This window comes from Deinococcus radiotolerans (genome assembly GCF_014647435.1).
GTDB classification, from domain to species: domain Bacteria; phylum Deinococcota; class Deinococci; order Deinococcales; family Deinococcaceae; genus Deinococcus; species Deinococcus radiotolerans.
Genome location: NZ_BMPE01000018.1, coordinates 1 through 54,569, shown reverse-complemented (window position 1 = coordinate 54,569; position 54,569 = coordinate 1). Strand labels below are relative to the sequence as shown.

Here is a 54,569-nt window from a genome sequence, read left to right as displayed (position 1 = left end):
TCGCCGGGGTGCTCGCCGACCGCGTCAACCGCCGCACCGTCCTGGCCACCTGCGACTTCGGCCGCATGCTGATCCTGGGCGCCATGTTCTTCGTCACCGAGATCTGGCAGATCTACGTGCTGATGTTCCTCCTCAATGCGCTGACCGCGTTCTTCACCCCCACCAACCAGGCCACCATTCCCCTGGTGGTCGGCCGGGAGGACGCCCGGCCGGCCTTCGCGCTGTCGAGCGCCACGACCGAACTGCTCGGCATTCTCGGCCCGGGCCTCGCGGGTCTGCTGGCCGCCGCGCTCGGCACCCGCACCCTGTTCATGGTCGACGCGGCCAGCTTCCTGCTGTCCGGCCTGCTGATCCTGAGTCTGCCCGCGCTGCGCGCCAGTGAGACCCCCGTCGAGCGCAGCACCTTCCAGGACGTCCGGGACGGCACGGCCCGCCTGTGGCGCGACGCGCCCATCCGTTTCGCCCTGCTGATGGAACTCGTCGCGGCCGTGGCCGGCGCGCTGATCCTGACCGTGACCGTCTCGCGCGTGGAAGGCGGCCTGAACCTCGGGGGGGCGCAGTACGGCTGGGTGATGGCCGCCTACGGCCTCGGCGCGGCCCTGGCGTCCCTCGCGGTCGGCAGCGCCGGGAAGCGCATCCCCCTGACGCGCTTCATCGCGCTGGGCGCACTGGTCACCAGTGTCGCCATTCTGCCCGGCGATGTCCTGCCGCTGGGCGGCCTGATGGTCTTCTGGCTGCTCGCCGGTGTGGGGCAGAACTGGGTGAACCTGCCCACCGAGACGCTGCTGGCCGAACGGACCGAGGATGCCGCGCAGGGCCGCGTGTACGGCGCGCACTTCGCGTGGAGTCACCTGTGGTGGGCGTTCGCCTACCCGGTTGCCGGATTGCTCGGCACGCAGCTCCCGACCCACGCCTTCCTAGTGGGCGGCGGCCTGGCGACCGCGCTGCTGCTGGGCATCTGGTGGACGCACCGCGCCCGCCTGGAGGGCACCGCAGCGGCCACGTGAGACATGCACGGCGAGTCGCGACTCCCGGCCAGCACCCGAAGAGGGCACGGCGGGGGCCACCCTGCAGACCCTCATGGCGACCGAGTCCCGCGCGCCTGTGACCCCCGAGGAGACCGCCACCTGGCCCGCCGGAACGGCCCTCGCCCGGCGGCCCGTCTGAAGGGGGTCGCCCTGGAGTGGCAACAGAATGGACCGCTCAGGGACCAGAGCGAGGAAGGCGTCAGACCTGTTCCTGGGGGCCCAGGGTCCGCAGGAAGGTCACGACATTGCCCAGGCAGCACCTTCCCTGCCGGTTGTTCACCTCACAGCCGCAGCGCCCGGCCCGGATCTGCTCGCGAATGGACGCTTCCAGGGCCGGCCCCCAGGGATGGATCAGGGCCCACTGATCGTAATCAGGGTGTTCGGGCCGTCCGGCACCGCCGTGTAATACACCTCGGCGGGCGTCACGCGGCCCATGAAGACCGAGTAGTGCCGCGGCCCACGAAGTTCGTCTTCCAGCAGCACGTACCCGGCGCGTTTGAGTGGTGCCATCAGCACCTGCGGCTGCCAGCCCGGAGCCACGTACTGCTCCACGCGGGAGAGCCCGTCCTTGATTTCCTGCCGGTACGTCGCGGACGTGGGGCAGCGTGGCTCCAGACCGTCCGGCAGGGGCGTGAGGCCATTCCAGAGGGTGCCGGGCCGTCCGATGCAGTACAGGGCGTCGGGTGCGGGCCGGACGGTCAGCGCGGCCAACCCCAGCGCCGTCACCAGGGCGGCCGCGCCCCACCGCAGGCCGTTACTCACGGGCATGATCGAGGGCGTTGGCGATCAGGGTCGTGACGTGATGATCCAGGAGGCGGTAGTACACCACGCGGCCCTCCTTCCGGGACGTCACGACCCGGCCCGTGCGCAGCAGCCGCAACTGGTGACTGGTGGCACTTTCACTCAGTCCGATCACGGCGGCCAGGTCACACACGCACAGTTCACTGCTGCTCAGGGCGCTCAGGATCTTCAGCCGGGTGGGATCCCCCACCAGTTTCAGGAAGGTCGTGGCGCGCTCAACGCAGGGCTCGTCGGGCAGGGCAGCCCGGGCCGTGGCGACCGCGTCCGGATGCACGCAACTCGTTTCACAGGTGTCTTCAGCGGGATGCACGGCGGCCATCCCTGAAGTGTACCGGGCCGCCCCTGCGGTCAGTCCATGACCGCCTGCACGTCCTGCGCCACCCGCTGCGGGTTGGTGGTCAACTGGTAGTAATCCCACACCACGCGGCGGCGGCCTTCCCGGTCCACCAGGTACGTTCCCGTCGTGTGATTCACCTGATACGCCCCACCCGGCGTGTCCACGTACTGGTAGCCCACGCCCCAGCCTGCGGCGGCTCCCCTCAGGCGCTCTTCCGGGATGATCAGCCCCCGGGCACGGGCACTGAAGTACGTTACGTACTCATTCATGAGCGCCGGCGTGTCCCGCTTCGGATCGACGGACACCAGCAGCGTCACGAACTGCGCCCGGTCGCGTTCCGGCAGCGCCTGGCGCACGCGTTCCAGCGCCGCCAGTGTCGTCGGGCAGTAATTCGGGCAGTGCAGGAACCCGAAGAACACCGCGACCGTCTTGCCTTTCAGGTCCGTCAACGCCAGCGGTTGTCCGTTCTCCCCGGTGCCGCACAGGTCAGGTGTGGGCGTGCCCGCCGGGTACACACTGCCAAACAGGGACAGCGGATTGGTGAACTGGTCATACAGTAGGAGCCCTGCCAGGCCGGCACTGACCACCGTGGCCGCCCACGCCACGGAGTGCGTCCAGGGTCGGCGTGGTGGGCCGTGCTCCGCTGGGGGTCCCGCGTCCGCCTCGGTGGGAACGCGCGCCGCGTCAGCCATGATCCATGTCCTCCATGTCGGTTGGAACGGGGGTCGGGGGCGGGGTGATCTTCCGGGCAGTCAGCAGCGCGTCGATGGCGCGCACTTCGGCTGCCTGTGAGGTGACGACGGTGCGGGCGAACGTCACGACCAGCGGGTGGCGGGCTTCCTTGAGGGCCGCGCGTGCCATGGCCACGCCGCCCAGATGGTGCGCGCGCATCAGCAGCAGGTATTGGCGCGTCGCCACCGTGATCGGCCGGTTCTCGAGGGCGCGGACGTCACGGGCGCTGGCCAGACCCATCGCGGCGCGGTTCATGCCCTGCATGGGCGGCTGCGCGCCGGCGACCGGATGGCCCCAGGCGGTCAACCAGCCGCTCATCTGCCCAATCTGCGCCTGCTGGGTGAGGGTGATGTCCTGCGCGAGCAGTCGGACATCCGCGTCCTCGGCGCGTTTGAGGAGGGTGACGCTCATCTCCACCGCCTGCGCGTGATGGGCGCGCATGTCCCGCAGGAACCGGACGTCGGCGCTGCCCTGCGTGGGGGGCCGGGGGGTGCTGAGCAGGAACGTGGCGGCGGTGGCAGCGCCGCCCAGCGCCGCCACGCCCAGCACCCTCACGGCCCTCACTGCGTCTCGCGGTACGCGCCGCTGCAGGACGCGCCCGCTTCGGGGGCCGTGCTGGCCTGCTCGTACTTCTGAATGAACGCCGTCACCCGGGCGTCATTGGCGCGCTCCAGTTCCAGCTGGGCGTTCCAGGCGGTCATGACGATGGGGGCCGCCTGACCACGGCGTGGGGAGAGCAGGGTATGCGTCCGCCCATCCAGGGCTGTTTTGAGCGCCAGCACGTCGGACGCGGGGAGGTCCGGGCGGTACGTCACCCACACGGCACCGTGCTCCAGGCTGTGCACGGCGTACTCAGGGTAGAGGTCCTGTGTGTACACGCCGCAGTTCTGCCACTGGGCGTTGTGGGGACCGCCGACCGGGTGAGCTTCTGCGTAGGTGATGCGGCCCTCCTGGTGGTCGCCCCCCTCGTAGGCGTAGGTTTTGACGCCGTCGATGGAACTGGTGGTGCCGCAGGCAGTGAGGACCAGGGGGATAAGCAGCAGTCGTTTCATGGGGTCCCCTGAGTGGAGGGCGCCAGCGGGGCCCAGTGAGCCGTGCGGTGACGCCGGGCCGCACCGTTGGTGGTGGGGCAGGTCTGGCTGCGTCCGGGCTCAAGCAGGGACGCCGTGAGATCCGCGGTCCCGGTGCGCACGGCACTCAAGTTGAGGGCAGGCGCACGTTCAGCGGCGTGAGCGGACGTCATGGGGCGGGATGGACCGGCCCAACCGGAGGCGGAAGGGGGGCCGGGGCCACGCGAGGTGATCGGGGCGTCGCCAGGACCTGCCCTGAGGGAGGGTGGTCCGGCCCGGGCGGCTGGGACCGCTGGCCGCGAGGCGTGGCCGGGCGGCTTCCATGGTGGTCCGCGATCAGCGGCGGGCCGCTCTGGGTTGGCCAGCGTGTTGAACGTGCAGCCCGCAGCATGTGACGACTATAGTTGAGCAGTTAAGCAGACGTTCAGGGCGTTTGCCCTCTTCGCGTGTGTTCCCGCTCCGCACGTATCCTAACGGCATGGCGCGGTCCATCCTGCTCTTCATCCTGGCTGGTCTCGCCGAAATCGGCGGCGGATATTTGATGTGGCTCTGGCTCCGTGAGGGCCGACCCTGGTGGCTGGGCCTGCTGGGCGGTGCCATCCTGGTGCTGTACGGCGTGCTGCCCACCCTGCAGCCGCAGTCGTTCGATTTCGCGCGCACGTACGCCGCCTACGGCGGGCTCTTCATCGTGTGCTCGCTGCTCTGGGGGCAGCTGGTCGAGGGCAAGACGCCAGACCCACCCAGCCTGTGGGGTGCGGGCGTCGCGCTCACTGGAGCGCTGATCATCGCGTATTGGCCCCGGGCGGGCAGCTGACCGGCCCCTACAGGCTGGCGCGACCCGCTCCACATACGGCCTTTACCGTCCGGTACGCATGAGGCTCCCGCCGGGACGTGGGGTTCGCGAATCACCCCGTGAGCACGCGCGGTGGCGCGCTGCAGCGTTGGTCATGCGCGTCTTGGCCGGGTCAGGGAAGTGCTGGCACGGTTGACGCTCGGCACGTGTTCGGGGTGCTGAAAAGTTCAGGTGCGGTGGTGTGCGTGTGCCGGGACAGCTGAGTCCCGAGGCGCTGGGTTCGCGCCGCACCGTGAGGCGACGCCCCGTCGTGATGAACGGGTTCAACTTGGGCGTGGTCTGGTGGGCGTGCCTTGACATCTATTCAAGTAATCTATTGAATACAGGAGCAGGGGTGACCCTGGAAGGAGCCCGCATGTTCCACCGCACCTACCTCCACCACGACCCCATCGCCATCTCCTACCTCTTCGGCTGCGCCGGACAGGGCCAGGCCGCCGTCATTGACCCCGTCCTGCCCCCCCAGCACTACCTCGACGAAGCCGCCGCCCTCGGCGTCACCATCACGTACGTCATCGACACCCACCTTCACGCGGACCACCTCTCCACCGCCCGCGACCTCGCCCACCGCAGCGGCGCCGCCTACGTCCTGCACCGCAGCGCCCAGACCGCGTTCCCCTTCCATCCCGTGGACGACGGTGAGGTCCTCACCCTCGGCAACGTCACCGTCCAGGCCTTGCACACCCCCGGCCACACCCCGGAACACCTCACCCTGCTCGTCACCGACCACCGGCGCGCCGAAGAACCCTGGCTGGCCTTCACCGGCCACACCCTGATGGTCGGCGACCTGGGCCGCACGGAACTCGCCAGCGACCCGGAAGAAGGCGCCCGGGCCCTCTACCGCACCGCCAAACGGCTCAAAGGCCTCCCGGATCACCTCCAGATCTACCCAGGGGCGTTCAGTGGCAGCGTCTGTGGCCGCACCCTCAGTGGCAACCCCAGCAGCACCATCGGTTTCGAGCGCCGCTACAACACTGCGCTGGCCATCACCGACGAAGAAGCGTTCGTCGCCATGATGCTGCAGGACATCCCCCCGCGCCCCGTCGACTTTGAAGTCACCCGCGCCCTGAACAGCGGCTACGCCACCGTCAGCGCATCATGAGCGCTGCGGCCCGCCCGCCGGAACTGGGCCTGCGCGCCAACGCCCGCCAGTTCTGGCTGCTCGTCCTGGTCAACGCGTTTGTCGGGGCCATGATCGGCCTGGAACGCACAGTCCCCCCTCTGATTGCCGAGCGGGAATTCCTGCTCACCTCCAGCAGCCTGATTCTGTCGTTCGTGGGGGCGTTTGGCCTGGTGAAAGCCATCACCAACCTGTTCGCGGGCCGCCTGGGGGACCGGTACGGCCGGCGGCCGATCCTGCTCGCGGGCTGGGTGCTGGCCCTGCCGGTCCCGCTGATCATCATGCTGGCCCCCTCCTGGGGTTGGATCATTGCCGCCAACCTCCTGCTGGGCGCGAGTCAGGGGCTGACCTGGAGCACCACGGTCATCATGAAAATCGATCTGGTGGGCCCGCACAAACGCGGCCTGGCCATGGGCCTGAACGAAGCAGCCGGGTACCTCGCGGTGGCCGCGTCGGCTTACACGACCGGCTGGCTGGCCACGCGGTACGGGCTGCGTCCTGAGCCCTTCTACCTGGGCGTGGCGTTCGCCGTGACGGGGTTGATCCTGTCCGCCGCCTTCGTCCGGGAAACGCTGCCTTTCGCGCAACTCGAAGCGCAGCGGCACCCGAAGGCGGGGGGTGAGCCTGCCCCCACGCTGGGCCACATCCTCAAAGAGGGCGTCTGGCGGAATAAGGCGCTGGCCAGTGTCAATCAGGCGGGCCTCGTGAACAACCTCAATGACGGCGTGGCCTGGGGCCTGCTGCCCCTCTTCTTCGCGGCGAGCGGCCTGAGCGTCACGCAGATCGCGCTCGTCGCCGCCACGTACCCGGCGGTCTGGGGCTTGGCCCAACTCGTGACCGGGGCCCTGAGTGACCGACTGGGGCGCAAAGGCCTCATCGTGGGCGGCATGCTGCTTCAGGGCGTGAGTCTGCTGGGCATGGCCCTCTGGACGGGATTCCTGCCCTGGCTGTTCGCTTCCGTCCTGCTGGGCCTGGGGACGGCGATGGTGTACCCCACCCTCCTCGCCGCCATTGGGGACGCCGCCCAGCCGTCCTGGCGCGGCACCGCGGTCGGGGCATACCGGCTCTGGCGGGACGGGGGCCTCGCGGTCGGGGCGATCATCGGTGGCGTTGCCGCTGACACCTTGGGTGTTCCGGCGGCCCTGATCATCGTGGCCGTGCTCACCGCCGCCTCAGGGCTGCTGGTGGCGTGGCGCATGCCGGAAACCCATCCCGTAGCATCGGTGGCAGCATGAGTGACCACCGCCCCTTCAAGCGGGACCTGTACGAGCAGTTTGCCCGGGTGGGCAAAGCACTCGCGAGTCCCGCCCGGCTTGAACTGCTGGACCTGCTCGCACAGGCAGAAAGGCCTGTGGAGGACCTGGCGCGCGCGGCCGACCTGACGGTGGCCAACGCCAGTCAGCACCTCCAGGTGCTGCGGCAGGCCCGGCTGGTGGACGTGCGCCGTGACGGGAACCTGCGGCACTACCGGCTGGCCGGACCCGAGGCGTTCCGCGTCTGGCAGTCCCTGCGGGACTTTGGGGAATCGTGCGTGGCGGAGGTCGGGCAGCTCGTCCGGACGTACCTGCAGGAACGGGAGAATCTGGAAGCCATCACGCTCGAGGAACTGCAGGCCCGCCTGGGGGACGTCCTGATCCTGGACGTGCGGCCTGAGATCGAATATGAGGCGGGGCATATCCCGGGGGCGAGATCCGTACCCGTCGAGCAGTTGGAGACCCTGCTGCCGGACCTGCCACAGGACACGACCATCGTGGCGTACTGCCGGGGCCCGTACTGTGTGTACTCAGATGAGGCCGTGTCGCTGCTGCGGGAAAAGGGCTACGACGCGCGCCGCCTGGTCGCAGGTTTACCGGACTGGAAGGCCGCTGGTCTGCCCGTGGACGGCGGCGCAGCGCATCGACTGGAGCGCGCCTAACCCCTCCGGCTCCTGGGGGCACTCATGGGCTGCGCAGACGGCCCCGTTATGACAACGGGGGTGTAGCTGCGGACCGCACGGGGGTCTGGAACGCGAGGAGCGGCGGGCGCGCCAGGGTGCGCCTGCGTTCCCCTGGCGCACCCGCCCACCGGCGGTGTGCCGTTCCGACCACGTCTTTACCTCATCTTTACATTCGGTGCATACCGTACCGGCAATGCGCTTCCTCCTACCGCTCCTCCTGGCCGCCACCCTCAGCAGCGCCGGCGCCGCCACCATCACCGTCAAACCCGGCGACACCCTCTACGGCCTCGCCCGTCAACACCGGACCACCATCGAGCGCCTCGTGAACCTCAACGGCACCCTCAACCCCCAGCGGGCCCTGCAGGTCGGCCAGCGCCTCAAGGTCCCGGACCCCGTGCCCGCCGCCGCGCCCCGCCCGGGTGCGGCCGGCGCCCGCGTCCAGGCCACCGGGATTCGCGTCACGGCGGTCCTGCCCGTCCAGGGGCGCTTGACCAGCGTCTACAGCGCCGCGCACCCCGGGCTCGACCTGGCCGCCCCCACCGGCACGCCCGTGCGCGCCGCCCGGGCCGGTACGGTCACCGAGTCCCGCTTTGACGGGCGCACCGGGTGGGGCTGGACGCTCGTGCTCGACCATGGGGACGGCATGACCACCCGCTACAGCCACAACAGCGCCAACCTCGCCCAGGTGGGCCAGACCGTGGCGACCGGTCAGGTGATCGCCCGGGTCGGCAGCACCGGCAACAGCACCGGCCCGCACCTGGACTACCGCGTGATGATCGGCGGCCAGACCATCAACCCCATGCGCCTGTACTGACCCCTCACCCCGGCGCCAGCGGCACCGTCCACGTGAACACGCTCCCCTCACCCGGCACGGACGAGGCGGTCACGTCCCCCCGCATGGCGCGCGCCAGGCCCCGCGCGATCGTCAGGCCCACCCCGCTGCCCTCCCCGCGCGTCCGGGCCTCATCCACCCGAAAGAACCGCTCAAAGACGCGCTCCAGGTGCTCCGCCTTCACGCCGCTCCCCGTGTCCGCCACCGTGACCACGGCCATCCCCCCCCGCCGCTCGGCCCCCAGACGCACCGTCCCGCCCGGTGGGGTGTGCCGCAGCGCGTTCCCCAGCAGGTTCGCCAGGATCTGCTGCGCGCGCGCCGCGTCCGCCTGAATGCTGAGCCCCGCCGCCGGGCCCGTGACCGTGAACGTCACCCCGCGGTCCTCGAACGCCAGCGCGAACCGCTCCCGCGCCTGCAGCAGCGCGCCTTCCAGCGCCAGCGCGACCACGTGCAGGTCCACCCGCCCGCCTTCCACCCGGCTGACCAGACTCAGGTCCCGCGCCAGGCGCTCCAGGCTCGCCATCTCCCGCGCGTTGGCCCCCAGCGCCTCCTGCGGCGGCAGAATCCCGTCCTGCCCCGCTTCCGCGTACCCGCGCACCGCGGCCATCGGCGTGCGCAACTCATGCGCCACATTCCCGATCAGTTCCACCCGGCTCTGCTCCACCCGCTCCAGCGCGCCCGCCATCGTGTTGAAACTCCCCGCCAGCTCCGCCAGTTCATCCTCACCCGCCACGGCCAGTCGGCGGTGGTACTCCCCGCTGGCCAGCGCGCGGCTCCCATCCTGTAGCGTCCGCACGGACGCCGTCACGCGCCGCGCGGACAGCCACGCGAACAGCGTCGCCACCACGAGCGCCACCGGCAGCGCCGTCAGGAGGGCGCGCGTCAGGGTGTCCCGCATGCCCTGCGTCAGATCCACGCGCATGTGGCCCCCCTGCGCGCCCATCTGCACGATCATCGAATCCACGTGATGCTGAATAAAGGGATGCGCGGACACCTCCGCCGCGCCGACCAGCACGGCGGCCGTCACGGCCACGCCCGTGAGGTGCTGCAGCAGCAGTCTGGGAAACAGCCGCATTCAGGACTCCTTGAAGCGGTACCCGGCGCCGCGCACCGTTTCAATGAACCGCGGGCTGTCCGGCTCATCCCCCAGTTTGCGGCGCACGGCCGTGACGTGCACGTCCACCACGCGGGTCACCCCCGGAAACTCCGGCCCCCAGACCCGCTCGAGCAGCCGCTCGCGCGTCCACAGGAGCCCCGGGTGCTGCGCGAGCGTCGCCAGCAGATCGAACTCCGTCCGGGAGAACGCCAGCGGCTGCCCGTCCAGCGTGGCCGTGCGGCCCTGCACGTCCAACGTGAGCCCCCCGATCTCGATCTCGTCCCGCACGGCCACGCGCCGCAGCAGCGCCCGCACGCGCGCGACCACCTCCCGCGGACTGAACGGCTTGACCACGTAATCGTCCGCCCCGGCGTCCAGGCCCGCCAGCCGGTCATCCACTTCCCCCCGCGCGGTCAGCAGCAGCACCGGCAGCTGCGGCTGAGTCTGCCGGGCATGCGCCGTCACCTCCAGGCCCGACAGGCCCGGCAGCATCCAGTCGATGATGGCCACGTGCGCCCGGACCAGCAGAGGCAGCGCCTGCACGCCGTCCCCCGCCGTCAGCACCGCGTGCCCTTCCGCGCGCAGGTACGCCGCCAGGACCTCCACGATGGCCGGATCATCATCCACGATCAACACGGTCGCCACGCCCACCTCCTCAGTGACGCCGGGTCGTGCGTCCTCCACTGCCATGACCTCACGGGTCCTCCCTCACAGGGCGCGGTGACGCGCCCTGGTAACCCACACGCTACGGCCCCCGTGTAAAGCTCCTGTAAACCTGCCAGGAGAGCTTTACAGGATTTTTACAGGGCAGGCCTACCCTGACGGCATGACACGCATCCTGATGATGGCAGCGGCCCTGAGCCTCAGTGGCCTGAGCGGCGCGCAGAGCATGGCCGGCATGAACCACGGCCCCGATCACAATATGTCCTCCATGGGCGGCATGAGCATGAAAATGGACCTCAGCGGCCTGCAGAAACTGTCCGGCAAGGCGTTCGACCGGGCCTTCCTCAGCATGATGATCCCCCACCACCAGGCAGCCGTGGAAATGGCCCGCGCCGTGCAGCCCCTCAGCAAAGACGCCACCGTCAAACGCTGGGCCGCGGCGATCATCACCGCGCAGCAGGGCGAAATCAACCAGATGAACGCCTGGCTTGGGGGCCTCGGCGGCACGGACGCCGCCATGGCCAACATGATGAAAAGCAGCATGAGCGGCATGGGCGACGCCGTGAAGAAAGCCAAGAACCCGGACGTGGCGTTCGTGCAGGGCATGGTGCCGCACCACGTGTCCGCAATCGACATGGCCACCCTCGCCCTGCAGAAGACGAGTGACGCCCGCGTCCTCAAGCTCGCGCGGGACATCGTCCGCGACCAGGCCACCGAAGTGCACGACTTCCGCGCGTGGCTGATGAAAAAAGGCCTGTAAGGACCGTAGCCGCGACGGCCGCCCCCGGGACGTTCCGGGGCGGCCGTTGGCATTCAAGTGGGAAGGCCTCCAGCATCTGTCCACCAAGGCCGGCCCGCGTCACCGAAGCGCTGCACCTGGCCGGGTGCCCAGCGCAGCCCCACAGGTCTGGAAGACCCGGGCCATGACGAGCCTCACCCTATATGGGGCGCGCGTGACGATCTGCCCAACCCGCTTCTCAGGAAAGGTTTACACGGCGCTGCGAACGTAACGGCGCAGGGACCTACCGTTCTTCACCCCCCGTGGGCCCGGACCGGCACCAGCCCACGGCCCCCTCACGCCGACAGGAGGCGCGCCATGCACACGCAGATCTCGAAGATGTTGCAGACCCATCCCCAGCCCCAGACCACCTTCGACCCCGCGGCCCTGGCCGAATGCCTGGAGGCCTGCCTCGAATGCAGCGCCGTGTGCACCGCCTGCGCGGACGCCTGCCTGGGCGAACAGGAGCACCTCGCGCACCTCGTGCGCTGCATCCGGCTCAACCTGGACTGCGCGGACATCTGCGCCGCCACCGGCCGGGTCCTGGGCCGCCTGACCGACGCGGACCAGGCGGTCCTGCGCGCCCAGCTGCAGGCCTGCGTGGCCGCGTGTACAGCCTGCGGTGACGAGTGCGCGAACCACGCGCAGCACATGAACATGGCGCACTGCGCCGTGTGTGCCGACAGCTGCCGCCGCTGCGCAGTGGCCTGCACGCGCCTGCTGGGGAGCGTGAGCGCGTGAGGCGGGCGCTGCTGACCCTGAGCCTGCTGACGGTCCTGCCGGGCGGCGCGCTGGCGGGCGGCATGGACGGCATGGACGGCATGGCGATGCCCGGCATGCCCATGACCCACATGAGCATGCCCATGACGCCCTCGGCGACCGTGCCCGGCCTGTCCCAGATGGGCCTGCAGATGCAACTGGACATGCGCGCCATGATGATGCCCATGATGAACGACCTCGCGCGCCTGAGCGGGCGGTCGTTCGAGCGGGCGTTCATGTCCATGATGATCCCCCACCACCAGGGGGCCATCGACAGCAGCCGGGCGGTGCTGGAACGCGCCAAGGACGCGCAGGTGCGCGCCTGGGCCACCCAGATCATCGCGGACCAGACGCGGGAGATCGAGCAGATGCAGGCCCAGCTGCGCGCGTACGGTGGGCCGAACCAGGCGATGATGGCCCGCATGGTCCAGATGAACCGGATGATGGACATGCCTGCGATGATCCGCGCGTCGAGCATGCCGGAACGGACCTTCCTCGAAGGCATGATCCCGCACCACGCCGCCGCGAACGACAAATCGACCCTGGCGCTGCAGCGCACTCAGGACCCGTTCGTGCTGGACCTCGCGGCGCGCATCATCACGGCGCAGGCCGGGGAAATGCACGACTTCCAAGAGTGGCTGCGCGCCCACCCCTGACCGGCGAACCACGGCACGCGCCCGACCCGTGGATGGGGCACGGGCGGCGCCCCGCCCCGTTTTGCTGGCCGTTCCAACGGAACACCGTCCGGCCCAGCTCAGCTGGGCCGGACGGTCTGAACCTTCTGGGCTCAGGGGGTGCCCGCGGCCTGCAGGTCTCGCAGCGCGGTCTGCGCGCGCGTCACCTGCGCCTGCACCACGTCCGCGCCGCGGCCAGCGTCCACGGCGCTGCGCAGGGCCGCCAGGGCCGCCTGCGCTTCCCGCATCCCGCCCGGATTGAGTTGGCGCAGCAGGGCCGCCGCGTCCAGTTCCGACTGCGCCTGCCGGGCCGCAGTGCGGGCCGCGTCGAGGCTGCCCGCGTTGCCCTGCTGCGCGCGGGCGTACTCCAGGGGCACGATCTCCAGCGCGCCGGCCGCCTGCCGGGCGTGGAGGGCGCTGGGCGCGATCAGGCTGGCGAGGGTCGGGCGGGGCGCGGTGACCCGGCCAGCCAGGAAGCCCAGGGCGAGGCTGAGCAGGGCGGCGGCGGTCACGATCAGGGGGGACAGGTTGCGTTGACGGCGGTACAGCATGGCTCTCCTTGTGGGGTCACTGCTCGATGATGAGCGCGACCTGGCCTTCCAGGCGCAGGTTCTCGCTCAGTTGCCGCAGCAGCAGCGCCGGGTCGTGCAGGTGCGCGTAGTCCCTCAGCCGGGAGGTAGTCAGGGCCGCGACGCGCGGCGCCACCGCCCGCCCCTGCAGCAGAGTGCGCAGCTCCTCCAGCGCCTCATGCGCGTGCCCGGTCAGCACCTGCGCGTTCTCGAAGCGCAGCAGCCGCACGCCCCGCCCGTCAAGGACAAGGGCCGCGTGCGTCTCGGTGCGGCGCAGCAGGCTCCGCCGGACGCGCGTGGCGACGAACAGGGTGTGGTGCGCGCCGCCGAACACGAGCTGCGCCTGGTCGCCCAGCACCTGCCGGGCCTGCTGCTGCACCTCGTCGGCATCGAGGGGTCGAGTGCGGGCGCTCAGGGGGTGCGCGCCGGTTGCCACGGCCCGCAGGCGGCCCTCGCGGGCGCTGAATTCCGTCTCGACGCGCAGCGTGGCCGGATCTGCCCCGAGCCGCACGGCCTCGTCGCCCACCTCGCGCTCCAGGAGGTCCGCCACCGTGGGGTCCTGCCGGGTGACGCTGCGCTCACGTTCCACCCGGATTACGGCGAGGGCCGCGCCGATCGAGGAGATCACGTCACTGTGCGGGATGGGCACGAATGGCGCGTTCAGGCGCCGGGCCACCACCGGGCCCAGCACGCTGGCCGCGCCGCCCCCGCCGTACAGCGGCGCGCCGCGCAGGCCGTACTCGCGCACCAGGCCCTGCACGGTCCGGGTGAGCTTCTCCGCGCTGGCCTCCAGCACCGCGTGCGCCGCGGCCTCCATCCCGGCGCCCAGCGCCTGCCCCAGCAGGCTCAGGGCCAGCCGGGCGCTCTCCGGGACGGCGTGCGCGTACCCGCCCGCCGGAATGGCCCCCAGGGCATTGGCCGCGCAGGTGGGCGTGATCGCGAAGCGCGCGCCGCTGGGGACCCGCAGCACCGCGTAGTCCGCCGGGTCGCCTGAGCTGGGGGCGATCAGTTCAATCTGCGCGCCGGCCAGCTGGTCGGCAGGCGTGAAGCTGGCGTACGCGAGGCCCGCGATGTGCGCGCTGCGCGGCCCGACGTCCTCGATGCGCCGCCCGCGCAGCCGCACCAGGCTGCCGCCCGCCACGCCCGCAATGCGGATGTCCGCCGCGCGCAGGCCGGTGGGGACGTCCATCACGGTCATGTACTTCAGGGCGGGCTGCCCGTCCTTGATCACGCCGATGTTCGTGCTCGTGCCGCCCACCTCGAAGAACACGCCGTCCATCACGCCGTGCGCCAGGATCGCCCCGCCGAGACTCGCGGCGGGCCCGCTGACGACCGTGTGCAGGGGCTTCTCCTCGAACGCGCGCAGGTCGGCCGCGCCGCCGTCCCCGCGGACGATCAGCAGCGGCACGCCCGGCAGCAGCTGACCGACGGCGTCGCGGACGTGACCGGCAGTGCGGACCATGGTGGGCAGAATGCTGGCGTTCACCGCGGCAGACAGGGTCCGCATCTCCAGGCCGTACGCACCGGAGAGGTCACTGCCCAGACTCACCGGGAAGCCCACGCGGCGCGCGAGGTCACCGGCCCGATGCTCAAAGTGCGCGTCATCTACGCCGAAGGCCTGCGACACGGCGACCGCGCCCACGCCCTGTGCGTGCCAGCGGTCCAGCACAGCCTGCACGCGCGCGTCGAAGTCCGGGGTACCCGTGGCCACAAAGGCGTGCTGCGCGCGCAGGCCCGCCGGTGGCCGGGTCACGGCCTTCACCCGCCGCTCGTCGCGGGCCTCCCCCAGGGCGAGGATGCCCAGGGGCGCCGTGTCGCCTTCGAGCAGGGCGTTCGTGGCCTGGGTGGTGGAGTGCGCGACCAGGGCCGGGACCGAGCCCGGCGGGAGGTCACGCAGCAGCGCACGCAGGGCGTCCAGCACGCCCGCAGCCACGCCGTGGGCGTGCTGGTGCGTGGTAGGCACGTGCGACACGGCCAGGACCTGGCCGTCACGGCCGAGGGCGACACCCTTGGTGAAGGTGCCTCCCACGTCAATGCCGATCCGGACCGGCAGGGGGCCACCTGTCACACGGGCGCCCCAGTCCGGGAGGAGCGCCCGTCGCGCGCGCGCAGCAGCACGAAGCCGATGACGTACACCAGGACCATCAGCCCCTGCGCCGCGAGCGTTTCCACGGTAGGGTGCAGGCCGGTGAGGGCCGCGACGTTGGGGTCCAGTGTCGGCACCCGCCCGTACAGGTTGGTGACCGGCAGCCACCCGGCCTCCTGGAAGGCGCGCACGCCGTTGCCGACAAACGCGACTGCGAACAGCGCCGTGACCGTGACGAGCGCTGGGAACAGCCGCTGCGTGGGCAGGCGGCGCCCCAGGCGGAACAGCACGGCGAACACCGCCACGAGCGCGAGCGCGGCCAGAGCCACGCCGAGGTACATATACCCCAGGACCGGGCCGCTGGCCACCGCGAGCGCCTGGTAGAACAGCACCGTCTCGAAGCCCTCGCGGTAGATGGTGGTGAACGTGACCAGCGCCACGGCGCCCAGGCTGCCGCTCTGCACGGCCTGCGACACGCGCGCGCGCATGAATTCCGCGCTGCGCTTGCGGTCCCCCTGCTGCAGCATCCAGAACGACAGGTAGAAGAGAATCACGACTGCGATGACGCTGGTGACCGCGCTGATCAGTTCCCGTGAGATGGGCGCGATGGACAGCAGGTACGTGGCGACCGCCCAGGTGAGGGCGGTGGCGGCCAGGGCCGCGCCGGCGCCCCACCACACGCCGCGCCGCAGGCGGTCGTTGCGGGTACTCGCGAGGTAGGCCAGGATGGCCGCCATCAGCAGCGCCGCTTCCAGACCCTCGCGGAACAGGATGGTGAAGCCGCCCGTGGCCGCCAGCGTGGGCGCGAGCACCCCGGTGCCGTTCACGATGCTCTCGGCCTTGCGCAGGCTGCCGTCGATGTCCCCGGCCACGGCGCGCAACTCACTGATGCTCGCGCCGCTCTTCATGCCGTTGCGCAGGTCCGCGAAGCGGTACTCCATCTCCAGGATCAGGTCGGGGTTCAACACGCGCAGGGGCGGCTCGGCGTACTCGAAGTGATCGAGGTACGCCGAGCGGGCTGTCTTGAAGGCGGCGTCGCGCTGCCCGCCCGCATACTCACGCAGGCTCTGGGCCACGAGGTCGTGCGCGGTGCGGAGTTCGGCCGCCACATCCACCTGGCCCGGCACGGCGGACGCCACGCCCAGCAGGGCCAGCAGCAGCATCAGGAGGCGCTTCACGACTTACTCCCCGAGCAGGGCGCGGGCCTTGTTCAGGTCGGCCAGGGCGGCGTCCACGGCGGCGCTGAACTTCTGCGCGCTGGGCTTGGTCTTGAGCAGGGCGCGCAGGTCCTCACGCAGGGTCTTTTCCAGTTTCGTCTCCAGCGCCTTGTCCTTCTTGGCCAGTGGGCTTTCCAGGTACTCGAAGTTCTCCAGGTACGCCTCGATCAGCGCTTCCTCGGCGTCACTCGCCATGCCGCCCGCATAGTGGCCCTTGGCGGCCGCCAGGAGCCGGTCGATGTTCGCGAAGTACGTGCCGGCGCTGCTCTTGGGGGCCTGCCGCACCCCGCTGATCTCCGAGAGTTCCTCTTTCGCCTGATCCACGGCTTTCTCCAGGGCCGTCACGTCGCCCTTGCGGGTCACGACAGCCGCGGCGGCCTTGAGTGCCTGGCTGGTCTCCTCGCGCTGGTGCTGGGGGAAGGTCTTCGCGTTCTTGTCGAACCACAGCTGCGCGCGCGCGATGTAGTAGATGGCGTCCTGGTACTCGGCGAGGTTCGTGACTTTGCCGCCCTGCACGCCCTCTTCGTACTCGTGCTCGGCGTTCTCCAGAATCTGGGCGATGACCTGCGCCGCGAACTTGGGATCGCTGCGCGTGGCGCCCAGCGTGGCGAGCGCCGCGTCCACGTCGGCGTAAAAGGTGTTCATGACCTTCAGGTACTCCGCGTAGGGTTTCTTGGCGGCCAGGGTGGCATTGATGCGGGCGTAGTCGGCCACGAACTTCTGCTGGAGGGCGGGCGTTAGGTCACTGCGCACCGCCGCGTACAGCTCGTTGGCGGGGTGCTTGGCGTGCTTGGCGGCCATGGCCAGGTCGCCCCCGCGGTAGTTCAGGAGGCTGGCGTCGTAGTGGCCGCGCATCTGTTCCAGGGTCACGGCGAACTTGACGGGGTCTTTGGGGGCGGCCAGGGCGGTGCTGGAGAGGGACAGGCCAAGCAGGAGGAGGGAAGCGCGTGACATCACCTCCGAACTGTATGCAACCCGCTTCAACCAAGTCAACCAATCCAGTCGGATTTCTAGGAATAGGGCGGCGGGTGGGGACTTGCCGTGGGCAAAGGGTGGGCCACAGCCGCAGCCTGGATGACGGTCACCCGCGCGCCGCTGTGCGTGCACCGCCCCGGTCTCCTCGGTGCAGGTCCGTCCCAGCTCGTCAGGCAGATGGGAGGACTGGACCCGGCGCGCATCTGGTGCCCCGGTGGCCTCAGGCGCGTGTTACACTCCGCGCCACCACATGCACACGCTTGACACGCTGATCCGTCACTGGCGGGACGATCCCGGCGGCACGTACCGAACCTGGTTCCTCTGGGACGAGCGCCTGAAGAACTTCCGGTCCATCCGCCGGGGCATTCAGGTGGTCGTCCGTGAAATCCGCGAGGACCGCTTCGGCACCCAGTACCGGGGGTCGTCCCTGGAGACGGTCGTGCATTCCATCGCGGAGCAGCGGCAGATGTTCCGCGGCGCGGACCACGCGTTCCTGTGGAAACCCAAGCTGCGCATCCCCGACATCTACGAGCACCCGGAGCACCAGCGGGCGTTCGGGCACTTCCTGGACACCTGCGCATGCTGCACCACCGAGCAGGAACTCCTGCAGGCCATTCGCACGCTGGACGCGCGCGGCATCAAGGGCCTCGGGCCCGCCGCGGCGAACCTGATGTACTTCCTGCACCCGACCCTGATGCCGCCCTTCAACACCGCCATCGTGAACGGGTACAACGCCGTGACCGGCGCGAAAGTCAAGCTGGGCAAGTGGGAGGAGTACCTGGCGTTGCGGGCGGGCCTGCTGCGACTGACGCACGCGCACCGCAGCCTGCTGTCCAATGACCTGGGCGCCGTGGCGGGCTTGATGTTCGACGTGGGCAGCGGCCGGTACGCCGCGCCCCCGCGCGCGGACGACGGCCCGGACGTGGAGGCGTGGCGCGCGGACCTGGCGCAGGTGCGCGAGGAGAGCAAAGCGGCCCGCAAGGCGCAGGAGGCCGCGCTGGCGCAGGATCACACGCACACGCAGGTGCAGGGCTGGCTGCGGGACCTGGGCCTGGCCCTGGGCTTCGAAGTGTGGATCGCCGCGAATGACCGCTCCCGCGCGTGCGCGGGTGGCCGCCTGGGGGACGGGTGTCTGGACACCCTGCCAGCGGGCATTGCGGGCACGCCCGGCGCGGATGCCGTGCGCCTGATTGACGTGGTGTGGTTCGAGCGGGGCACGCTGGCGCCCGCCGCGGCGTTCGAGGTGGAGCACACCACGTCCATTTACTCCGGCATTGTCCGGCTGCTGGACCTGGCGCTGGGCGCGCCGGAACGGGCCGTGCAGGGCCTGTACCTGGTGGCGCCCGACAGCCGCGAGGCGGACGTGCGCGACCAGTTGCGCCGGCCCGCATTTCAGGCGGTGGGGCACCTGCACATGCGGTACCTGCCGTACAGCGAACTGGAGCGGCACCGGGAGGCCATGGCGCGCTTCGGGCAGGGCCTGCGCGCCGTGGAGGCCATCGCGCGCGCCCTGTAATTCAGGGCCGGGCGGGCCCCGGGAAGACGCTCAGTTCGCCGTCCGGATCATGTACAGCCCGGTCCTGCGGGGCGACGCGGTCCGGGAACACGGCGTAGTTCCGCCCGCCCGGGTACCGGGCGCTCGGGTAGCGGATGGCGTCGAACCGGGCGCTGTCCAGCGCGGCGCGGGCCAGCACCTGCGTGAGGGCCAGCTGGCCCTCCACGTTCAAGGGGAGCCACGCCTGCAGCAGGTCTGATGGGTGCAGGCTCAGGACGGTCAGGACCGCCGGGTCGGTCAGGTCCAGGACGCTGCCGAGGCGCAGTTTGACGGTGATGTCCAGCCGGGGCCGCTGGTCGGGTCCGGGCTGGATCTGCAGGCCAGTCGCGCCTGTGACGACCGTAATGGCGCCCGCTTCCGCGTGCGCGACGCTGAGGTGCTCCGCGACGTACAGCATGGCGTGCGCGCCCGGCAGGTCCTCCGGCGCGTTGTACCGCCCGCCGGTGACCAGGGACCCGTCCGTATTCAGCGGGTCGGGGTTGTACTTGCGCAGCGCCAGCAGCGGCACCGTGCGGTACGTGTCGAGGACGCCAGGGGGCGTCCAGACGGGCGCGCCCAGCAGGGCGCGCTTCAGGGCCTTGAAGTCGGTCAAGTCGGGGTGCCTGTCTCGGCCAGGGTCAGCAGGCGCCGGACGGCCACCGGGCGGCGGTCGAGGAGGTAACTGATCGGCGTCCGGCCCCCGAGGACCGGGTTGGGGGCCCGCAGCCACATGCGCCCCACGCTGAGGTCGCCGAACACGTCCCTGAGTTGCAGGCCCACGGTTTCCAGGTCGTGCAGGGGGACCTGCAGGGTGTCGCTGGTGGGGTGCTTGCTCAGGCCGCTGGGGTCGCGGCCGGTGGCCTGCGCGAGTTCGCGCAGGGTCATGCCGAATGCCTGAGCCAGGCGGCGGGCGTCAAGTTTGCCGTTCACGGGGCTGCGGGCGTCGATCAGCAGGTGGTCACTCAGGGCGGTCATGGGGGGCTCCTTGGACCCAGAGTGTACCACAATGGCACACTTTCACGTCCGTTTTTCCTCCACACAGGCAGCCGGCGTGAACGCCTCAAGGGGCGGCCACGCCGATAGGTGCTCTCAACAGGGGAGGTGTCTTACCCCCCGGACGGGGCGAGCGCGTCCCGCAGACGAACGAGGAGTTCCTCCCCGCGCTCGTACCCGGGCCGGATGAACACCATGCCTATGTTGCTCCAGTCCTGCACGGCCGCGACCTCCTGACCCCCGTCCTGGAGTTTCAGGTGGGGGTACGCGCCGTACTCCACGAAGCAGCCGAATTCGGCGCCCACGTCCTCCAGGGCCTGGGTGTTCACGTCGTCCCAGCGGATCAGGTACGGCAGGAGGAAGGCGGGTTTGCCGCAGGAGCCGCCCAGGCCAACCAGGGGCAGGCCCGCAACGGTCGGCACGTCATCCCGGAGGCGGGCGCGGGTCAGGAAGGCCTCACGGTCCCGGACCTGGGCGGGGCTGGTTTTCATGGACGCGACGTACGGGCCGACAGTGAGTTTCGTCATGGCAGGACTCCTGGGAGAGAAGAGATCAGGCGAGGGCGGGACTGGGGGCTGCGGGGACCGCCGCGCCCGCGCGGACGGGCGGGCGGAAGCCGCGCAGGCGCAGGGCGTTGCTGAGCACGAAGACGCTCGAAAAGCCCATGGCGGCCGCGGCCAGCACCGGGCTGAGCAGCGTGCCGAAGGCATGGTACAGGGCGCCGGCCGCGACGGGGATCAGGATGATGTTGTACGCGAACGCCCAGAACAGGTTCAGGCGGATGTTGCGCAGCGTGGCGCGACTGAGCGCGAACGCGTTCGGAACGCCGCGCAGGTCGCCGCTCATGAGGATCACGTCGGCCGTTTCGACGGCGACGTCCGTGCCGGTACCGATCGCGAGGCCCACATCCGCCTGCGCCAGCGCCGGCGCGTCGTTGATGCCGTCCCCAACGAACGCGACCTTCTGCCCGGTGGCCTGGAGGTCCTTGACCGCGTCACTCTTGCCGCTGGGGAGCACCTCGGCCAGGACCGTGTCGATCCCCAGCTGCCGGGCGATGGCGTGGGCGGTGCGCGTGTTGTCGCCGGTGATCATCGCGACCCGCAGCCCCTGGGCGTGCAGGGCCTTCACGGCGTCCAGGCTGCCGTCCTTGACTGGGTCGGCCACCGCGATGATCGCGGCGAGCCGGCCGTCGATGGCGGCGTACAGCGGACTCTTGCCTTCGTCACCCAGGCGCTCGGCGTGCCCCTGGAACACCTGCGGGTTCAGGCCCAGCCGGGTCATGTACCGGTCCGCGCCGACCTGCACGAGCCGACCACTGACCCGCGCTTCCAGCCCGAAGCCGGGCACCGCTTCGAAGTGCTCGGAGGGGGCTAGGGCGACGCCTTCTTTTTTCGCGGCGTCCACGATGGCGCGGGCAATAGGGTGCTCGCTCTGCTGTTCGGCCGCCGCGACCAGCCCGAGCACCTCGGCACGGTCAAATCCAGGGGCAGTGACAAGGTCGGTGAGTTCCGGCTTGCCTTTGGTCAGCGTGCCGGTCTTGTCGACGGCGACCACCTGCACGTCCTGTAGGCCCTCGAGCGCGCCGCCCCCTTTGAACAGCACGCCCAGTTCGGCGGCTTTGCCGGTCCCGACCATGATGCTCGTGGGGGTGGCCAGGCCCATGGCGCAGGGGCAGGCGATGATCAGCACTGCGACCGTCGTGATCAGCGCGAAGCTCAGGGCGCCCGGCCCGCCGAAGATCAGCCACAGCAGGAACGTCAGGGCCGCGATGCCCAGCACGACCGGCACGAACACGGCCACGACCCGGTCCGCGAGCCCCTGGATGGGCGGCTTGCTGCCCTGCGCGGTTTCCACGAGTTTGATGATCTGCGCCAGCGCGGTGTCCGCACCGATCTTCGTGGCCTGAACGGTGAGCGCACCGTTCTGGTTAATCGTGCCGCCCACCACGGGCGCGCCCGCCTGCTTGCCCACCGGCACGGGCTCCCCGGTGATCATGCTCTCATCGACGAAGGAGGCGCCGCTGAGCACCTGTCCGTCCACGGGAATCTTCTCGCCCGGGCGGACGGCAATCACGTCGCCGACGAGCACCTCATCCGCGGGCACTTCGAGTTCCTGACCGCGGCGGACCACCCGGGCGGTTTTCGCCTGCAGGGAGAGGAGTTTCTTCATGGCCTCGCTGGACCGGCCCTTGGCCACCGCTTCGAAGTATTTGCCCAGCAGGATCAGGGTGATGACCACGCCGGACGCCTCGTAATACACGTGCGCGGTGCCGTCCGGGAAGATGCCGGGGGCCACGGTCGCGATCAGGGAGTACCCGAAGGCGGCGGTCGTGCCAATCATCACCAGGGCGTTCATGTCCGGGGACAGGACGCGCAGGCTCTTCCAGCCCAGGCGGTAAAAACGCCGGCCCGGCCCGAACTGGATGGGTAACGCGAGGGCCAGCATCACCCAGTTCAGCGTGCTCATCACGCGGTGGCCGAAGGTGGTCATCAGCCAGTCCTCCGCGGCGGGAACCAGCATGGGTACCATGGCGATCAGCAGCAGCGGCAGGGCGAAGACCGCACTGAACAGTACCTGACGGCGCAGGTGCGCGACTTCCTGGGCGCGCGCCTCACGCTCCTGATCCTCACGGCTCACGCCGGCCTGCGCTTCGAGGACCTCGTACCCCGCCTGGCGGATGGCCGCCTTGAGTTGCCCCGGGCTGACGCTGGCCGGCAGGTACTCGATGCTGGCGCGCTCGGTGGCGAGGTTGACGGTGGCGCCGATCACCCCATCCACTTTCTTCAAGGCGCGTTCGACGCGGCCGACGCAGTTGGCGCAGGTCATGCCCTGCACGCCCAGGTCAATGTGGCTCAGGACCGGCTCGTAGCCGACAGCCTTGACCTTGTCGAGCAGCGCCTGGGGTGTGGTGACGGCCGGATCGTACGTGACGGTGGCGCGTTCGGTGGCCAGGTTGACGGTGGCGTCTTCCACGCCATCCACTTTCTTCAGGCCGCGTTCGACCCGGCCCACGCAGCTGGCGCAGGTCATGCCCTGCACGCCCAGTTCGATGGTTTGCGTCATCTTCGCTCCTTACCCCCTGGGGGGGGGTTACTGATGATCCCAGCATACATCCAGCCGGGGAGGGTCTGCAATAGCCCCACCCATAGTGCCTTATGGCACGCCGCCACGCGCTGCCTCGTCTTGACACCCCTGGGGGGAGGGTATACCGTGCAGTTCGGAGGACCACCCATGACCCAGACGGAACTGACCATCACCGGCATGACCTGCGGCCACTGCCAGACCAGCGTCACCAACACCCTGCGCGCCGTCCCCGGCGTCACCGACGCCCACGTGAACCTCAGCACCGGCACCGCCACCGTGCACGGCACCGCCCAGCCTGACGCCCTCATCGCCGCCGTGCTCGACGAAGGCTACGGCGCCCAGGTCGCCCACCCGAAGTGACCCCCACGCAACCCGCCGAAGTCACCGCCCACGACGGGCACCGCCACACGGACCCGCTGCACCTGTGCATGCCCGAGGACAGCCGCAAGCAGGCCGCGCGCCGCCTCGCCATCGCTCGCGGCCACCTCGACAGCATCCGCCGCGCCCTCGAAGACCCGGACGTGTACTGCCTGGACATCCTCCAGCAGCTCAAAGCCGTCCAGGGCGCCCTGAACGGCGTGGCCAACGTCGTCCTGCGCGGCCACCTGCAGGCGCACGTCACCACCGCCGCCGCCCGCGGGGACGCCGCGGACTTGGTAGACGAGCTGATGGACGTCCTCACCGCCCGCTGAGCGCCCCGCAGCGATCCCGGCGGCCCGCCCGGGCCCAGGCCGGCCCCCACGGCGACCTTCACAGGAGACCGGTATGACGACGCCTGACCACCACGCGCACACCCACCCGCACACCACCGCACCCGCCGTTCTGGAGGTGAACGTCCGCAACTGCCACGGCGGTTCGGACCTCGCCGACCTGGAACGCCACCTCCGCCAGCTGCCCGGCGTCACGTCCGTGCACGTGGACCGCACCCGCGCCGCCGCGCACATCGGCTACGACCCGCGCCGCGTGACAGGCGCGGACCTTCAGCGTCACCTGCACGCGGCCGGCTACGACTGCGCCTGCCAGGACGCCGATCCGTCGGCCGCGCAACCCGGGCAACCCAGCGTGGGGCACGAACACCACGCGCACGGCGCCACGCTGGAGACCCAAGGCCCCCCCACGGGCCCGCACGAGCACCCTCACGCCGCGCACGCGGAACATGACGAGCACGCCGGGCACGGGGAGCACATGGTGGGCGACATGCTGCGCCGCTTCGTGATCAGCCTCGTGCTGACGCTGCCGGTGGTGCTGTACTCCCCGATCGGTGAGACCTTCGGCTTCACGGCCATGCCCCCGTTCGGGCTGTCCATGGCGTGGTTCGGGCTGCTTCTGTCCACCCCGGTGGTCTGGTGGGGCGGCTGGCCGTTCATCTCCGCCGCCTGGCGCGCCCTCAGGCGCGGCGAGGCGAACATGATGACCCTGATCGCCACGGGTATCCTGGTGAGCTGGACTTTCAGCGTGTACGCGACGTTCGCGCTGGGCGGCACTGAAGTCTTCTTCGAAGCGGCCGCGATGCTGACCACCCTGTCGCTGCTCGGGCACTGGCTGGAGATGCGCTCGCGGTTCGCCACCGGGCGGGCCGTGGAGGCGCTGCTGAAACTGGCCCCCAGCACCGCCCGCGTGGTGCGACATGGCCAGGAAGTTGAAGTACCCCTTGAGCAGGTGGGCGTCGGTGACCTGCTGGCCGTGCGGCCCGGCGACCGCGTTCCGGTGGACGGTGAGGTCACAGACGGCAGCAGCTACGTGGACGAAAGCATGATCACGGGGGAACCCATTCCGGTGGCCAAGACCACTGGTGCCAAAGTGACGGGCGGCACCGTGAACCAGAACGGGGCCTTCCAGTTCCGCGCGACCGCGGTCGGGGCCGACACCGCCCTGTCGCGCATCGTGCAGATGGTGCAGAACGCGCAGGCCAGCAAGGCCCCCGCGCAGCGGCTGGCCGATCAGGCGGGGAAGTACCTGGTGTTCGTGGCGCTGGGCAGTGGCCTGCTGGCCTTCCTGGCCTGGTCCTTCCTGGGCGGGCAGGGCGTGGTGTTCGCGTTGACGGCCGCGGTGTCCGCCATCGTGATCGCCTGCCCGGACGCGCTCGCGCTGGCCACGCCGACGGCCATCACGGTCGGGGTCGGCCGGGGCGCGCGTGAGGGCGTGCTGTTCAAGAACGCCACGGCGCTGGAAGCCACGGCGGGCGTCGACACGGTCGTGTTCGACAAGACCGGCACCTTAACTGAAGGGAAGCCGGCCCTGACGGACGTCATCCCTGCCGCTGGCGCGAGCGAGACCGACCTGCTGCGCCTCGCGGCGTCCGCGGATCAGCCGTCCCAGCACCCACTGGCCGAAGCCATTGTCAAAGGGGCCGAGTCACGCGGCGTGACCGTCACGCGCCCGGAGACCTTCGAGAGCATTCCCGGGCACGGCGTGCAGGCCACGGTTGGCGGGCGGCAGGTCCTGATCGGCAACCGCAAGCTGATGGACCGAGAAGGAATCGCGCTGGGGAGCTTGTCCGGTGACGTGGACCGCCTCGCGGCGGACGGGAAGACGGCCATGTACGTCGCGGCGGACGGGCAGGCGCTGGGCGTGGTGGCGGTGGCGGACACCATCCGGGCCTCGGCGCGTCAGGCGGTCTCCGCCCTGCACGCCCTGAACGTGAAAACGGTGATGCTGACCGGCGACAACCGCCACACCGCCGAGGCCGTGGCTCGCCAGCTGGGGATGGACACGGTACTGGCCGAAGTCCTGCCCGGAGAGAAGGCAGCGAAGGTGACCGAGCTGCAGGCGCAGGGCCGGACGGTTGCCATGGTCGGGGACGGCGTGAACGATGCCCCGGCGCTCGCGCAGGCGGACGTCGGCGTCGCCATCGGTGCCGGGACGGACGTCGCCGTCGAAACGGCGGACGTCGTGCTGGTCCGCAGCAACCCCGCCGACGTGGCCGGCAGCATCAGCCTGGCGCGGCAGGTGCGCGGCAAGATCAAGCAGAACCTCTTCTGGGCGGCGATCTACAACCTGCTGGCCATCCCGTTCGCGGCGGGCGCGCTGTACCCCGCGTACGGCATCCTGTTGCGCCCGGAGTGGGCGGCCCTGCTGATGAGCGCCAGCACCGTGATCGTCACCGTGAACGCGCTGACGCTCAACCGCGTCCGCCTGACGTCCGCGCCCGCCGCGTAACGGCCACAGACACCCACGAGGCGCCCGCAGCGCCGGAACCAACGGCGAGCGGACGGGGGCGGGGGCCGATTCGGCAACTCCGCCCCGCTCTTCCGAGGACCGCATTCCCCCGGCCTTGCCCCCAAACGGCAGGGAGCCGCGCCAGCGTCCAGCCGTACACTGAACCGAAGACGTTACGCCCTGCACAGGAGACCCATCATGCTCTCAGCCCTGTCCGCGCCAGAGACCGAATTCGACTCCAGGGTGCTTCACCTCATCCAGCAGCAGGGGTGGACCGTCCTGACCATTCCCGAAGACCCGGAAGGCCCCGGCTTCGCGTTCACGGTGGGCCTGTGGGCCCACGATCAGCACCCGGAGCTCATCATGATCGGCCAGCCCCCCGACGTCATGGAGCGGACCCTCAGCGCGGCGGGCCAGGCCATCCACGCGCAGCAGCGCCGCTTCAGCGACGGGGAGGTCACCCCGGATGTGCTGGACGGACACCTCTGCCAGTTCGTTGCCGCACCTGAGCAGGCCTACCGGGATTACCTGGAGTACGCCCTGTGGCTGTACGGGAACGAGGCGTTCCCGGTCCTGCAGTGCGTGTGGGCGGACCCGCAGGGCCGCTTCCCCTGGCACCCGGACGCACCCAAGACCCTGCGCGCGCAGCAACCCCTGCTCGGCACGGCCCCCCCGGACGCGCCCTAACGAAGCGCCCAATTGGCGTGCTCGGTTCGGGCCTGCGGCCGGATCACAGGGTCGTGCCCGCGCGGCCGACGCGGCCAGAGTCGCTCAGGTCAGCAGTTCCAGCAGGTACAGCGCCACGAAGCCCGCGAAGAACGCGGCGGTGATCAGGGGCGTCTCCTTCACCTCGTGCGCCTCGGTCAGCAGCTCCTCTGTGACCAGGAACAGGAGCGCGGCCGCGCCGAACGACAGGGTGATCTCCAGCGCCAGGCCCGTGAGGCCTTGCAGGAGCGTGCCGCCCAGGAGTGCCCCCACGATCACGAGCAGGCTGAGACTGCCGACTGTGCCGATCACGCGGCCCCGGGACGCGCCGTCCTGCACGAGGCTGGACGCGACGGACACGCCCAGGAACAGCAGTTCCAGCGTCAACGCCACGATGAGCAGCGTGCCGACCCGCGCGCCCGCCGCGAAGCCCACGCCGATCAGCAGTCCGTCGAGCAGCACGTCAATCCCGACCGCGACGATCAAGCCCAGGTTCACGGTGGACGCGGCGCGCGCCTCAGCCGCCCCTTCGAGCCGCTCGGCCCACTGCCGCACGAGCAGCATCACCGCCACGCCCAGCGCGAAGCCGAGTACGACGCCCAGCGGCTGATGCCCTCTGGTGATCTCCGGCAGCAGTTCCCCGGCCACCACCGCGAACACCACGCCCGCGGCGAAATGCTGCACGAAGCTGCGCGTGCGGTCGGCGGGTGCGCGGAACGCGGCCACGGCGCCCCCAACGACCGTGGCCCCCACCGGGATGAGCGTGAGGGCCAGAATCTGCGAGAGGGCGACGCTCACGCGCGTCCCGACAAGGCCGCCAGAATGCGGGGGCGCTGGTCACTGAAGGGACCGTACACCACCTCGTCGCCGATGATGGTGACCGGCGCGATCCGGACGTCCGCGCGGCGCTGCATCTCCGCCAGGGCCTGCGGGTCGCCGCGCACGTTCCGCTCGGTGAACGCGGCGCCCTCACGCTGCAGGAGGCGTTTGATGGCTTCGCAGTCCGCGCACTGCGGCACGGTGTAGAGCGTGATGTCCGGCATGCCTGACGTTACGCGGCGCGCGGCGCCGGCGTGATGGGCGCAGCCTTGGGGGCCGCTTGACCTTTCCAGGTCAGCAGCCGCAGGGCGTTCGCGGTGACCAGGGCGGTGGCGCCCGTGTCGGCCAGGATCGCCATCCAGAGATTGGTGTAGCCGAGCAACGTCGTGACGAGGAAGATGGCCTTGAGGCCCAGCGCGAAGGCGATGTTGACCTTGATGTTGCCCATCGTGGCGCGGGAGAGGGCGACCAGGTCCGCCACGCCCGTCACGCGTTCTTGCAGCAGCGCGGCGTCCGCGGTTTCCAGCGCCACGTCCGTGCCGCCGCCCATGGCGATCCCCACGTCGGACTGGGCGAGCGCGGGGGCGTCGTTGATGCCGTCGCCGACCATGGCCACGCCGCCCTGGGCTCCCAGTTCGGCGATGAGGCGCAGCTTGTCCTCGGGGAGCAGTTCGGCCTGCACGTCCAAGCCCAGGTTGCGGGCGATGGCCTGACCGGTGCGGGCGTTGTCGCCCGTGAGCATGACGGTGTGCACGCCCAGGTCACGCAGCCGGGCCAGCGCGGCGCGGGCGTCGGCGCGGGGCTCGTCGCGGATGGCGATGACGCCCAGCGCGGTGGCGCCCTCCAGGAGAACGACGGCGGTGCGGCCCTGCTCTTCAAACGCCGTGACCGCGCGGCTGAGCTCTGGATCAAGGGTGGTCAGGGTCGCGGCGTGCCGGGGGGAGGTGACGCTGAGCGCGCGGCCCTCGACGGTGGCGGTTGCGCCTTTGCCTGGGAGCGCCTGGGCGTCCGTGGCGGCCGGCACGCGGATCTGGCCCTCCTGCGCGGCCTGGGTGATGGCGTGGGCGAGTGGGTGGCTGCTGCCGGACTCGACGGCCGCCGCGAGGCGCAGCACCTCGGTCCGGTCGAGGCCCAGTCCGAGGACGTCGGTCACCCTGGGTTTGCCGGCGGTGAGGGTGCCGGTCTTGTCGAACGCGACCGTCTTGACGCTACCGATGGTTTCCAGGGCGCCGCCGCCCTTGATGAGGAGTCCGCGGCGGGTGCCGGCACTGATGGCGCTGGTGATGGACGCGGGGACGCTCAGGACCAGCGCGCAGGGGCAGCCGATCAGCAGTAGGCTGATGCCCTTGTACAGCCACTCGTGCCACGCGCCGCCGAACGCGAGGGGGGGCACCAGGGCGACCAGCGCGGAGACCAGCACGACGCCTGGGGTGTAGGAGCGGCTGAAGCGGTCGATGAAGCGGGCGGTGGGCGCTTTGCTGCTTTCGGCTTCCTCGACCAGGTGGATGATGCGGGCGATGGTGTTGTCGCTGGCGGCCTTATCCACCTGAACGGTCAGGGTGCTGCCCACGTTGATGCTCCCGGCAAAGACCGGGTCGCCAGCGCTTTTGGTGACGGGAACGCTTTCGCCGGTGACGGGGCTGTCGTCGAGGCTGGAGGTGCCCGTGAGGATCGTGCCGTCGGCTGGGACGCGCCCGCCAGGGTTCACCTGCACGGTTTGACCCACCTGGAGTTGATCGGCTGGAACCTCGCGGGTGCCGGTGCCTTCGACGAGCAGCGCGGTTTTGGGGGCCAGGGCGGCGAGGGCCTGAATGCCGGCGCGGGCGCGTCCCGCGGCGACCCCTTCGAGGAGTTCGCCGATGGCGAAGAAGAACACCACGACCGCGCCTTCCGGCGCTTCGCCGATGGCGACGGCGCCGATGGCGGCGAGGCTGACGAGCATGTTGATGCTGAACGGGTCGCCGAGTCGGGCGCTGGCGACGGCTTTCTTGGCCAGGGGCCACACGCCCAGCAGCGTCGCGGCGATGTACCCGGCGGTGGCGAAGCGGGGTTCGATGAAGCCGAAGAGCCAGGCGGCGAGCAGCAGGACGCCGGAGGTGACGACCAGGCGGCCCTGACCGGTGCGGTACCAGGGGGTGCCGGCGGGGGCGAGGTCGTGGGTGTGTCCGGCGTGGTCGTGCGCGTCGTGGTCAGGCGCGGCGTGCGGGGTGTCGGTGGGCGCGGGGGGCGGGCCGATCAGTGAGGGGGTGTAGCCCAGGGCCCGCAGGTTTTTTTCGAGTGTGGTGCGGGGGGTTTGTTGCTCGTCGAGGTGGAGGGTGAGGGTTTGTTTGGTGAAGCTGGTTTTGACGCCGTCGGTGCCGGGGAGGGTGCCGACCATGCGCTCGACTTTGGCGACGCAGCTGGCGCAGTCCATGCCGTCCACGAAGTACGTGAGGGGGTGGGGTGGGTCGGGGAGGGGGGCGTGGGTGGACATGACGGCATTATACCTGAGCACCCATTCATATGTTGACATGTTCAGACGTCAAACCCGGTTGGGTCACCACGCACAGGGGCCGCCCGCCGCAGAGCGTACGCTCCAGGAGGATCCCCAGGACCATGAACAGCCCGATCCAGCAGTACAGGCCCGTCATGTGCGCTGACGGCCACACCCACGGCCAGCTCGACCGCATCGGCGGTGACAACCTCAAACGCACCAAAGACGAGCGCGGGCCGCACCACTGGCGGCCGTGAAGCGCGGTGCAGCACGTGGACCAGCACGTGCACCTCCACCATCACCAGCAGCACTGGCAGACCGTAGACCCCCACCCCGAACACCGCCCATGACGCCCAGCCGGCACCAGGACCGACCAGACCGGCGGCCTGAGCCACCCCCAGGAGAACCCAGTGGATGGCCCGGGCCGCTGCTGCCGCACAACGGGCAGGCGCAGCGGCCCCATTCACGGCCTGCGTATCCGGCGCCTGATCCGGGCAGCAGCCAGGGGCGCGGCACGCGCACCCCCGACGCCCTGGCGGCAGCCGGCTCAGCGAACGACCAGTCTGGGCGCTCAGGTGCTCAGGTGGTGGGACTCACGGCCACATCTTCACGGTGCTCGCATGGCCCACCGGGCCCGAACCTCGGGTCCAGGGGCCATCCTCCCCTGACAGCAGTTTCTCGACGATCACCACGTCCTTCCAGACGCCGTCCAGTTGGCCATGCCGCTCGTAGGTGCAGACCTCGCGGAAGCCCAGGGACGCCAGGAGCGCCCGGCTGGCCGCGTTCTCGGGGAACACGCGGGACAGGAGCTTCCAGTACCCGGCGGCCTGCGCGGCGGGAATCAGGGCCTGCATGGCGGCCTTCCCGGCGCCCGTGCCCCGCTGGGCGCGGTCCACGTACACGCTGAACTCGGCGATGCCGGCGTAGCAGTCGCGCGGCCGGTAGAGGCTGGTGCTGGCAAAGGCGGTGACCTGGTCCCCACGTTCCACCACGACGATGGGGTGGGTGCCGTCGAACCAGGGGGTGATGTCCTGGGCGGTGCGGGGGCGGGTTTCGAAGGTGCTGCTGCGGTCTTCGATGCCCTGGGTGTAGATGCGGGCGATGTCGGCGGCGTCGGCTGGGGTGGCGGGGCGGGGTCGGTGTAGGGTCATGGGGGCCTCCAGATCGTTGATGTTGACAATGACTTCCCTTCAGAAGTACGGTCTCCATAGATCGTTGTCAAGTGCAACGAAAGGAGTGAGGATGACCCAGGACCCCAGCGACCTGCTGCGCCGCATCACGCGGCTTCACACCACCCTCCAGCAGCACACCGCCAGCTGCTGCGGCATTCACAGCCTCACCCGCTGCCAGGTCCTCACCACCCTCGGCCGCGCAGGCCCCCTGACCCTCGCGGATCTCGGCCGCCAACTCGGGGCCGACAAGGCCTGGATGAGCCGCAACGTGGATGAACTGGTCCGGGAAGGCCTGGTCGACAAGCAGGCAGGCCAGACCGACCGGCGCGTGGTGGTGCTCACCCTGACCCCAGCCGGCCACGCGCAGGTTCGCCGCCTGAACACGGAACTGTGCCAGCAGTCCGCTCGCCTGCTGGGCCGGGTGCCCCAAGTCGAACAGGCCAACGTGCTGCGGGCCCTGGAACTCCTGGCGGACGCCCTCGAAGCCGAATGCGCCTGCGCCGCAGAGGACGGTGGGGCATGCGCCACGCCGTGACCTTCCGTGAAGCGGCGGCCGCCGAGCTGCCGATCCTTGAGGCCCTCCTGATCGCGGCTGAACTATCGCTGGAGGGCGTGCATGCTCATCTCGCCGACTTCGTGCTGGCGGTCCAGGGAGACGACGTGCTGGGGGTGGCGGGCCTGGAACAGTACGGTCCGCACGGGCTGCTGCGCTCGGTGGCGGTGCGTGCCGATCACCAGGGTTTCGGGCTCGGACTGGCCCTGACGCGGGAGATGATCGAGCGGGCCACGGCGGGGGAGCTGGAGACCCTGACGCTGCTCACCACGACGGCCGCAGGTTTCTTCCCGAAGCTCGGCTTCCGCCCGGTTACGCGCGACGCGCTGCCGGCCGCACTCCAGGCGTCGTCCCAGCTGCAAGGGGGATGTCCGTCCTCCGCTGTGGTCCTGCAGCTGGCACTCCCGCAACGGGGCCCGTCATGACCAATCGACTGGACGCCCTGGTCATCGGTGCTGGGCAGGCTGGACTCGCCGCGGCGTATCACCTGCGGGGTCACGGTCTGCGGTTCCAGATACTGGAAGCCGGTCCAAGGCCGGTCGGGTCCTGGCCGCAGCATTACGCGAGCCTGAAGCTGTTTTCCCCTGCACGGCACGCGTCTCTGCCCGGCTGGCCCTTCCCCGGGAACCCGGAGCGGTATCCCACGCGGGATGAGGTCGTGGCGTACCTGGAGGCCTACGCCTCCCATTTCGGGTTTCCCATGGAGACGGGAGCCGAGGTGGCGCAGGTGCTGCCCGACGGGGAGGGCTTCCGGGTGCTGTGTGCGGATGGACGCACCTTCCGGTCGCGCGCGGTCGTGGCGGCCACGGGGACGTTTCGCCGTCCGTTTGTGCCTGAGCTTCCAGGCCGAGCGTTCTTCAAAGGGCGGGTGCTGCACTCCCTGGCGTATCAGGAGCCGGCGCCCTTCGCGGGGCAGCGGGTGCTGGTGGTGGGGGCGGGGAACTCGGCGGTGCAGATCGCCGTGGAGCTGGCGGGCGTCGCCCACGTTACCCTGGCGACCCGAACGCGGGTGCAGTTCACGCCGCAGCGGCCGCTGGGCCGGGATATCCACGATTGGTTGACCTGGGCGCGGGTGGATCAGTTGACCCTGGGGCACCTCCGGCGCCTGCCGTCTCCCCGGAATGTCTTTGATCCGGGACGGTACCGGGCGGCGTTCCGGGAGGGCCGCCTGGATCAGCGGGCGATGTTCACGCGGTTGACGGCTTTTGGCGTCGTGTGGCCGGATGGTCAGGAGGAGCGGGTGGACGCGGTGATCTTCGCAACGGGGTACCGGGCGAATCTGGAGTTCCTGCGCGGCACCGGGGCACTGGACCGGCAGGGGGAGCCGGTGCAGCGCCTGGGTGTGAGTCGGACGGTGCCGGGGCTGTACTACGTGGGGTTGAGTGGGCAGCGGGCGCTGTCGTCCGCGACGTTGCGGGGCGCGGGGCAGGACGCGGCCGTCGTGGTCCGGCACCTGGCGCGAAGAAGAGCGGTCAGGTGACATGACCTCAATCACCCATTGACATTCTTCTATGTAACACCTACGATTCATCCATGGACTTCGATGGAACAGCAGCCGTGTTCAAAGCGCTGGGCGACGTGCACCGCCTCAAGGCCCTGCACTTCCTGGCCACCGCCGACGCGGGCTGCTGCTCCACCGGGCAGGGCGTCTGCACCTGCGACGTCCAGGAACGCCTTGGCCTGAGTCAGCCCACCACCAGCCACCACATGAAAATCCTCGTCGAGGCCGGGCTCGTCACAAGCGAGAAGCGCGGCAAATGGACGTACTACACCCTCAGCGCCCAGGGCCTGCACCTCGCCCACACGGCCCTGGACACGCTCCTCGCGGCGGTACCCCACTTCCAGAAGGAGGCCGTATGAACCCCCTGACCCTTCATCTCGTCGCCCTCGCCCACCACCAGGACCTGCTGCGGGACGCCGAGCTGGCCCGCCGCGCGCATCTCGCCCGCCCGACGCCGGACCGCCCGACCCCGCCGGTGATCGTGCAGATGCCGGTCTCCAACGTGCCCTGCCCCACCTGCTGATTCTTTAACCCTTACGCATCGAAGAATGTCAATAAGGAGACCTGTCATGACCCAGACTGCCCCCATTCCCGGCCTCAGCGAGCACACTTCCACCGCCACCCTAATCACCGCCCTGCGCACCCTGCCCCAGCGGCCCCTCCAGTTCCACCTGCACGGCGAAGTGCTCGTGCCCGCGGGCTACCACGTGACCGAGGTCAAGGCCGTCACCATTGAAGCCATGGACTGCGGCGGGAAAGCCAACGCCTGGCGCGAGACGGTCATTCAGCTGATGGACGGCAGTGCCGAAGAGGCCCAGGCCGGGTTCATGACCAATCAGAAGTTCCTGGCCATCTACGACCGCGTCGTCAAGCACATCCCAGTGCGCGCAGAGGCCGAAGTGCGGTTCGAGTACGGAAACGCCACGACCCCAGCCCTGCAGTACCACGTCACCCACGTGGACACTCAGCCTGACATGATCACGGTGCATCTGCGGACCCCAGGCGTGCAGTGCAAAGCGGGGGACGCCTGCGGCACGGCCACCGAGGCGGCCAGTGAAAGCTGTGAGCCCGCTACCGGCTGCTGCGCGCCCCAGGCGCCCATCACCCTCCGCTGATGACCGCCAGGCCAGCGTCCACGCGTCCGCTCGTGTGGACGCTGGCCCTGCTGTGTACCGTGAGCTACGGCGCGTTGTACTACGCCCAGCCGCTCCTGGCGGTCGCCACCGAGCACGCCACCGGCTGGACCCGCGTGCAGACCGGCCTGGCGTTCACCGCGGCGCTGCTCGTGAGTGCCGTCCTTGCTCCCAGGGTGGGCCGGCACCTCGACCAGCGGGGCGGCCGCCACCTCCTGAGCGGTGGGGCGCTCTGCGGAGCCGCCGCGTTCGTCATCCTGGCGCTGACCCGTGACTACGGGGTGTTTCTCTGCGCCTGGCTCCTGGCTGGTCTGGCGATGACGCTGACGTTCTACGAGGCGGCCTTTACCGTGCTGGGGCAGCATGTGGCCGGGGCGCGGCGCACCCGGGCCACGCTGACGGTGACCCTGGTGGCTGGGCTGGCGAGCACCATCTTCGTTCCACTGACGACGCTGCTACTGGATACTGCGGGCCTGCGTGGGGCGCTGTTCGGACTGGCGGGACTGCTCCTGGCGGTGGCGGGCCTGGCGTGGTGGAAGGTACCGGACCGGGAAGTGGAACCAGCCTCTCAGGCCACCGGTCCCTTCACCCCGGACCGCGCCGCTTGGCAGCTGGCGGCGAGCCTGACGCTCGCGCGGATCGTGACGGTCGGCGTGGGCCTGCAACTGGCGCCCCTGCTGCTCGCCAGCGGGTACCGCCCGGGAGAGGCCGCGGCGCTGACCGGTCTGCTCGGCCTGAGCGCCCTGCCGGGCCGGGTGGTGTTCGTGCCGTGCCTGCGCTGGGTGGGCCCGGTGCCCCTGACCATCACGCTGATGGGCCTGCTGGCCGCAGGGACAGGCTTACTCCTGAGTGGCTCCACAGCGCTGAAGGTCACCGGGATCGTACTGTTCGGCCTGGCGAGTGGGGCGCTCACGCTGGCCCGCTCGGAGCTGCTGGTGCGGGGGTACCCGTCGGGCCTCTACGGTGCCGTGAACGGATGGCTGGCGCGGCCGGTGAATCTCGCCCAGGCCCTCACGCCTGTGCTGATGGGAGGGCTGTACCTGTGGACAGGCGGCTACCGGGTGTCGCTGCTGCTGCTCAGTGGCGTGGGAGCAGTGGCCGCGTGGCTCGTAAGTGGCGTCAATGGGCGGACGGAGGCGCGGCAGTCCCAAGGGGCGCGAGCGATTCAGAAGTGAAGGTCAACGTGGTCGTGGGCAGGGAGCACACTCGAACTACCGTCGCATATGAACATCAGCGTGAAGGCGTCAGGTCACGAGCGTCGTAGGTCAGCCTCCGCTCAGACTCTTCCTTACGTTCACTCCGGTGTGCGGTCACGTTGCCCCCGTAGAGTGCCGGCTGTGCCCCGCCGCTCGCCCCTCCCACCGACAGGCGCGTTCTTCACCCTGCCCCATGGCAGTCTGGTGCACCTGGACCTCACGACGCGGGCCTGGACGCCGGAGTGGCTGCGGGTTTCAGACGAGCGGGATTTGGTACCGTACCGCGAACTCCAGGCGGCGGTGGACGCGCTGCACGGGCCTCTGGCGCAGCGGCAGGTGGCAGAGGTCATGACCAACGTGCCTGGTTGTCGGCTGCGCTGGGCCGCGCCGCCCCAGGCCAAGCCCACCACCCTGCCGCCCCCGCTGCCGCGCCCCACTGCACCTGAATACGGCAGCCTCACCGGGTACCTGCGGGGCACCCCAGAGGCCCGCCACGCGATCCGCACCGCGCTGACCCGCCAGGCGCACCCGGCCCCCGCCCCGATGCTCGCCCCGCCCCTGGGCGCCAATCCCGGGCTGGTCGGCACCGCCTTCGACTACGCGTTCCGTTTTCTGCTTGAAGGGCTGAATCCGGGCCTGGTGGCCGTCCGGGGCGGGCTGATCGCCCGGCGCGCCGCGCTGGATTTGGAGCGTGACCGCACCCTCGCAGTGGTCCACGCGGCGGAAGAGACGCTGCAGGAGGTCGCGCTCGGTCGGCCATTCGAGCTCCGTCACGCGCATGCGGCCGTGCTGCTCGCGTCATACGAGGTGGTGGTGCGGACGGGCCGGTTCGCCGATCTGGCCGGTGTGGTCCCCCGGGAGGCCGCTCAGGACGTCCTTGCCCTGATTCACGCGGTGCCGCAGGGCATATTCCAGGCGCAGTCGCAGCTGGTCCTCAACCCGCACTTCGCGGCCGCCGGACGATTCGGTGGGGCAGACGCGGACGTGCTGCTCGACGACCTGCTGATCGAGGTCAAAGCCACGCGGCATCTCCAGCTGGAGGGAGCATACCTGCAGCAACTCACCGGGTACCTGATCCTGGACCGTATGGGCGGCACGGTGGGGAGTGCGCTGCCCATTCGTCGCCTGGGGGTCTACTACGCCCGGCATGGCGTGCTGCAGGTGCTGCCCGTGAAGGACCTGTACCGGCCGGGTCTGCTACCGCAATTGGTGAGCTGGTTCGACGACAGCCTGCCGACCGCGTAGCTCCTCGGGGAGCGGAGCGCCTGGTCCGGAAGTCTCGCGCGGTCACACTTGCCCTGTGGATAAGAACGATCAGAACCGTGCGGGCGCCGTGACTGGCGCTGCGCGAAAACTCCTGGCGTGGGCACCCGACCAGCTGCCCCACACGTCTGCGGACGGCGTTGAGGTGTCAGAAGACCTCACCGTGGAGATCGCGCCCGAACTCGTTGCGGCCCTTCAACGGCAGGCGGACGCCTTTGGCCTGTCGCTGGAGGCCTACGTCGAAGCTGGATTGACCCGGATCATGGCTGGGGCGGAGGTGCTCGGGGCTGCGAAAGGACAGTCGGCCGTGCAGGCCTTCCAGGATCTGGTGGATGCTGATGGCCAGCCGCTGAACTGATGGGCGTTCAGGGTCAGCCTGACGTGAGCGGCCGGTGCCAGGGGGCATGCCGGTACGGGGGTGTAAACCCACCCCAATCCGCGCCTCTGGGAATGGGCCGGCGCCGCTCGGCCTGAATGACCTCCAGGGCGTAGGGCACGCCCAGGAGGACGCGGCGGACCGACCAGGCGCGCACGCGGGTGCGCCCAATGAACGTGATGTGCCGCAGGAGGGTCCGCAGTTCGTCCTGATGCCCGAGGCACAGCGCGTCCAGCTGGTTGGTGTCTTCCAGAATCAGGGGGGTGGTGGCCCAGAGCGGCAGGCAGGCCGGTTCGGTTTCCCCCAGGACCGGAAAGGTGACCGTATCGAGCAGGGCCAGGGGGAGCGGCGCGACGGACGGCGGGGTTCGAGCCGCGTCAACCGGCCAATACGGGCGGTATGCGCGCTGCACAGCAACGGCGAGCAGCTCGTCCAGGGGCAGGCCACGCTGGACAGGGGAGACGGTCTGCACCTGCACCAGCAGCGGCACCTTGGGAAGAGCGTGGTACTGCGCCCAGAGTCGGGCCGCACCTGAAGGCAATGGATGAAGCGAGGGCCGCACGCGTCCCTGAGTAAAGAGAGACATTCCGGTCATGCTGCGCGACGCAGCCCCCACCGGGCAAGAGGCGACCGGTGCAGTGCCCGTCACTGGCCTCGTGCGGCAGATTGGAAATGCCCCGGACGTGCGATCCCTCGCCCCCGGCCCTGATCAGGACCGCCACCCCACCCTCCCCATCAGGGGCCATGCCGCCGGCGTGTCCGCACTATCCTGACCTGATGCCCCGCGCCCACTCCCCCCTCCCCCCTGCTGATGACTGAACCGCTCCTGACGGCCCGCCAGCTCCAGGCGGTCATTGACGCCAATGGCGACTGCATCAAGATCCTCGACCTCGACGCCCGCCTCCTGAGCATGAACACCGGCGGGCAAGTCATCATGGAAGTCGACGATCCCCAACAGTGCCAGAACGTCGTCCTGACGACCCTCTGGGAGGGCGAGGCCCGCACCCAGCTCGAAGCGGCCCTCGATGCCGCCCGCGCCGGGCAGACCCGCACCTTCACCGGCGAGGCCAGGACGTTCAAGGGCACACCCAAGTGGTGGTCCGTCACCGTCGCCCCCCTCCGGGATGAAGCCGCGCAGATCACGCACCTGCTCGCCACCTCCCGGGACATCACGGCGCAGGTCCGGGCGGAACAGGCCCAGCAGGCCGCGCAGGCGCAGCTGGCCCAGCAGGCCCAGTTGCTCGAAGACCACGCCCAGCACCTCGAACAGCGCGTTCAGCAGCAGACGCAAGCGCTCGATGAGCGCGCCGCGGCCCTTGACGCCTTCGTCACCTTCACGGAAGCCGTCGGCTCCGACATCGATCAGATCAGCCTGGCCCGTCAGGCCTTCGCCGCCGTTCAGGCCAACCTCCCGGATGCCAGCCTCGCGTACTACGAACTCGACACCACCCACGCCGTCTGGCGCGCGCTCATCTGGTCCGGAGACGTCAGCCCGGACATCGTGGCGCAGATCCAGATCGGCATTCCGCTGCACGCGCCTGACTTCGCCCCCGTCCTCCAGCACCGCGTTCCGATCTTCGTGGACGGGTGGGACGCGGCCAGCAACGACGTGTCGGAAGCCGCTGCCTACGGCGCGGTCGGGCTCGTGCCCATCCTGATCGGCGGGCAGGTCTGCGCCCTGTTCACCGTCGGGAAGCAGACGACGCCCCAGTGGACGGCCCGGGAGCAGGCCATCGTGCGGGCCGTCGGCCGCGGGCTCACGGTCGCGTTGGACCGCGCGGCTCAAGCCCGCCAGTTGACGCAGCAGCGGGACGACCTGAACCGCCGCGCGCAGCAACTGGAAACGCTGCTGCAGTTGACGGAAGATCAGGGGGACGTGGCCGATCCCCTCGCCCTGATCGGGCGGGCGCAGGCGTTGGTCCTCGGGCTCCTCCCGCCGGGCTTCGCGGCGTACTACGAAGTCCACGGCGGCCTGTGGCAGGTTCGCGTGCAAACCGGGGTGGCCCCTTCCCCCGCCCTCCAGGCCGCAATGGACGCTGGCTTTCCCGTCGGCGGGCTCCCCAGCTTCGATCTGGTGGCCCGGACGGGCGAGCCGAGCTTCGTGGACACCTACGATACGGGCGCCGATGTCGACCCGGACGTGGCACAGGGCGTGGCGGCCCACGCGACGTTGCCCCTCATCATCGGCGGGCAGGTCCGAGGCCTGTTCAACGTGCCGCTCTTCGAATCACTCGCCTGGACGCCCGCAGATGAAGCCGTGCTGATCGCGACCGTGCAACACCTGGGGGTGGTGCTTGAGCGTCTGGAACACAGTGCCCAGCTGACCCGCTCCAATGCGGAGTTGCAGACGTCCAATCAGGAACTGGAGGCCTTCACGTACAGCATCTCTCACGACCTGCGCGCCCCGGTGCGGCACGTGGAGGGCTTCGCGGCGCTGGCCCTGAAGGAAATGACCCGGGGGGACGCAGGCCGTGCGGAGCGGCACCTGGGCGTGGTGGTGGACGCCGCCACGCGCATGGAGACCCTGCTGGACGCCGTGCTGGTTCTCTCCCGGGCGGGCCGGACCCCGCTCACGATGCAGGCGGTGTCGCTGCAGAAGATCGTGGAACAGGTCATGCGGGACGTGACGCTCATCGACCCGGATCACCTGGTCACGTGGACGGTGGACCCGCTCCCGATCGTGCAGGGCGACGCCGTGACGCTCCAGCAGGCCCTGCGGTTCCTGCTGGAAAACGCCGTGAAGTTCAGCCCCGGTGAGGCGCGGGTGCACGTCTGGGCGGAGGACCGCGGGGATGAGTGGGCCGTCCTCGTGCAGGACGAGGGGGTCGGGTTTGACCCGCTGTACGCGGGGAAACTGTTCGTGGCGTTCCAGCGGCTGCACACCCAGCAGGAGTTCGCGGGGGCGGGGATTGGCCTGGCGACCGTGAAGCGCATCGTGACGCGGCACGGCGGGCACGTGTGGACCGACGGGCAGTCCGGGCAGGGCGCGACGTTCGGCTTCACGCTGCCCAAACGGGGCCCGCAGGCCAGCGTGCTGCCCGCCTGAAGCATGTCAGGGCCGCTGGCGGTCTGCACGGCCGCCGTGTGCTCAGAGGGTCGCCTGGGGCTGGCGGGGGAGCGTGCCGTCCCGGATCTCCCGGATACTCTGCTCGAACAGGGCCGGGTCCGCCAGGATGCGGGACACCGTGTACACGCCCTGCACGGCCATGAACACGTCCGTCTGGATGCCCGCCGCTGCGGTTTGCCGGACCACGGCGGTGCGGTAGCGCCGCACGAGTTGCGCGCCCCGCTCCGCTGCGGGGTGACCCAGGGCCCGCAGTTCGCCGGCCAGCGTGCCGAACGGGCACCCGAGGGTCGTCGACGCCTCCGGGTCCAGCAGCAACCAGTCGAAATACGCGGTCAGCCAGTCGAGGGGGGCCAGGGGCGCCCAGCGGTCCAGGAGCACGTCGAGTTCCCGCTCGCATTCCTCCAGTACGGCCAGCAGGAGGTCATCGCGGGATTTGAAGTAGTAGTACAGGTTGCCGATCGGCATGCCCGCGGCCTGTGCGAGATCGCGCAGCGTCGTGCCAGACACGGCGTGGGTCCGGAACCGCTGCAGCGCGGCGCTGATGATCTGCGTCCGTCGGCTGGGGGGTGAGGCGTCCACGGGCCAAGATGGCATGAAGTGCCGCTCAGGGTCTGGGGCGTTCCCCCCACTATGCTCAGTCAGACGTTTGACTGACTTGAACGCGAAGGCACGGTCGCCTGGACCGACCGTGCCAGGGGAGCCCTGATGAAACACCGCCTGATGACCGCCTTGATCGCTGGCTTGATCACCAGCACTGCGCACGCCGGTTCTGCCGAGACCGGCCGAATGGAAGGGATGCTGAGCGTCAACGGCGCCCAGATTCACTACGTCAGTGTCGGGCAGGGCACGCCCATGCTCCTCCTGCACGGCTACCCGCTGAGTGGCGAACTCTTCAGCCGCAACCGCGACGCCCTCGCGGCCGCCGGCTACCGCGTCATCACCATCGACCACCGTGGGTACGGCCAGAGTGTCGCGCCCGCCAGCGCCCCCGGCGACCTCGCCACGTACGCTGCGGACGCCCTGGGCGTCATGGATCAACTGAACGTGCCCAAGGCCATCATCGGCGGAATGAGTATGGGCGGCCCGATCGCCTTCGAGATGTGGCGCACGGCCCCGCAGCGCTTCACGGGCCTGATCCTGATCAATACCCTGGCCAACCCGGCCGGGATCGTCGAGCAACACATCTGGAAGGGGATGGCGCAGAAAGCCAGCACCTTCGGACCCCAGTCGCTGGCCCCGGAGCTGCTCAAGGACATGCTGACCGGCATGACCCGCATGAACCGCCCAGCGGACGCCGCCTTCCTGACGGGCATCGTGAAGCAGGCCAGCGTGGCCGGAGACGTGGCGGGCGCCACTGTTCTTGCCACCCGCCCCGATTCCATCCCGACGCTGAAGACGATCACGGTGCCCACCCTGATCATCGAGGGCGTCGAGGACACCGTGTACCCGCCCGAGTTCAGCATGAAGATGATGCAGAACATCGCGGGCAGCAAGCTGGTCCTGATTCCTGGGGCGGCGCACGCGGCGATCTATGAGAAAGCGGACGCTGCGAACAAGGCGATCATCGATTGGGGCCGAGCGAACAGCTTCCGGTAAAGCAAGGCTCTGCGGGACGCCACCTGGCGTCCCGCAGTTGAGGCGCAATGACTGAACTCCAAGACCCTCGAACGGATGACGTCCTGCTGCACGCGATCGCGCAGCAGGACACAGCGGCGCTCGCGGAACTGTACCGGCGGTACGCCGGTCGCGGTCTCTCCCTGGCGTACCAACACCACCTCCCTGATCCGCGGCAGGCCATCGAAGATGCCTTCGCCGTGCTCTTTCAGACCGCCCAGGGGTTTAGCCGGTCGTCCCTCCCCGCTGAGGTTTGGACGCTGGGAATGATGTACCGGCACTGCGTGGCCCTGACCGCCTCGACCGCCCGCACGCCTGGGTGAGGCCCGGCGCGGTGGTCAGGCGAGGACAGTGCGGTTGCAGTGGCGCCAGTAGGCCAGGAACGTTTCGATCTGCTCCAGGAACGCGCTGAAATCCTCGGCTTTCACGAGGTACGAACTGGCATGCAGGGTGTACGCCTCGGTGATATCAGCACCCGCGCTGGACGTGCTGAGCATCACGACGGGAATCAGCCGCAGGCGCGGGTCGGCTTTAAGAGCCTGGAGCACCTCGAAGCCGTTCATGCGGGGCATGTTGACGTCCAGGAGGATCACTTCCGGGAGTTCTGTCGCGGCGCGCAGGAGGGTGAGGGCTTCGGGCCCGTCGCTGGCGACGGTGAGGTGGCAGTCGGGGCAGAGTTCCTCGAAGGCTTCGCGGGCGAGCACCTGGTCGTGGAGGTTGTCGTCGATCAGGAGGAATCTCTCGGGGCGGCTCACGCCCGCATCTTAAAGGGAAGATGAAGGCACAATGGTCTTTCGTCACGTTTCGTGAGACACCCTGCCCCTCTTGTTGCCTGAGCGTGCCGCTTGATCAGCATCCGGTCTAGGTGCCTCTCGTTCGGCGGCCCTCACCTGATCGGAGCGAAGCGGAAGGCGCCGTGCCGGTAGAAGGCCACGAGGGCCGCCATCTGCACCTCCAGTTCCAGCAGCCCCTGCGGTTTCATCAGGACCGCGCTGGCTCCAGCCTGATAGGCCTCACGGACCTGCTCATCCCGCATCTCGCCGGACCGCACCAGGAGCACCAGGGCACTGAAGTCTGGCGTCGCCCGCACGCGCCGCACCCAATCGAGCCCCTGTTCGCCGGTCAGGTTGAGGTCCACCAGGATCAGGTGCGGGAGCTGCTCGGGGTGAGCCTGCAGGTACGTCCACGCGTCCGGACCGCTGCTGCACATGACCCACTCCACCGCGAGGTCCACGGTGATTTCCTGAAGGAGCAGGCGCTCGGCGTTGTCGTCATCGATCACCATGACCCGCAAGGGCCGCGCTACTGGCTCTGTTGTGTCCGCTCTGCCGCCCGACTGCACCCGGACACTGTATGGGAAAGCTTCTTCATCGGGTCGTCACACACCGTTTCGGGCGTACGGCCCGCTGCCGTGTGAAGGCACGCCCTCGCATCCGGCTGATGCCGGTGGGTCCACTGGATGCAGCTGATGAATTCCCGGATGGCGTCAGCGAGGTGCCGTGACGGCCAACCCGGTGGACGGGTTTTGGGGACCGACGTCAAATCAGGCGCCAAGCGTCTCGCGCAGCCAGACTGCGACTATGGAAGACCCTCGCCTTGAATTGCCGCCGCCCCGGCCCGCTGTGGTCACGTCCTGGCCGCCGACCTGCGGCGTGAAGGTTGCCCCGGCCCGCTGGGTGGGCGGCGACGCCCCGCAGTACCGCGCGTTCTTCGAAGCGATGCTGCGTGACGGCGGGGAGGACGCCCTGGCGTGCATCTGGAATGACGCGCCGCGTGGTCCAGGCGCCCGCCTGACGCGTTGGTTCTGCCCGGGGGTGCCCATGCACGCCAGTGGAGAACACGTGCCACAGCGCGACGGTCGAACGCGGCATGGCTTCCTGGTGCCGGCGCGCGCAGCACGGTTGGCCCTGGAGCGCGGCCTGGTGATGTGCCGGACGCGGCCCGTGGAAGACGCATGAACCCGGACGGGACGCTGGGAGGGGCGAATGTGGAAGGGCCGTACGACTTCGAGGGCACGTGCGTCGGCTGCGGAAGCACGTCGAGTGCGCTGAACCGCTGGACGCTCTGCCGATCGTGTACCGAAAAACCCGAGCGCCACACTTACCCCGTTGAACCAGAGTGAACTCAAGAAGAAAGGCGACCTGCACGGGTCGCCTTTGATGTTGTACAGGATACCCCGGTATGCACCTGTGCGCCAGGACATGCAGCACAATTGCTCTCAGAAGCCTTCGACTTCGTTCTGCACGTCGTTTTCTTCCAGGGCCACGTAGCGGCGCGTGGTGTCCACCGATGAATGGCCCAGGAACAGCCCCACGCGCGTGAAGTCCTTCGTCGCGCGGTACAGGCGCGTCCCCGAGTGCTTGCGGGCCGCGTGGAAGCCCCGCCAGGCAAGGCTGTGTCCAGCGGCGTGGAAGGCGAGGCGCATGCGGTACTGCACCTGGTGGTACTGCCACTCGAACAGCCGGCCGTCCGGCGTGAGCGGGGGGAGCCCATGCAGGGCGGTGCGGACGCGGCGGCCCAGGGGCACCCGGCGGACCTTGCCGCCCTTCCCATGCACGGTGAGTTGTCCGCCCTGAATGTCGGAGACTCTGATGTTCAACGCTTCGGTGACGCGCAGGCCCGCGTGCGCACACAGCAGCAACAGGGCCGCGAGTCGGGCGTCGCAGTGCGGGAGGACATCATCGACCTCGCGCATGTACGGGGGGTTCTTGACGATACCGGGTGTGGGGTCAGGTGGGACGTGGGCGTCCTCGAAGGGTTGGGCTTCGGTGGCGCCCGCCCAGCGCAGGGCGCGGTAGAGCGCGCGGGCGCCGGCAACGTACTGCGCGACGGTGGCGGCAGACAGGGTGCCGGTTTTTCCTCGACCGTGGGAGGGGCGGGTCTGGAGCTGGGCGACGTAGCGGCCGCCATCACGCCGGCCGGGACGAAGTAACTGCACGCCGTTCGTCTGAGCCCAGGGCACGAAGTCACGGACGGCGAGGCTGTACGCGGTGAGGGTCTTGGCACTGGTGCGGGCGCCTTTGCGGCTCCCGGTGGTCATATAGGCCTGAGTCACTTGCACGAGGGTTTCGGTGTCATAGGTGCTGGCGGCTTCGACGGCGCGGACCCGGAGGGCCTGGTCGGTGAGGTTGGCCAGGGTGAGGGTGTCGCTTGAGCGGACGAGGGTCATGACTGGACTAATTTAGCACTAATTGGTATTAGCGAGAAAGCACTATGAGGGAGCCACACGGACGGGAAGTTGGTCGAAGATCACCTCCAGCCGCACCGGTGTCGTGAGCCTCCCCTTCCTGCACCCTTCAGGCCGTCTTCAAGGCCCCTTCTCGTGTCTCCTGCGAGCTCGCTCAGATTTTTGCTGTCTGGCACGCAGCTGCGCAGACAAATATTCCGATAGAGTCAGAAGCAGAGATCATGAATTAATGGAAAACAGTATTCCGTGCTGACCATTTGTTTGCTCACCCTCGCGTATACACAGATCGAATGATTCGTGTCGGGATCTGTCACATGCCTGCGTCCTTCCGGAAGCGATAAGGAGTGAGAGTGGCAAAGCCACGTTCGGCGACAACTTGATAAGCGATTCAAGCGTTGCGAAGAGACAAGTGAGCTGGATGAGGTCGAATTTGCTGTGTGATACCTCGTAAATCTGCAGTTGAATTCCCGCATTCGGGAATTAAAGAGTATTATTACCGCGCAATATGCAGTAAATAAATGCTAGGCTGGATTGTGACTGGATTCCGGACAACGTACATCCATGACCGCGATCAGTGGCCTCACCTGACCTGGGACAGCGGCGTCCTTGCACCTCAGCTCGCCAGGATTCACTTCGCACGTGGCGAACTCATGGGCCAACTGAGCCTCATGGGCTTCAGCACCCAAGCAAATTCAATGTTGGACACCCTGGTCCAGGACGTCACCCGCTCAAGCCGGATCGAAGGTGAAGTGCTGGACGATGCCCAGGTCCGTTCCTCTGTAGCCCGCCGACTCGGCCTGCCTATCGCCGGTCTGCCAGAGCCTGCCCGCCATGTCGAGGGCGTCGTGGCCATGACACTGGACGCCACCCAGCAGTATCAAGAGCCTCTTGACGCTGAGCGGCTCTACCGCTGGCACCGCTCTCTCTTTCCTCATGGCGTGGACGACAACCTGCAACCTCTTCAGACCGGGCGATGGCGCGAAACGGAAATGGAAGTGGTCAACAACAACATGAGTCGCCGGACGGTTCACTTTGAGGCGCCCTCGCCGGCGCGGGTGCATCAGGAAATGGAGACCTTCCTGCAGTGGTTCAATAAAGAGCAGGATCTCGACCCGGTCATCAAGGCGGGGCTCGCGCACATCCACTTCCTGACCGTCCACCCCTTTGAGGATGGCAACGGGCGCATTGCCCGGGCCCTGACCGATCTGCTGCTCGCCCGTGCGGATGGCCGGCGAGAACGCTACTACTCGCTCTCACGCCAGATCGAACAGCGACGTGCCGAGTACTACCGGGTGCTGGAAGCCACGCAGCGGAGCCGCACGACCGATGTCACCAACTGGCTCGGCTTCTACCTGGACTGTCTGACCGCCGCGTTGACAGCCGCCTTGGCCTCTCTGTCACGGGCCCGGGCGCGACACCTCTACTTCAGTCGGTTTGCCGACGTCGCCCTCGAAGAGCGCGCCCATCACGTCCTGACCCGCATGTTTGAGCCTTTTGAAGGCAAACTCAACAATAAGAAGTACCGCGGTCTGACCGGCGTCAGTGACGACACTGTCACCCGCGATCTGAAATATCTGGTTGACGCTGGCATGCTCATCCAGATCGGCAGGACCAAAGGCACGTATTACCTGCTGAACCTTTCCGGCATTCCATCGGCTGGTCTCGAACCGTACGCCGATACGCTCTACTGGTTCGGGGAAGCCGACAGTTCAACCAGACCAGAGAAGAGCTGAACTGCGATCCTTCCCGAAACGGCCCTTCCTGTCTTTTGGTTCAGGGATCACTGACGTGAAGCGGATCTCTACAGGGACGCCGAATTCGAGGAGTCGTCCCGTGCCGCTGAACTTCCCGGTGATTGCAGCGGGTCAATTCCATGAACGGCCATCGCGCTCCATGTGACCATCGCTCAAGTGCGAACAGCGCAGATGCGGCCTCTCCCCTCCGCCGTGACACCACTGCGGCTGCAGGTTAACGAGAGTCGGGAGGGCCAAGCGCCATTGCACTCAACCCTCCCCGCGTTACGCCACTTCAGAGCTGGAATTGCACGAAGAAAGGATGACCGCGCGTAGCGATCTGCCCCTCCGCCCCGTACTGCTGCTGCTCACCGCTCTTCGTCCGGAAGGGCGCGCCGGAGCAGCTGTTCGAGAAGATCAGCGGGCACTCGTAGGCCAGGTTCAGCATCTGACCCGCCCGGGGACCACTGGTGATCCGGTACTGCACGGTCCCTTCCGTTCCCTGCACGCCCGGCAGATCCTGCAGCCAGAACCGGTAGGTGGTACTGCCCTCCAGCGCCGCTGGAGGTTCCACCACGTACGTGCCGTGTGCGGCGGCACTGCTCACCCGCTCAGCCTGGAATCCGGGCGGGCAGATCAGCGTCACGTAGCAGGAGAAGTCCCCTGCCGCGTTGGGACTCACCACCCAGTCCCGGGGTGCACTGGCAGACTGGACGGCGTGTGAACCGTCGGGCCGCTGGATCACTTGCCCCATGTACACAGACCCGCCCGCGAGCACCTGACCGAAGGTGAAGCGCAGTGGGTTCGCAGGGCGGGTCATGTCAGGCCGGGCGGGACATTCGAATCCGGTATTCATGGCGGTCACGTCCATGCCCACGGGGAGGCCCAGTTTCGGCACGTGCGTGTGTCCCATGATGGTGGCGCGCACGGTGCTGCGGAACGTGGCCATGAGGGAGAACCAACCCATGTATGACCCGTCGTAGTCGGCCATGGCGGCCTTGTAGGTGTAGAGGAGGCCGTACTGCTGTTGCCACTGCGTCCAGAGGTTCGCGTAGATGTCCCCCACCTGACCGATGGGGACGCTCGTGCCGTCCTGCAGGACGACGGGGGTGTCGCGGGGGACGCCGGTGTAATTGATGACGTAATCGAGGAACACTTTGGCCAGGGACGGATTGGCGACGTTCGGGGCGATGGACCGGAAGAAGGCGGAGAAGTCCACGTCGTACGAGGAGCCCTGACCGGGAAGATCCGCGGCGGTGGTGCCGGGGAGCATGGTGCGGAGGTGCTGCTCGACCATGTAGGCCACGGCGCGGGTCACGAATTGACCCAGGGGCAGACCGCCGAAGCGGGGATTGAACCGGTCGGGGGCGTTGAAGAGCGTGGTGTAGTGCCCGTGGGTGTACTGCACGCCAGCGTCCCGGTCGATGTAGGAGGGGTCATCGATCAGGGTGATGTGGGGGCCGGCTGGGTTGCCGATGGTGCTAAGGTCCGCCTGCGTGACGTTCATGTCGTGATTCCCGGTGAGGTATTTGACGCGTCCTCCGAGGGCATCGAGCACCTGAGCGAACTTGCCGTTCGGACCGAGGATGGCGGGGTTGGCCTGAATGATGTCGTGGATGCTGGGCGGACGCATGCTGGGCGGGTACGTCCAGAAGTCGAACAGATCCCCCAGGATCACGAGTTCCTTGACGCCCGCCGCGTTGTGAACGACCCAGTCGAGCAGCGTGGCGAGGTAGGGCTCATGCACGGTCGCCTGGTACCAGCAGGTGGGGTAGTTCGTGCCGATGTGCACGTCGCTGATGATGATGGTGGCCTGAGCGTTCGTGTCAAGAGTCAATGCAGTCATAAACGGCTCCTCTAAAGGGCAGGGTGAAGTGAATGGTGGGGCGGACGGCCTGACGCTCGGCCGGGCAAGTGGCTGGCTGACCAGGGCATCAGCTGGTCGGGCGGGCCTGGCGGCGGGCGTTCGAATGATTGATGGTCAGAGCCAGATGCGCCTAGATGGGACTGGTGATGTTGCCCGTGTACAGAACGTTCGGGAACACGTCCCCATGGCAGTTCGGGAGGACCTGCGGGAAGGCGGCGTTGGCCTGATCCGCGAGTTGCCGGATGGACGGCATGGCACACGTGACCGTCCGCGCGTCGTGCTGGTCCATGACAGCAGGAAGGACGTGCCCTGGGACGGTTGAATCTGCATCTTGCTGAACTGGTCGCGCATCATGTGCGCCAGGTCGTTCGTGTTGGCGTACGTGTTGTACGTGGGCCACGCACCGGCTGGATAGAAGCCCTGCCGGGCGTACGGGCCGAGGTTCACGCCGTCCGGTTCGACGAGGATCACCACGGCGGCCTGCCCGGCGCCGATGAACGATCGCAGCGGCAGTTGCGTGAGATCGGCCGCGCCGTCTGGCGCGCGGTACAGCTGCTGGAGCTGGCTGAGCTGCGCGAACAGCGCGGTCCACTCGTCCTGGGTGAAGGCGGGGTACCCGGAGTTCCCCGCGTCTGTGTTCAGGTCATGACTGAGGTTCAGGACGATCAGTTCGGCGTTGTCCTGCGTGAACGCGTTGATCTGCTCGGTGATCTCGGCGACGCTCTGCCCGGTGCCACCCTGCTGGGTTGTGACCCCGGCTTTGTCGATCAGGGAGTCGTGCCTCGTGACGTACTGCCCGCCACTGATCACGGGGCGGAGGTCGAAGTCCCGGGTGCCCTGCCTCAGCTGACCGCCAACCCCCTGCGATTGCATGAGGACAGTGCAATCCGTGTGGGCATTGAGGGCGCTCATGCCGGCGTCGTGCGCGCTGGGCAGACACAGGTCCCGCGGCGTCAGGGCGCCCAGCGCATCCAGGTTCGCGTGGCGCCAGTGGCTGGGCAGCGCCGGGGTGACTACGCACGAGAATGTCGAGCCGTCGCAGGTGGTCCCCGTCGGCGTGAAGCTGTACGGTGCTGACGTAGATGTGAGGTGCGTGTCGTAGCGGTTGCTGCCGACGTAAGGATGGCCGAAGTGCAGAACGAACGAGGGCTGCCCATCACCCATGCGGTACGTGGCCTGTCCCTCGGTGCCTGTCATGACGCCGTGTGATTCAGCCTGGAATGTTCCGGTTGCGCCGGCGTTGACGGTCGTGGGCGGAGGCGGCGCCCACCGGCCGTGACTGGTGGATGAGCCAGTCAGGTGGAGTGGGTGATCGGTGAGGTTCATCAGGGGGATCGCGGCAGTTCTGGCAGCCATAGGGGGCGCTCCTGAGGGAAGACGTGGGTGCCCGGAAGCACCGGAGAAGACGGAGGGCAGCGCAGCTGGCGCGCTCAGCGACCCTGCACCTGCACTGTAGAATTCGGTTCGTTAACGACCCGTTAGTGACTGCCGCGCAGCAGGACGACCTGCGTGAGTGGTTGAGTGTCCACATATGCTGGGACAGCTTCAGCGCTCCTGTGCCACTTGAGTGAGTCCGCGACTGGGATCCCACCGTCATGGAAGTGGTGGTAACCGTAGAGCTTGGCGCTCCAACGACAGGAGTGCTGGGGCAGGGCATCCCCGGAACAGATCAGTGAAACAACCCTGCAGGCTTCAACCCCACCAGTCAGGAGACGTCCTGCCCGAGTCAGATGACGGTCTGCAGAGAGGCGCATGACCCTGGAAACGTGACGGAACGGTGAGTGAAGCCGAGGCGACGGAACTTGCAGCCGATCATGGCGCTGCAGGTCAACCACCGCACGAACACCATGGACGCCCGGCTCAGCACGTCCACCTCATCTATCCGTGGCCAGTGACCTGTCGCTGCCTCAGAGCCCTTAACGGCTCGTCTGAGTACACGATCGGTGCATGACACCCAGACCCCAGCGGCAGGGTCATCGCTCGGACAGCAGCGCTGCGGCCTCGAACTGCCCCAGAGCTTCGGGCGCGCAGCTGAAGGTCCCCAGGAGAGGAGCAAGGTGGGACTTCACAGGCCCACCGTGTCAATCGCAACGCGTCTCCATCACGCTCAATACCGAGCCGCTCGCGGACGAAGCCATCAAGCGGCCTGCAGAGCGACTCCGGCCTCACCGAGGTTCACGTGCCGGAACCATGCGGGGCCCTTCAGGGCTCATCCGTCGAGGGCGGCGAGTACAGCACTTCCGTGACGTACGTCTTGAGCAGCTCCGGGAACGCCGCGTAATCCGCCCGCTTCGGTGCGAGGTCACTCGCCGCGAGGCCCAGCACCAGGCGTGGATCGCTCTTCACGGCGAACGAGCCGTGCACCTGCCCGTAGTCCTCTGCCCACGGCTGCGACGTCACCTGATGGTCCAGCAGCCCGGACAGCATCTGAACCACCTCATCCCGGGGCAGGGCGGTCACGAACAGGCGGGAGTGCCCACCTTGCAGCCCGTAGATTGTGCCACCGTCGACCTCCTTGAAGTCCGGGCGGGTCAGGCGGCTCAGGATGGTCTGGTTCAACTGGTCGGGGCTCATGGCCGCTCCTTTCACTTGAAGATCTGTCCCTGGCGCTGGTCGGCAGGCCACGAGGAGGCAGACGACACTGGCCAGCAGCAGGCGGTTCACTGGCCCCTCCAGGCGGTCCAGATGACCCGCAGCTGCACCTGCACCTGATCCGCGACCCGCGGCGGAATCCGGACGCCCTCGTTCAGGTAGGTCACGATGGGCGTCGCCTTCTTCTGGTACACCGGCATGCCGTACGGGGTGGGCATGGGTCTTGAGTCGTAATCGTCCTCATAGTGGTCGAGCTTCAGGATACGGGCGAGACTGACGTCGTCCGGATCGAGCGGCAGCGGCGCTCGGCTGTTCAGGAGCGCGGTGCAGCGTTGCCTGAACGCCTCGTACGTCTTGACGTTCGGATCGGCTGCCACGGCTTCAATGTGCGAGAGGAGGGTGTTGTACGCGATGTTTGCGTAGATGACCGCCTCGAAGGGATCTTCGCCGGGCATCAGGTGCAGTTTTCCGGTGGCGATCTTCCGGTTCGCTTCGGTGTTGATGCGGGGGTCCTGGGCCGTGGCGTAGGACCCGGAGAAGGTCGTCTGCACGTCGCGCTTGTCCTTGCCGGGTTGCAGGGTGGCTTCGTCTTTGAGGCCCTGGCTGGCGATTACCTGCAGGTCCGGATGGACGGGCTTCGAGCCGCGGATGTACGTGCTGAGCATCGGGGTGACGTGGCCGGCCTGGACGTTCTCAGCCACGTTGGACTGGAAAGGCGCCTGCGTGCCGGCGGGGCGGCTGGACCGGTCGAAGTAGTAGATCTGCCCGTCCAGCACCTGCTCTCCAGCGGTGGGGACGATGTCCCCGTCGACGCGGTAGTGCCGGGCTGTGATGGGCGTCCCGTTGCCCGCGCCGGCGTTGTACTGCCTCAGTTTCTGCACTTCCGCGGCGTCGATGCCTGGGGCCTGGAAGGTCACGACGGACGCGAAGTGCGCGGGCCGCAGCGCCGTGACGAGTTGCGCGATGCCGCCGCCGAGACTGTGCCCGGTCGAGACCGCCGTGCCCTTCAGGCGACTGAGGTTCGCATCGATCAGCTTCAGGTTGGGTTGCACCTGCAGCCACCCGACCTGCGTGGGGCTGGCGTCCCCGAGTACCGTGTCGACGGAGCCCTCAATGGCCAGGGCCCGCGCGGCTCGAACGTCCGGCCCGGCTTCGTTGGCGGCCGCGGCTTTCTTCGCGGCGCCGTCACCTTTGACGTCCAGCTGTACGCCCTCAGTCCCGCGGAACGCCACGATCGGCTGCGGCCACTTCGCTTTCCCGGGAATCGGCGTGAACACGCGCATCTGGAAGCCCCAGCGGCCCATGACGAGCGGGCCGGCCTTGAACCCGAAGTGCGCGAGCAGCGCGGCCGGGTTGCTGTGCCGACGCTCATCGAGCGTGTCGGCGTTCATCTCGTCGGCCAGTTGATTGCTGTAGACCAGGCCCACGGCCAGCTGCTCGAGGAAGGCGTCGTGCGTCAGGGTGGCGCCACTCACGGGCGGCGGGATCAGGGCCATGAGGGGCGCGCGGAGGTTCGGGTTCCGGATGCGTTCACCCAGCGTGGCACTCAGTGTCTTGCCACCACTGAGCTTGGCATACGCCGCCGCAACGGCGACGCGGTCCTTCGCAGGGATGGCCGCGAGGATCGCGCGGAGCACCGCGACCTCATGGGTTGTGGCCGTCCCGATGGTGTCTTGCGCCTGGTACGCGCCGCTGAGGTTGCCGACCGTCACGAAAGCCAGGCCGTGCCGGGTGCGGGTCATCTGCCGCGTGGTCCCCAGGGTCAGGTCCTGGGCTGCAGCCGGACCGAGCACGCCATTAGCGACGGAGGTGCTGAGGCGGTCCGCCCAGTTGGGAATGGCGTTGCCGAGATCGCCCAGGTTGGATTTGACGGTCCGGTCGCGGATCAGCTCTTTGGTGTTCGCCTGAATCCAGGTGTGGAGGTAGGCGGCCATCTGAGCGGGTTTTCCGGCGAGCGCCCTGATCTGCAGTGTGGCCCGCTGCATTTCAGCCAGCACGGCGGGTGGGCGCGTGGTCGCTGGTGCCTTGACCGGCGCGGCCGCCGCTGCGGCCGGCGCAGTCTGTGGCGAGGGGGTTGGGCGTGGCCTAAGCGCTTGTTGCATGACGTCTCCTCCCCGGCACAGTACAGGGAGAAGGGGACCTCCGGGCGCGAAAGTGACCACGCGATCAACTCCGGCGCTCACGAACGCGGGTGTGCCAAACTGCGTCCACGATGAGGGGCGCCCCACCAGCCGTGCTGCTGTCCGAATGGGCGGCGGCGCGTCAGCTGGGCAGTGGGCGCGCGCTCACCTGGGCGCAACGGGGCGAGGTGCGCGTGTGGCGGTCCAGCGTCGGGTGGCTGATCCGGCCCGACGAGCCACTCCCGGACGGCCGGGTCTCCCCGCAGGTGATCGTCAAGCGCCTGAGTCGGGAAGAGCGCCTGTCACTGCCTGCGGTGTCCCTCCCGGAATGGGCGGACCTGCAGGGGCATCCGAGACAGCGGGTGGCCGCGTGGGCTGCGCAGGGGCGGCTGCCCGCGTGGCGCAGCGGCCACGCGTGGCTCATCGCGCCCGGCGCGGCGACGCCCCCCTGGCGCGGCCAGGCTGAAGAGTTACAGGATGCAGCTGGGGCATGACGGGCGCGTCAGGTGAGGAGGCCACGGTGACGGGTTGCAGATGCAGGTGCGCTTGCCCTGCCGGGGCCCTGAACGCTTCTATATTCCCCCTGCGCTCCACCACGCAGGTGCTACGGTGACGCATGACCGACGACTCCCACCCGGCCACGTCGCACCACACGTCCACCAGGGTGAACGTGGACGGCCTCGAAGGCGAGCACGCCCGCGTTGAATTTGCCGTTTACGATTTAGAGCCTGAGGACAGAACACGTCGGACTATGTTCCGATCATGGTCGAGCAGCTCGTACCCGATGACCTGTGGGCGCTGATTCAACCGGTCATTCCTTCACCACCACCGCGTCCACGCGGTGGTCGTCCGCGCCAGTGTGCTCGCCAGACCCTGGCGGGCATCGTCTATCTCCTCCGTTGGGG

59 protein-coding genes (1 of these 59 running past the window's edge) are annotated in these 54,569 nt (G+C 68.9%); 31 read left to right on the top strand and 28 right to left on the bottom strand.

Features of this window, described 5'->3' with window-relative positions; translation table 11 throughout:
• Positions 1–1,007, top strand: partial view of an MFS transporter gene (locus IEY63_RS18255; protein ID WP_189070424.1) — the 3' portion only. It extends 208 nt beyond the left edge of the window; the window shows 1,007 of its 1,215 coding nt (coding positions 209–1,215); the start codon falls outside the window, past its left edge; its stop codon occupies positions 1,005–1,007.
• 372 nt (positions 1,008–1,379) lie between these two features.
• On the opposite strand, the gene IEY63_RS18250 is transcribed toward IEY63_RS18255, so the two are convergent.
• From IEY63_RS18250 to IEY63_RS18230, 5 genes are read right to left on the bottom strand one after another with little or no spacing between them, the layout of a single operon-like run.
• Positions 1,380–1,790, bottom strand: coding sequence for a hypothetical protein (locus IEY63_RS18250; protein WP_229784805.1), 411 nt, complete (start codon positions 1,788–1,790; stop codon positions 1,380–1,382).
• Complete coding sequence (locus tag IEY63_RS18245; RefSeq protein WP_189070423.1) at positions 1,783–2,148, bottom strand: ArsR/SmtB family transcription factor; 366 nt, start codon at positions 2,146–2,148, stop codon at positions 1,783–1,785. The genes IEY63_RS18250 and IEY63_RS18245 overlap by 8 nt, the downstream gene beginning before the upstream one ends.
• A gap of 29 nt (positions 2,149–2,177) precedes the next feature.
• Entirely contained in the window at positions 2,178–2,858 is a 681-nt protein-coding gene (locus IEY63_RS18240; RefSeq protein ID WP_189070422.1) for an SCO family protein, read from the bottom strand.
• Complete coding sequence (locus IEY63_RS18235; protein ID WP_229784804.1) at positions 2,851–3,462, bottom strand: DUF305 domain-containing protein; 612 nt, start codon at positions 3,460–3,462, stop codon at positions 2,851–2,853. Before IEY63_RS18235 ends, IEY63_RS18240 begins: the two co-directional genes overlap by 8 nt.
• The gene (locus tag IEY63_RS18230; RefSeq protein WP_189070421.1) at positions 3,459–3,950 is read right to left on the bottom strand and encodes a thioredoxin-like domain-containing protein; all 492 of its coding nucleotides are present in this window, start codon (positions 3,948–3,950) and stop codon (positions 3,459–3,461) included. The genes IEY63_RS18235 and IEY63_RS18230 overlap by 4 nt, the downstream gene beginning before the upstream one ends.
• 496 nt (positions 3,951–4,446) lie before the next feature.
• Here IEY63_RS18230 and IEY63_RS18225 point away from each other — a divergent pair, with 496 nt between their 5' ends.
• The 5 genes from IEY63_RS18225 (at position 4,447) to IEY63_RS18205 (ending at position 8,688) form a co-directional block, all read left to right on the top strand.
• Positions 4,447–4,782 carry a YnfA family protein gene (locus IEY63_RS18225; RefSeq protein WP_189070420.1) on the top strand — a complete coding sequence of 112 codons (336 nt, stop codon included), beginning with the start codon at positions 4,447–4,449 and terminating at the stop codon, positions 4,780–4,782.
• 373 nt (positions 4,783–5,155) lie between these two features.
• Positions 5,156–5,920: an MBL fold metallo-hydrolase gene (locus IEY63_RS18220; protein WP_229784803.1), complete on the top strand. Its 765-nt coding sequence runs from the start codon at positions 5,156–5,158 to the stop codon at positions 5,918–5,920.
• Positions 5,917–7,173, top strand: a complete 1,257-nt coding sequence (locus IEY63_RS18215; protein WP_189070419.1) for an MFS transporter — start codon at positions 5,917–5,919, stop codon at positions 7,171–7,173. The genes IEY63_RS18220 and IEY63_RS18215 overlap by 4 nt, the downstream gene beginning before the upstream one ends.
• Positions 7,170–7,853: an ArsR/SmtB family transcription factor gene (locus IEY63_RS18210; RefSeq protein ID WP_189070418.1), complete on the top strand. Its 684-nt coding sequence runs from the start codon at positions 7,170–7,172 to the stop codon at positions 7,851–7,853. The genes IEY63_RS18215 and IEY63_RS18210 overlap by 4 nt, the downstream gene beginning before the upstream one ends.
• A gap of 214 nt (positions 7,854–8,067) precedes the next feature.
• Entirely contained in the window at positions 8,068–8,688 is a 621-nt protein-coding gene (locus IEY63_RS18205; protein WP_189070417.1) for a peptidoglycan DD-metalloendopeptidase family protein, read from the top strand.
• Positions 8,689–8,692: 4 nt separating this feature from the next.
• Here the strand turns inward: IEY63_RS18205 and IEY63_RS18200 are convergent, their stop codons facing one another.
• Together IEY63_RS18200 and IEY63_RS18195 are read right to left on the bottom strand one after the other, a co-directional pair.
• The gene (locus IEY63_RS18200; RefSeq protein ID WP_189070416.1) at positions 8,693–9,781 is read right to left on the bottom strand and encodes a sensor histidine kinase; all 1,089 of its coding nucleotides are present in this window, start codon (positions 9,779–9,781) and stop codon (positions 8,693–8,695) included.
• Positions 9,782–10,447: a response regulator transcription factor gene (locus tag IEY63_RS18195; protein ID WP_189070415.1), complete on the bottom strand. Its 666-nt coding sequence runs from the start codon at positions 10,445–10,447 to the stop codon at positions 9,782–9,784.
• A gap of 181 nt (positions 10,448–10,628) precedes the next feature.
• Between IEY63_RS18195 and IEY63_RS18190 the strand changes: the two genes are divergently transcribed.
• From IEY63_RS18190 to IEY63_RS18180, 3 genes are all read left to right on the top strand, one after another.
• Positions 10,629–11,225: a DUF305 domain-containing protein gene (locus tag IEY63_RS18190; RefSeq protein WP_189070414.1), complete on the top strand. Its 597-nt coding sequence runs from the start codon at positions 10,629–10,631 to the stop codon at positions 11,223–11,225.
• A gap of 336 nt (positions 11,226–11,561) precedes the next feature.
• Complete coding sequence (locus tag IEY63_RS18185; protein ID WP_189070413.1) at positions 11,562–11,984, top strand: four-helix bundle copper-binding protein; 423 nt, start codon at positions 11,562–11,564, stop codon at positions 11,982–11,984.
• Positions 11,981–12,658: a DUF305 domain-containing protein gene (locus IEY63_RS18180; RefSeq protein ID WP_189070412.1), complete on the top strand. Its 678-nt coding sequence runs from the start codon at positions 11,981–11,983 to the stop codon at positions 12,656–12,658. The genes IEY63_RS18185 and IEY63_RS18180 overlap by 4 nt, the downstream gene beginning before the upstream one ends.
• A 131-nt stretch (positions 12,659–12,789) precedes the next feature.
• On the opposite strand, the gene IEY63_RS18175 is transcribed toward IEY63_RS18180, so the two are convergent.
• From IEY63_RS18175 to IEY63_RS18160, 4 genes are read right to left on the bottom strand one after another with little or no spacing between them, the layout of a single operon-like run.
• A complete protein-coding gene (locus tag IEY63_RS18175; RefSeq protein WP_189070411.1) occupies positions 12,790–13,227 on the bottom strand; it encodes a hypothetical protein in 438 nt (145 codons plus the stop codon).
• A gap of 16 nt (positions 13,228–13,243) precedes the next feature.
• Entirely contained in the window at positions 13,244–15,313 is a 2,070-nt protein-coding gene (locus IEY63_RS18170; protein ID WP_189070410.1) for a hydantoinase/oxoprolinase family protein, read from the bottom strand.
• Positions 15,310–16,509, bottom strand: coding sequence for an FTR1 family iron permease (locus IEY63_RS18165; RefSeq protein WP_189070409.1), 1,200 nt, complete (start codon positions 16,507–16,509; stop codon positions 15,310–15,312). The genes IEY63_RS18170 and IEY63_RS18165 overlap by 4 nt, the downstream gene beginning before the upstream one ends.
• Before the next feature lie 3 nt (positions 16,510–16,512).
• The gene (locus tag IEY63_RS18160) at positions 16,513–17,502 is read right to left on the bottom strand and encodes a 4-helix bundle domain-containing protein (RefSeq protein WP_189070408.1); all 990 of its coding nucleotides are present in this window, start codon (positions 17,500–17,502) and stop codon (positions 16,513–16,515) included.
• 271 nt (positions 17,503–17,773) lie between these two features.
• Between IEY63_RS18160 and IEY63_RS18155 the strand changes: the two genes are divergently transcribed.
• The gene (locus IEY63_RS18155; protein WP_189070407.1) at positions 17,774–19,039 is read left to right on the top strand and encodes a type II restriction enzyme NmeDI-related protein; all 1,266 of its coding nucleotides are present in this window, start codon (positions 17,774–17,776) and stop codon (positions 19,037–19,039) included.
• 1 nt (position 19,040) lies between these two features.
• Here the strand turns inward: IEY63_RS18155 and IEY63_RS18150 are convergent, their stop codons facing one another.
• The 4 genes from IEY63_RS18150 to IEY63_RS18135 all read right to left on the bottom strand — a co-directional run bounded on the left by IEY63_RS18150 (position 19,041) and on the right by IEY63_RS18135 (position 23,113).
• Positions 19,041–19,670 (bottom strand): RES family NAD+ phosphorylase, encoded by a 630-nt coding sequence (locus IEY63_RS18150; RefSeq protein ID WP_189070406.1) that lies wholly within the window; start codon positions 19,668–19,670, stop codon positions 19,041–19,043.
• Positions 19,667–20,032: an antitoxin Xre/MbcA/ParS toxin-binding domain-containing protein gene (locus IEY63_RS18145; RefSeq protein ID WP_189058048.1), complete on the bottom strand. Its 366-nt coding sequence runs from the start codon at positions 20,030–20,032 to the stop codon at positions 19,667–19,669. Before IEY63_RS18145 ends, IEY63_RS18150 begins: the two co-directional genes overlap by 4 nt.
• Positions 20,033–20,163: 131 nt before the next feature.
• Positions 20,164–20,577, bottom strand: coding sequence for a hypothetical protein (locus IEY63_RS18140; RefSeq protein WP_189070405.1), 414 nt, complete (start codon positions 20,575–20,577; stop codon positions 20,164–20,166).
• Between the two features lie 25 nt (positions 20,578–20,602).
• A complete protein-coding gene (locus IEY63_RS18135) occupies positions 20,603–23,113 on the bottom strand; it encodes a heavy metal translocating P-type ATPase (RefSeq protein WP_189070404.1) in 2,511 nt (836 codons plus the stop codon).
• 168 nt (positions 23,114–23,281) lie between these two features.
• On the opposite strand from IEY63_RS18135, the gene IEY63_RS18130 reads away from it, so the two are divergent.
• The 4 genes from IEY63_RS18130 to IEY63_RS18115 all read left to right on the top strand — a co-directional run bounded on the left by IEY63_RS18130 (position 23,282) and on the right by IEY63_RS18115 (position 26,980).
• Positions 23,282–23,494, top strand: a complete 213-nt coding sequence (locus IEY63_RS18130; RefSeq protein ID WP_189070403.1) for a CopZ family metallochaperone — start codon at positions 23,282–23,284, stop codon at positions 23,492–23,494.
• Positions 23,495–23,562: 68 nt separating this feature from the next.
• Positions 23,563–23,826, top strand: coding sequence for a metal-sensitive transcriptional regulator (locus IEY63_RS18125; RefSeq protein ID WP_189070430.1), 264 nt, complete (start codon positions 23,563–23,565; stop codon positions 23,824–23,826).
• A gap of 73 nt (positions 23,827–23,899) precedes the next feature.
• Positions 23,900–26,293 carry a heavy metal translocating P-type ATPase gene (locus tag IEY63_RS18120; protein WP_189070402.1) on the top strand — a complete coding sequence of 798 codons (2,394 nt, stop codon included), beginning with the start codon at positions 23,900–23,902 and terminating at the stop codon, positions 26,291–26,293.
• Positions 26,294–26,491: 198 nt separating this feature from the next.
• Positions 26,492–26,980 (top strand): DUF4262 domain-containing protein, encoded by a 489-nt coding sequence (locus IEY63_RS18115; RefSeq protein ID WP_189070401.1) that lies wholly within the window; start codon positions 26,492–26,494, stop codon positions 26,978–26,980.
• An 84-nt stretch (positions 26,981–27,064) separates the two neighbouring features.
• Here IEY63_RS18115 and IEY63_RS18110 read toward each other — a convergent pair whose 3' ends face one another.
• From IEY63_RS18110 to IEY63_RS18100, 3 genes are read right to left on the bottom strand one after another with little or no spacing between them, the layout of a single operon-like run.
• Positions 27,065–27,796, bottom strand: a complete 732-nt coding sequence (locus IEY63_RS18110) for a ZIP family metal transporter (RefSeq protein ID WP_189070400.1) — start codon at positions 27,794–27,796, stop codon at positions 27,065–27,067.
• Positions 27,793–28,041: a glutaredoxin family protein gene (locus tag IEY63_RS18105; protein ID WP_189070399.1), complete on the bottom strand. Its 249-nt coding sequence runs from the start codon at positions 28,039–28,041 to the stop codon at positions 27,793–27,795. Before IEY63_RS18105 ends, IEY63_RS18110 begins: the two co-directional genes overlap by 4 nt.
• A gap of 8 nt (positions 28,042–28,049) precedes the next feature.
• Entirely contained in the window at positions 28,050–30,290 is a 2,241-nt protein-coding gene (locus tag IEY63_RS18100) for a heavy metal translocating P-type ATPase (protein ID WP_189070398.1), read from the bottom strand.
• Between the two features lie 122 nt (positions 30,291–30,412).
• Here IEY63_RS18100 and IEY63_RS22310 point away from each other — a divergent pair, with 122 nt between their 5' ends.
• Positions 30,413–30,547 (top strand): DUF2171 domain-containing protein, encoded by a 135-nt coding sequence (locus IEY63_RS22310; RefSeq protein ID WP_229784802.1) that lies wholly within the window; start codon positions 30,413–30,415, stop codon positions 30,545–30,547.
• A gap of 336 nt (positions 30,548–30,883) precedes the next feature.
• On the opposite strand, the gene IEY63_RS18090 is transcribed toward IEY63_RS22310, so the two are convergent.
• Entirely contained in the window at positions 30,884–31,441 is a 558-nt protein-coding gene (locus tag IEY63_RS18090; RefSeq protein WP_189070397.1) for an arsinothricin resistance N-acetyltransferase ArsN1 family A, read from the bottom strand.
• A 91-nt stretch (positions 31,442–31,532) separates the two neighbouring features.
• Between IEY63_RS18090 and IEY63_RS18085 the strand changes: the two genes are divergently transcribed.
• The 9 genes from IEY63_RS18085 (at position 31,533) to IEY63_RS18045 (ending at position 37,466) form a co-directional block, all read left to right on the top strand.
• Positions 31,533–31,997, top strand: coding sequence for a MarR family winged helix-turn-helix transcriptional regulator (locus IEY63_RS18085; protein WP_189070396.1), 465 nt, complete (start codon positions 31,533–31,535; stop codon positions 31,995–31,997).
• Entirely contained in the window at positions 31,982–32,440 is a 459-nt protein-coding gene (gene arsN2, locus IEY63_RS18080; protein ID WP_189070395.1) for an arsenic resistance N-acetyltransferase ArsN2, read from the top strand. Before IEY63_RS18085 ends, arsN2 begins: the two co-directional genes overlap by 16 nt.
• Entirely contained in the window at positions 32,437–33,495 is a 1,059-nt protein-coding gene (locus tag IEY63_RS18075; protein WP_189070394.1) for an NAD(P)-binding domain-containing protein, read from the top strand. Before arsN2 ends, IEY63_RS18075 begins: the two co-directional genes overlap by 4 nt.
• 53 nt (positions 33,496–33,548) lie before the next feature.
• The gene (locus IEY63_RS18070; RefSeq protein ID WP_189070393.1) at positions 33,549–33,875 is read left to right on the top strand and encodes an ArsR/SmtB family transcription factor; all 327 of its coding nucleotides are present in this window, start codon (positions 33,549–33,551) and stop codon (positions 33,873–33,875) included.
• On the top strand, positions 33,872–34,039 hold the full coding sequence (locus IEY63_RS18065; protein WP_189070392.1) for a hypothetical protein: 168 nt from the start codon (positions 33,872–33,874) through the stop codon (positions 34,037–34,039). The genes IEY63_RS18070 and IEY63_RS18065 overlap by 4 nt, the downstream gene beginning before the upstream one ends.
• A gap of 46 nt (positions 34,040–34,085) precedes the next feature.
• The gene (locus IEY63_RS18060; RefSeq protein WP_189070391.1) at positions 34,086–34,631 is read left to right on the top strand and encodes a DUF6428 family protein; all 546 of its coding nucleotides are present in this window, start codon (positions 34,086–34,088) and stop codon (positions 34,629–34,631) included.
• Complete coding sequence (locus tag IEY63_RS18055) at positions 34,631–35,824, top strand: MFS transporter (RefSeq protein ID WP_189070390.1); 1,194 nt, start codon at positions 34,631–34,633, stop codon at positions 35,822–35,824. Before IEY63_RS18060 ends, IEY63_RS18055 begins: the two co-directional genes overlap by 1 nt.
• 162 nt (positions 35,825–35,986) lie before the next feature.
• Entirely contained in the window at positions 35,987–37,090 is a 1,104-nt protein-coding gene (locus IEY63_RS18050; RefSeq protein ID WP_189070389.1) for a hypothetical protein, read from the top strand.
• A gap of 55 nt (positions 37,091–37,145) precedes the next feature.
• Positions 37,146–37,466, top strand: coding sequence for a hypothetical protein (locus IEY63_RS18045; RefSeq protein ID WP_189070388.1), 321 nt, complete (start codon positions 37,146–37,148; stop codon positions 37,464–37,466).
• 13 nt (positions 37,467–37,479) lie between these two features.
• On the opposite strand, the gene IEY63_RS18040 is transcribed toward IEY63_RS18045, so the two are convergent.
• Positions 37,480–38,025, bottom strand: coding sequence for a hypothetical protein (locus IEY63_RS18040; RefSeq protein WP_189070387.1), 546 nt, complete (start codon positions 38,023–38,025; stop codon positions 37,480–37,482).
• A gap of 270 nt (positions 38,026–38,295) precedes the next feature.
• Here IEY63_RS18040 and IEY63_RS18035 point away from each other — a divergent pair, with 270 nt between their 5' ends.
• Positions 38,296–40,530 (top strand): PAS domain-containing sensor histidine kinase, encoded by a 2,235-nt coding sequence (locus IEY63_RS18035; protein WP_189070386.1) that lies wholly within the window; start codon positions 38,296–38,298, stop codon positions 40,528–40,530.
• Between the two features lie 42 nt (positions 40,531–40,572).
• On the opposite strand, the gene IEY63_RS18030 is transcribed toward IEY63_RS18035, so the two are convergent.
• Positions 40,573–41,130, bottom strand: a complete 558-nt coding sequence (locus tag IEY63_RS18030; RefSeq protein ID WP_229784801.1) for a TetR/AcrR family transcriptional regulator — start codon at positions 41,128–41,130, stop codon at positions 40,573–40,575.
• Between the two features lie 126 nt (positions 41,131–41,256).
• Here IEY63_RS18030 and IEY63_RS18025 point away from each other — a divergent pair, with 126 nt between their 5' ends.
• Together IEY63_RS18025 and IEY63_RS18020 are read left to right on the top strand one after the other, a co-directional pair.
• A complete protein-coding gene (locus tag IEY63_RS18025; protein WP_189070384.1) occupies positions 41,257–42,147 on the top strand; it encodes an alpha/beta fold hydrolase in 891 nt (296 codons plus the stop codon).
• Between the two features lie 47 nt (positions 42,148–42,194).
• Positions 42,195–42,488: an RNA polymerase sigma factor gene (locus IEY63_RS18020; RefSeq protein WP_189070383.1), complete on the top strand. Its 294-nt coding sequence runs from the start codon at positions 42,195–42,197 to the stop codon at positions 42,486–42,488.
• 15 nt (positions 42,489–42,503) lie between these two features.
• Here IEY63_RS18020 and IEY63_RS18015 read toward each other — a convergent pair whose 3' ends face one another.
• A complete protein-coding gene (locus IEY63_RS18015) occupies positions 42,504–42,920 on the bottom strand; it encodes a response regulator (protein WP_189070382.1) in 417 nt (138 codons plus the stop codon).
• A 131-nt stretch (positions 42,921–43,051) separates the two neighbouring features.
• Positions 43,052–43,450, bottom strand: coding sequence for a response regulator (locus IEY63_RS18010; RefSeq protein ID WP_189070381.1), 399 nt, complete (start codon positions 43,448–43,450; stop codon positions 43,052–43,054).
• Between the two features lie 295 nt (positions 43,451–43,745).
• On the opposite strand from IEY63_RS18010, the gene IEY63_RS18005 reads away from it, so the two are divergent.
• Positions 43,746–44,123: a hypothetical protein gene (locus IEY63_RS18005; RefSeq protein ID WP_189070380.1), complete on the top strand. Its 378-nt coding sequence runs from the start codon at positions 43,746–43,748 to the stop codon at positions 44,121–44,123.
• Between the two features lie 260 nt (positions 44,124–44,383).
• On the opposite strand, the gene IEY63_RS18000 is transcribed toward IEY63_RS18005, so the two are convergent.
• Complete coding sequence (locus IEY63_RS18000; RefSeq protein WP_189070379.1) at positions 44,384–45,334, bottom strand: tyrosine-type recombinase/integrase; 951 nt, start codon at positions 45,332–45,334, stop codon at positions 44,384–44,386.
• A 551-nt stretch (positions 45,335–45,885) separates the two neighbouring features.
• Here IEY63_RS18000 and IEY63_RS17995 point away from each other — a divergent pair.
• Positions 45,886–47,085 carry a Fic family protein gene (locus IEY63_RS17995; RefSeq protein WP_189070378.1) on the top strand — a complete coding sequence of 400 codons (1,200 nt, stop codon included), beginning with the start codon at positions 45,886–45,888 and terminating at the stop codon, positions 47,083–47,085.
• 295 nt (positions 47,086–47,380) lie between these two features.
• Here IEY63_RS17995 and IEY63_RS17990 read toward each other — a convergent pair whose 3' ends face one another.
• The 4 genes from IEY63_RS17990 to IEY63_RS17975 form a co-directional block, all read right to left on the bottom strand.
• A complete protein-coding gene (locus IEY63_RS17990) occupies positions 47,381–48,931 on the bottom strand; it encodes a metallophosphoesterase (RefSeq protein WP_189070377.1) in 1,551 nt (516 codons plus the stop codon).
• 135 nt (positions 48,932–49,066) lie between these two features.
• Positions 49,067–50,149 (bottom strand): PI-PLC domain-containing protein, encoded by a 1,083-nt coding sequence (locus IEY63_RS17985; protein WP_189070376.1) that lies wholly within the window; start codon positions 50,147–50,149, stop codon positions 49,067–49,069.
• 1,005 nt (positions 50,150–51,154) lie between these two features.
• Positions 51,155–51,526: a hypothetical protein gene (locus IEY63_RS17980; RefSeq protein ID WP_189070375.1), complete on the bottom strand. Its 372-nt coding sequence runs from the start codon at positions 51,524–51,526 to the stop codon at positions 51,155–51,157.
• 86 nt (positions 51,527–51,612) lie between these two features.
• Positions 51,613–53,478, bottom strand: coding sequence for a Tle-like phospholipase domain-containing protein (locus tag IEY63_RS17975; RefSeq protein ID WP_189070374.1), 1,866 nt, complete (start codon positions 53,476–53,478; stop codon positions 51,613–51,615).
• Between the two features lie 278 nt (positions 53,479–53,756).
• Between IEY63_RS17975 and IEY63_RS17970 the strand changes: the two genes are divergently transcribed.
• Both IEY63_RS17970 and IEY63_RS17965 read left to right on the top strand, forming a co-directional pair.
• Entirely contained in the window at positions 53,757–54,158 is a 402-nt protein-coding gene (locus IEY63_RS17970; protein WP_189070373.1) for a hypothetical protein, read from the top strand.
• Positions 54,159–54,426: 268 nt separating this feature from the next.
• Positions 54,427–54,569 (top strand): transposase (locus tag IEY63_RS17965; RefSeq protein ID WP_189070372.1); only part of this gene is annotated, 143 nt, incomplete at its 3' end.

Excerpts from the sequence above, each read along its gene's own strand:
- IEY63_RS18085 (WP_189070396.1), top strand. The coding sequence starts at position 31,533 with ATGACCCAGGACCCCAGCGACCTGCTGCGCCGCATCACGCGGCTTCAC.
- IEY63_RS18155 (WP_189070407.1), top strand. The coding sequence starts at position 17,774 with ATGCACACGCTTGACACGCTGATCCGTCACTGGCGGGACGATCCCGGC.
- IEY63_RS18120 (WP_189070402.1), top strand. The coding sequence starts at position 23,900 with ATGACGACGCCTGACCACCACGCGCACACCCACCCGCACACCACCGCA.
- IEY63_RS18060 (WP_189070391.1), top strand. The coding sequence starts at position 34,086 with ATGACCCAGACTGCCCCCATTCCCGGCCTCAGCGAGCACACTTCCACC.
- IEY63_RS18130 (WP_189070403.1), top strand. The coding sequence starts at position 23,282 with ATGACCCAGACGGAACTGACCATCACCGGCATGACCTGCGGCCACTGC.
- IEY63_RS18240 (WP_189070422.1), bottom strand. The coding sequence starts at position 2,858 with ATGGCTGACGCGGCGCGCGTTCCCACCGAGGCGGACGCGGGACCCCCA.
- IEY63_RS18135 (WP_189070404.1), bottom strand. The coding sequence starts at position 23,113 with ATGACGCAAACCATCGAACTGGGCGTGCAGGGCATGACCTGCGCCAGC.
- IEY63_RS17985 (WP_189070376.1), bottom strand. The coding sequence starts at position 50,149 with ATGACAGGCACCGAGGGACAGGCCACGTACCGCATGGGTGATGGGCAG.
- IEY63_RS18225 (WP_189070420.1), top strand. The coding sequence starts at position 4,447 with ATGGCGCGGTCCATCCTGCTCTTCATCCTGGCTGGTCTCGCCGAAATC.
- IEY63_RS18100 (WP_189070398.1), bottom strand. The coding sequence starts at position 30,290 with ATGTCCACCCACGCCCCCCTCCCCGACCCACCCCACCCCCTCACGTAC.
- IEY63_RS18205 (WP_189070417.1), top strand. The coding sequence starts at position 8,068 with ATGCGCTTCCTCCTACCGCTCCTCCTGGCCGCCACCCTCAGCAGCGCC.
- IEY63_RS18105 (WP_189070399.1), bottom strand. The coding sequence starts at position 28,041 with ATGCCGGACATCACGCTCTACACCGTGCCGCAGTGCGCGGACTGCGAA.
- IEY63_RS18200 (WP_189070416.1), bottom strand. The coding sequence starts at position 9,781 with ATGCGGCTGTTTCCCAGACTGCTGCTGCAGCACCTCACGGGCGTGGCC.
- IEY63_RS18215 (WP_189070419.1), top strand. The coding sequence starts at position 5,917 with ATGAGCGCTGCGGCCCGCCCGCCGGAACTGGGCCTGCGCGCCAACGCC.
- IEY63_RS18185 (WP_189070413.1), top strand. The coding sequence starts at position 11,562 with ATGCACACGCAGATCTCGAAGATGTTGCAGACCCATCCCCAGCCCCAG.
- IEY63_RS18070 (WP_189070393.1), top strand. The coding sequence starts at position 33,549 with ATGGACTTCGATGGAACAGCAGCCGTGTTCAAAGCGCTGGGCGACGTG.
- IEY63_RS18075 (WP_189070394.1), top strand. The coding sequence starts at position 32,437 with ATGACCAATCGACTGGACGCCCTGGTCATCGGTGCTGGGCAGGCTGGA.
- IEY63_RS18010 (WP_189070381.1), bottom strand. The coding sequence starts at position 43,450 with ATGGTGATCGATGACGACAACGCCGAGCGCCTGCTCCTTCAGGAAATC.
- IEY63_RS18160 (WP_189070408.1), bottom strand. The coding sequence starts at position 17,502 with ATGTCACGCGCTTCCCTCCTCCTGCTTGGCCTGTCCCTCTCCAGCACC.
- IEY63_RS18210 (WP_189070418.1), top strand. The coding sequence starts at position 7,170 with ATGAGTGACCACCGCCCCTTCAAGCGGGACCTGTACGAGCAGTTTGCC.
- IEY63_RS18145 (WP_189058048.1), bottom strand. The coding sequence starts at position 20,032 with ATGACCGCCCTGAGTGACCACCTGCTGATCGACGCCCGCAGCCCCGTG.
- IEY63_RS17990 (WP_189070377.1), bottom strand. The coding sequence starts at position 48,931 with ATGACTGCATTGACTCTTGACACGAACGCTCAGGCCACCATCATCATC.
- IEY63_RS18125 (WP_189070430.1), top strand. The coding sequence starts at position 23,563 with ATGCCCGAGGACAGCCGCAAGCAGGCCGCGCGCCGCCTCGCCATCGCT.
- IEY63_RS18025 (WP_189070384.1), top strand. The coding sequence starts at position 41,257 with ATGAAACACCGCCTGATGACCGCCTTGATCGCTGGCTTGATCACCAGC.
- IEY63_RS18000 (WP_189070379.1), bottom strand. The coding sequence starts at position 45,334 with ATGACCCTCGTCCGCTCAAGCGACACCCTCACCCTGGCCAACCTCACC.
- IEY63_RS18035 (WP_189070386.1), top strand. The coding sequence starts at position 38,296 with ATGACTGAACCGCTCCTGACGGCCCGCCAGCTCCAGGCGGTCATTGAC.
- IEY63_RS18175 (WP_189070411.1), bottom strand. The coding sequence starts at position 13,227 with ATGCTGTACCGCCGTCAACGCAACCTGTCCCCCCTGATCGTGACCGCC.
- IEY63_RS17975 (WP_189070374.1), bottom strand. The coding sequence starts at position 53,478 with ATGGCCGCCTACCTCCACACCTGGATTCAGGCGAACACCAAAGAGCTG.
- IEY63_RS18115 (WP_189070401.1), top strand. The coding sequence starts at position 26,492 with ATGCTCTCAGCCCTGTCCGCGCCAGAGACCGAATTCGACTCCAGGGTG.
- IEY63_RS18230 (WP_189070421.1), bottom strand. The coding sequence starts at position 3,950 with ATGAAACGACTGCTGCTTATCCCCCTGGTCCTCACTGCCTGCGGCACC.
- arsN2 (WP_189070395.1), top strand. The coding sequence starts at position 31,982 with ATGCGCCACGCCGTGACCTTCCGTGAAGCGGCGGCCGCCGAGCTGCCG.
- IEY63_RS18020 (WP_189070383.1), top strand. The coding sequence starts at position 42,195 with ATGACTGAACTCCAAGACCCTCGAACGGATGACGTCCTGCTGCACGCG.
- IEY63_RS18055 (WP_189070390.1), top strand. The coding sequence starts at position 34,631 with ATGACCGCCAGGCCAGCGTCCACGCGTCCGCTCGTGTGGACGCTGGCC.
- IEY63_RS18140 (WP_189070405.1), bottom strand. The coding sequence starts at position 20,577 with ATGACGAAACTCACTGTCGGCCCGTACGTCGCGTCCATGAAAACCAGC.
- IEY63_RS18245 (WP_189070423.1), bottom strand. The coding sequence starts at position 2,148 with ATGGCCGCCGTGCATCCCGCTGAAGACACCTGTGAAACGAGTTGCGTG.
- IEY63_RS18005 (WP_189070380.1), top strand. The coding sequence starts at position 43,746 with ATGGAAGACCCTCGCCTTGAATTGCCGCCGCCCCGGCCCGCTGTGGTC.
- IEY63_RS18065 (WP_189070392.1), top strand. The coding sequence starts at position 33,872 with ATGAACCCCCTGACCCTTCATCTCGTCGCCCTCGCCCACCACCAGGAC.
- IEY63_RS17970 (WP_189070373.1), top strand. The coding sequence starts at position 53,757 with ATGAGGGGCGCCCCACCAGCCGTGCTGCTGTCCGAATGGGCGGCGGCG.
- IEY63_RS17980 (WP_189070375.1), bottom strand. The coding sequence starts at position 51,526 with ATGAGCCCCGACCAGTTGAACCAGACCATCCTGAGCCGCCTGACCCGC.
- IEY63_RS18190 (WP_189070414.1), top strand. The coding sequence starts at position 10,629 with ATGACACGCATCCTGATGATGGCAGCGGCCCTGAGCCTCAGTGGCCTG.
- IEY63_RS18090 (WP_189070397.1), bottom strand. The coding sequence starts at position 31,441 with ATGACCCTACACCGACCCCGCCCCGCCACCCCAGCCGACGCCGCCGAC.
- IEY63_RS22310 (WP_229784802.1), top strand. The coding sequence starts at position 30,413 with ATGAACAGCCCGATCCAGCAGTACAGGCCCGTCATGTGCGCTGACGGC.